The organism is Bordetella sp. (genome assembly GCF_051960075.1).
Taxonomy (GTDB): Bacteria; Pseudomonadota; Gammaproteobacteria; order Burkholderiales; family Burkholderiaceae_B; genus Bordetella.
This window is the reverse complement of record NZ_JBQCER010000096.1, coordinates 1-52575: the sequence shown is the minus strand read 5'-3', so window position 1 is coordinate 52575 and position 52575 is coordinate 1. Positions and strand designations below refer to the sequence as shown.

The following is a 52575-nucleotide window of genomic DNA, read 5'->3' as shown; positions in this document are numbered from 1 at the left end:
GGGATAGAGCGGCTTTTGCACCGTAAGAGGCCCCTGGTGGCGGCGCTCGGCCAGCACGGTGCGTTCGCCACGCCGGGCGAAACTCAGGTGCAGCCGGGCCTGCCAGGCCGCCTGAACGGCGCCGGAGTAGGCCTTGCCGGCGGCTTGCTGCCGGTTCGGCGCGTCGCAGTCTGGGAGCGTGAGGCCGGGCACTCGAGATCGAATGGGCGCTGCGCCGCACGCTTGCATGGCCGCCGCGGAGGCTGGACTGGGGGTCATCTGTCGGGACTAGGTTTGCAGTTCATCGAAGCGCTGCCAGCGATAAATGGCCACGGAACACAGCCAGGTCACGATGAAGATGCCGACGACCGCACAGCCGATCAATCCGAAATTGTTGTTCAGCGTGCCGATCAGGCGCCAGAACGGTCCGTCGAGTCGTAGCTGGTCTGCTAGCAATCCCAGCCCCTCGATGCCGCCGATGGCAAAGGCGACGATGACAGAGATCGAGGTGATCGTGATGTTGTAGTAGAGCTTGCGCACAGGCTTGACGAATGCCCAGCCGTAGGCGCCCATCATCAGGATGCTGTCGGTGGTGTCGATCAGGGTCATGCCGACGGTGAACAGCGCGGGAAATACGAGGATGGACCAGATCGGCATGCCCTGCGAGGCGCCGGCGGCCGAGATGCCGAGCAGCCCGATTTCGGTGGCGGTGTCAAAGCCCAGGCCGAACAGAAATCCGAGAAAATACATGTGCCAGCCGCGCGTGACGAACGCGAACATCGGGCGGAAAATTCGCGCAAGCAGGCCGCTGCGGGCCAACAGCATATCGAGGTCTTGCGGCGCATACGGCAGTCCGCGCCGCACGCGCCGGAATGCGGCGATCACCGACTTCAGGACATACAGATTCGTCAGCGCGATGATGAGCAGGAAGAGCATCGAGACCGAGGTGCCGATGACGCCGCCGACGCTCTTGGCGAAATCCAGGTGATTTTTCATCGCCAGGGCAGCGACGGCGATGCCGATGGATGCCAGCACGACGATGGTCGAATGGCCCAGCGAGAACATGAGCCCGACGGTAATCGGCCGCTTTCCCGCCTGCATCAGCTTGCGTGTCACGTTGTCGATGGCGGCAATATGGTCGACATCCACCGCGTGACGCAGGCCTATCGACCAGGCGAGCAGGCCCGTGCCCATCAGCAGCGGATAGCGATGAAAGGCAGCGAATGCACCTAGCCACGCACCGAGGTTGAAAGCAATCAGCGCGATATAGAGCAGGCCGATCTTTTTCTTCATGTTTCCATGGGTTCGAGATTTGAAAAGCCTTGCAGGCGCTCGGCGGATCACACCGAAAGCAGCCTGCGCACGTCCTCGCCGTCGATCTGGCTGCGGTCTCCGCGGGCCGCGACCTCTCCGCGCGATAGTACGATGAACTGGTCCGCCAGCTCTCTGGCAAAATCGAAATATTGCTCGCAAAGCAGGATTCCGATATCGCCGCGTTGGCGCAGCATGTGGATGACGCGGCCTATGTCCTTGATGATGGAAGGCTGGATGCCCTCGGTAGGTTCGTCCAGAATGATGATCTTGGGTTCGGCCACCAGCGCCCGTGCGATCGCCAGTTGCTGCTGCTGACCGCCAGACAGATCCCCGCCGCGCCGCCCCAGCATGGATTCGAGCACCGGGAAGAGCTCGAAAATCTCTTGTTTGATGCGCCGTGCCTGGGCGGCCGGCTTGGCGGCCATGCCCATGACGATGTTTTCCTCGACGGTCAGGCGCGCGAAAATTTCGCGGCCCTGGGGCACGTAGGCCATGCCCAGGCGAGCGCGCTGATGCGGGGCGAGCCGCGTGATGTCGGCACCGTCCAGGCCGATGCTGCCGCGCGCCACCGGCAGCACGCCCATCAGGCACTTGAGCAGCGTGGTCTTGCCCACGCCGTTGCGACCCAGCAGGGCCAGGCATTCGCCGCGCGCGAGCGACAGCGAAATGCCGCGCAGCGTATGGCTGCCGCCGTAGTATTGGTTGATGTCTTTTACGTCCAGCATCGCAGGGTTCCGTTCAGCGGCCCAGATAGACTTCGATCACGCGCGGATGGGACTGCACCGCGGCCATGGGGCCTTCGGCCAGCACCGAGCCCTCGTGCAGTACCGTCACCTTGCCTTCGCCGGCGATCTGCGCGACGAAATCCATGTCGTGCTCGACCACCATCAGCGAATGCTTGCCGCGCAATTCATTGAGCAGTTCGCCGGTGCGTTCAGTCTCGGCATCGGTCATGCCGGCGACCGGCTCGTCGAGCAGCAGCAGCCGCGGCTCCTGCATGAGCAGCATGCCGATCTCCAGCCACTGCTTCTGGCCGTGCGAAAGCAGTCCTGCGGTGACGCCGGCCAACGGGCCGAGCCGGATGAGATCCAGCGTCTGAGCGATACGGTCGACTTGCTCGCTCGTCAGGCGCGAGAACAGCGTGGGCCTGACGCGCTTGTCGGTTTTCATGGCGAGTTCTAGGTTTTCGAACACCGAGTGGTTTTCGAAGACCGTGGGGCGCTGAAACTTGCGGCCTATGCCCTCGTGGGCGATCTGCGCCTCGGAGAACGCGGTGAGATCCATGGTCTGGCCGAAGAAGGCGCGGCCCGAGGTGGGGCGCGTCTTGCCGGTGATGACGTCCATCATGGTCGTCTTGCCTGCGCCGTTGGGTCCGATGACGCAGCGCAGTTCGCCCACGCCGATGTCCAGGGTGAGATTGTTCAGGGCCTTGAAGCCGTCGAAACTGACGGTGATATCTTCCAGATAGAGGATGACGCCGTGGCTGGTGTCCAGGCCGCCGGGGTTCAAGCGGGTGGTGATGCTCATCGTGCCCCCTTGGCGCTACATGTCTTTCCCCCGAGGGGGCAGGCGCATTTGATGCGGGTCGGCGTTTTCATTTCACGCTCTCCACGTTCTCGTGGCCGGCCAGGCCTTCGCTTTGCGCGCTGCCCATGCGCGCGGCAAGCTGGCGCACCAAGCCGACGATCCCTTGCGGCAAAAACAGCGTGACCAGCACGAACACCAGGCCCAGCGCATAGAGCCAGTAATCGGGAAAGGCGCTGGTGAACCAGAGCTTGAGACTGTTGATCACGCCTGCGCCGATGATGGGCCCGATCAGTGTGCCGCGCCCGCCGGTGGCCACCCAGATCACCATTTCGATGGAGTTCGAGGTGGACATTTCTCCGGGGTTGATGATGCCGATCTGAGGCACGTATAGCGCTCCGGCGATGCCGCACATGACGGCCGACAGCGTCCAGACGAAGAGCTTGAACCCCAGCGGCTCGTAGCCCAGGAAGCGCAGCCGGTTTTCGGCATCGCGCACGCCGGTCAGCACACGCCCCAGTTTGGACCGCGTGACCAGGCGGGCCGCGACGAGCATCAATGCCAGCACGCCAAGTGTGATCCAGTAGAGCACGGCGCGCGTGGCGGGCTGCGTGATGTCGAAACCCAGTATGCGTTTGAAGTCGGTGAAACCGTTGTTGCCGCCGAAGCCGGTTTCGTTGCGGAAGAACAGCAGCATGGCGGCGTAGGTGAGCGCCTGCGTGATGATGGAGAAGTAAACGCCCTTGATGCGTGAGCGGAAGGCGAAATAGCCGAAGACGAAGGCCAGCACGCCGGGCACCAGCACCACCAGCAGCATGGCGTAGAGAAAATGATCGGTGAAGGCCCAGTACCAGGGATAGCTTTTCCAGTTCAGGAACACCATGAAGTCGGGCAGGTCGCTGTGGTAGGACCCGTCCCGGCCGATGGCGCGCATCAGGTACATGCCGTGCGCATAGCCGCCCAGGGCAAAGAAAAGCCCGTGGCCCAGAGACAGGATGCCGGCGTAGCCCCATGCCAGATCCAGCGCCAGCGCGGCCATGGCGTAGCACATGAAGCGCCCGCATACGGTGATGACATAAGAGGAGATGTGCAGCGGACTGCCGGGCGGCAAAAACAGGTTGAGCGCGGGCAGCGCGGCCATGACGAGGACGGCCGCGGCGATCGCCGTCCACACCGCAGGCGGAAACAGCGGCCGGCGGTTCATGCGCATGAGGTCGGCGGCGGGGGTCATTCCGGCCTCCGCACGGCCGCCCGAAGGAGGCCAGGGCCCCCTTGGGGGGCAGCGAATGCAATGAGCGTGGGGGTCATTCTGCGCTCCGGCCCTTGGGGGCGAACAAACCCTGCGGCCGCTTTTGTATGAACAGCACGACAAGGACGAGGATGGCGATCTTGGCCAGGACGGCCCCGGAGTAGGGTTCGAGAAACTTGTTGACCCAGCCCAGGCCCAGGCCGGCGATCACGGTGCCTGCCAACTGGCCGACGCCGCCCAGCACCACCACCATGAATGAGTCGACGATGTAGTTCTGGCCCAGGGCCGGCCCCACGTTGCCCAGTTGCGACAGCGCTACGCCGCCCAGGCCGGCGATGCCCGAGCCCAGGCCGAAAGCCAGCATGTCGATGCGGCCGGTGGGCACACCGACGCAGCTGGCCATATTGCGGTTCTGCGTGATGGCCCGCACAAACAGGCCCAGGCGCGTGTGGTTGAGCAGCAGCCAGACGAAGAACACCACCAGCAGCGCAAAGACGACAATGACCAGGCGGTTGTAGGTGATGGTCAGCCCGTCGATCAGGTTCAAGCCTCCGGACATCCAGCTCGGATTGGAGACTTCGACATTCTGCGCGCCGAAGATCGAGCGCACGGCCTGCATGAGAATGAGGCTGATGCCCCAGGTGGCCAGCAGCGTCTCGAGCGGCCGGCCGTACAGCCAGCGGATCACCGTGCGCTCCAGCGCCATGCCGACCAGGGCGGTGACGATGAAGGCCACGGGCAGGGCCGCCACCACATACCAATCCATGAGGCCCGGCAGCCAATGCCGGAAGAAAGTCTGCACCACGTAGGTGGCGTAGGCGCCGATCATGAGCAGCTCGCCGTGCGCCATATTGATGACGCCCATCAGGCCGAAGGTGATGGCCAGGCCCAGGGCGGCCAGGAGCAGCACGCTGCCCAGGCTCAGTCCGTAGAAGACATTGCCGGCCCATTCGAGCATCTTCATGTACCGGTCGATGCGCTCCAGCGCATCGGCTGCGGCGGCACGCACCGAGGCATCGGGTTCGGCGTAGCTGCCGTCGGGATGTCGCAGCAGCAGCGCCTGCAGCATGGGCCGGAACGAGGCATTGCCGCTTGCGCCCAGCGTACGCGCGGCGGCGCTGGCCACGGCTGGGTCCTTGGACGAGAGCCGCAGGCGCGCTTGGAGTACGAGCAGGGCCGAGCGCACCCCGGAGTCGGTTTCTTTTTGCAGGGCTTCGTCCACGACGGGCAGCAGCGCTTCATTGCCGGACTGCTGCAGCAGCCGGGCCGCGGCCAGCCTGTGCGAGACTTTCGGGGCGTGCAGCTGGGCGATCGCCCGGGCATCGTCCAGAGCGCCGCGCACGCGGTTGTTGATGACCAGCGTGTCCGAACCGTCGGGCATGGGTTGGCTCGCGCCCGTCAACGGATCTTTCGCGGTAGCGCCGTTGTCGTCGCTGAGATAAAGCTTGTTGTCCGGCGTGGCATAGACGTTGCCGTCAGCCAGGGCCTGGAGCAGCTTTGCCGCGCGCGGATCGGTCAGGCGGCTCAGCTGGGTTATCGCGGCGATCTTGTCGTCGCTGCTGTCGCTGGCAAGTTGCGACAGCACGGATTCGTCCAGGCCCTCGGCCTGGGCTTGCTGCGTCGGCGGCGCTGCGGCGCCCGATGACGCCGACGCCGATGTCGCCGCCTCCTGCGCGTGAACGCAGGAGGTCAGAGAGGCCAGGCCCAGCGCCGCGCCCAGTATCGGGCCCGATAGTGCCCGGCGCAGCCGAGCCAGGAAAACCGCGTTATGCATGGCCACCCTTGTTCCGTTTACGGTTTCTGCCTTATGCCCCTTGCGGCTTGGGGATGTAAGGGCTCCAAGGCTCGGCGCGGATCAGGCCTTTGCTCTTCCACACGACCTGGGACTGACCGTCGGCCTGCACTTCTCCGATGAACACGGGCTTGTGCAGGTGATGATTGGTCTTGTCCATTTCGACGGTGTAGCCGTCCGGCGCCTTGAAGCGCTGGCCGCCCATGGCCGCGATCACCTTGTCGACGTTGGTGGTCTTGACCTGCTCGACGGCCTGCTTCCACATGTGGATGCCGATGTATGTGGCTTCCATCGGGTCGTTGGTGACGGCGGTCTGCCAGTTGGGCAGGTTCTTGGCCTTGGCGTAGGCCTTCCACTTCTTGACGAACTCGGCGTTGGTCGGATTCTTGATGGATTCGAAGTAGTTCCAGGCGGCCAGTTGGCCGACCAGCGGCTTGGTATCCACGCCGCGCAGTTCTTCCTCGCCCACCGAGAAGGCCACTACGGGGATGTCGGTGGCCTTGATGCCCGAGTTGCCCAGTTCCTTGTAGAAGGGCACGTTCGAGTCGCCGTTGATGGTCGAGACCACGGCGGTTTTGCCGCCGGCGGCAAATTCCTTGATCTTGGCGACGATGGTCTGGTAGTCGGAGAAGCCGAAGGGGGTGTATTCCTCGTAGATGTCGGCGTCCTTGACGCCCTTGGTGTGCAGGAAGGCGCGCAGGATCTTGTTGGTCGTACGCGGGTAGACGTAGTCGGTGCCCAGAAGCACCCAGCGTCGGGCAGAGCCTCCGTCCTTGGACATCAGATATTCCACGGCGGGAATCGCCTGCTGGTTGGGCGCCGCGCCGGTGTAGAACACGTTGTGCTCGAGCTCTTCGCCTTCGTACTGCACGGGGTAGAAGAGCAGGCCGTTCAGTTCCTTGAAGACGGGCAGCACCGACTTGCGCGACACCGAGGTCCAGCAGCCGAACACCACGGCGACCTTGTCCTGGCTGAGCAGTTCGCGCGCCTTGGTGGCATAGGTCGGCCAGTCCGAAGCCGGGTCGACGACTACCGGCTCGATCTTCTTGCCCATCACGCCGCCCGCCGCGTTGATCTCGTCGAAGGTCATCAGCGCCACGTTCTTCAGGGCCGTTTCGGAAATGGCCATGGTGCCGGACAACGAATGCAGCACGCCGACCTTGATCGTGTCGCCGCTCGCGGCGAAGGCGCGGGGCACCCAGCCGGTGGCGGCCATGAGACCCGCGGCGCTCATTTGTTTGAGGACTTGTCTACGATCCATGAAGGACTCCTTCGTTTGGTAGGACGACCGTTGCGGTCGGACAAGAGCTGATCAAGCAAAAGGCGTGCCAGTTTCTCGAGAGTCGAGGCGATTCACGCGCGGCGGCGCTTTGGTGCGTGGATGCGGTATGGGGCGGGAGATAAGGCGGGGCATGGCGCACGCACTATCGGTGTGCGGCTGCCTGGGATTCGTGCGTGCGCAAAGGCGCGAATCCCCGTCATGGTGCGCGGCGGCCTGCGGTGGGGATCCAGCATGGCTGCCCGCTTCCTGGCGCACAGGACTGTGCCTCGTCCGGCGGGATCGAGGCAAAAAAAATCCGGAAGCCCCGCTTTGGGGCTTCCGGACTTGTTTGTCCGACGGATGCGTATTACTTGATCTTCGCGGCGTCGTGCAGTTTTTTCTGGTAGTCGGCCAGGACTTGCTGGCGCAGCATTTCTTCGATTTGCGGTTTGACCTGGTCGATCGGCGGGAACTGCACCGCGCGGGTGTCGTTGACCTTGATGATGTGCCAGCCATATTGCGTCTGCACCGGCTTGTCGACCATTTCGCCCTTCTTGAGCTTGGTCACCGCATCGGCGAAGGCCGGCACGTAGTTGGTGGCCGGGGCCCAGCCCAGGTCGCCGCCGTTGCCGGCGCTGCCGGGGTCCTGCGAGTTCTTCTTGGCCAGATCGGCGAACTTCTTGGGGTCGGCCTTGATCTGGGCCAGCAGATCGTCGGCGGTCTTCTCGTCCTTGACCAGGATGTGGCTGACATCGTATTCCAGCTTGCCGGCCTGTTGCTGCTTGAGCTTGTCGTACTGGGCCTGGACCTGGGCGTCGGTGACGGGGTGCTTGGCCAGGTAGTCGTTCATCAGGGCGCGGACCAGAATGCCCTGGCGAGCCAGTTCGATCTCGGTCTGCACCGAGGCTTGCTTGGCTACGCCTTCTTTTTCGGCGGCCTGCACGAAGATCTGGCGGTTGATCAGCTCTTCTTTGACCTGGTCGCGCAGCTGCGGCGAATCGGTGGCGCCCTGGGTGACCAGCAGCTTGACGAACTCGTCCACGTTCTTTTGCGTGATGGACTTGCCGTTGACGGTGGCCACGGTCTGCGCGAAGGCAAAGGCGGGCAGGGCGACCGCGCAGGCGGTGGCCAGCATGATGATGCGTTTCATGTAATGCAAGTCCTTGGAGGTTCTAGGAAGTAAGGCAGATGGCCTGTAATGAGCAAACTAATGGGCCGTGGATGTCTGGGTTGTCGTCTCTGCTGGCGACTTCGCCTCGATGGCCAGCGCATGGATGGCATGGGGCATGAGATCGCTCAGGCGATCATACACCAGCCTATGACGCGCCACAGGGGAAAGCCCCTTGAAACAGCCGGCTACGATGCGTACCCGATAATGACCCGCGCCGCCCTGGGCGCCGGCGTGACCGGCGTGCAGATGCGATTCGTCCTCGACGACGAGGTTGTCGGGCGCGAGGGCGGCCAGGCGCTCGCGGATCAATTCGACGCGGTCACCGCTCATGGCGTTTTCCCCGGACCGCGATCCGTGGACGAATCGGCCTGGTCCGGCTGCATGTGGCGGCTCAGCCAGATGGACTGGCCTATTACGAACACCAGCATCAGCCCCATCAGGCCGAAGACCTTGAAGCTGACCCACTGCGCTTCGGTGAAGCGCCCCGAAAAGGCGACGTACAGGTTGATGAAACCGGCGGCAAGGAAAAACAGCGCCCAGCTTAGATTGAGCTTGTTCCAGGCGGCCTCGGGCAGCGCGATCTGCTGCCCCATGATCTTGCGCATGGGATTGCGGCCGACCATGCGGCCGACGAGCAGCACCACGCCGAAGATCCAATACAGCACCGTGGGCTTCCATTTGATGAAGGCATCGTCGTGCAGCAGCAGCGTGGCGCCGCCGAACAGAACGATGACGGTGAGATTGATCCAGTGGGTGATCTCGATGGTTCTGCCCGTGACCTTGAGCCACACGATCTGCGCGATCGAGAGCGCCACCGCGGTGGCGGTGGCCGCGTAAATATCGGCGAACCGGTAGACGACGAAAAAGAGGATCAGCGGGAAGAGATCGAAAAGAAATTTTTTCATCGCCGGGCCGCTCCCAAGATGAAAAGCGCCCCCTTGGGGGGCAGCAAGCGGCGCAGCCGCGCAGCGTGGGGGTCTTTATTCATTTGCCGTCGGGCTCGAATTGCAGCGCCAGCGAATTGATGCAATAGCGCAGGCCCGTGGGCGGCGGCCCGTCGGGGAACACGTGGCCCAGGTGCGAGTCGCAGATGTTGCACAGCACTTCGGTGCGGACCATACCCAGGGTCGTGTCCTGTTCTTCGCGCACCAGGCCAGGGGCCAGGGCTTCGAAATAGCTGGGCCAGCCGCAGCCGGCGTCGAACTTGGTGTCGGAAGCGAACAGCGCCGTGCCGCAGGCCACGCAGCGGTAGATGCCGGGGGTGAAGGTGTCCCAGTAGCGGCCGGTAAAAGCGCGCTCGGTGGCTTTTTCACGGGTGACGGCGAATTCCTGCGGGGTCAGCTGGGCGCGCCACTCGTCTTCGGTCTTGCGTATCTTGTCCATGGTGTTTCTCGAAATGTCCGCCGATTCGGCGGGCGCTGGGAAGACAATTATCTTAATCCATAGGGTGGGCCTTGCCCTGCAAAGCGGGGGGCTGCGGGCGGGTTTACGCCATATTGCGCGGCCGATCCGAAATTGATAACGTGTTAACTATCTATGCTGGATTGTGAATGGATTCGGATTTGATACAAATTACGGCATAGGATGCTAAATTTTGTATAACATTGCGTAACCCGGCTCACTAGAAGGCCGTCCGGCCATCCAACCCGAAGCCGAACAAAGGAGACAGACATGACCAAGCGTACCGGCGCATGCGCCGCCTCGGGCGTGAAGAAAATCGTTGCCGTCCTGGCGCTGGCCTTGCCCCTGGCGGCTGCCGCCCAGGTCAAGATCGGCCTGACACTGTCCGAGACCGGCCCGGCCGCATCGCTGGGCATCCCCGAGCGCAACGCCGCGGCCCTGTTGCCCACCGAGGCGGACGGGCAGAAGATCCAATGGATCGTGCTCGACGACGGCACCGACACCACCGCGGCGGTGCGCAACGCGCGCAAGCTGGCCACGGACGATAACGTCGACGTGCTGATCGGCTCGTCGGTCACGCCCAGCTCCCTGGCCATGGTCGACGTGGCCGCCGAACTCAAGGTGCCCCTGATCAGCGTGGCCGCCAGCGCCGCCATCGTCTCCCCCATGGACGCCAAACGTCATTGGGTCTTCAAGACGCCGCAGAACGACGATCTGATGGCCGGCGCGCTGGCCGATGCCATGGCCAAGACCAACATCAAGACGCTGGGATTCATCGGCTTCAACGATGCCTACGGCGACAGCTGGCTTAACGTCATGACCAAGGCCGCTGCGGCCAAGGGCATCAAGGTCGTCGATACCGAGAAGTACAGCCGCACCGACACCAGCGTCACCGGCCAGGTGCTCAAGCTGGTGGCGGCGCATCCCGACGCCATCCTGATCGCCGGCGCCGGCACGCCGGTGGCGCTGCCGCAGCGCGAACTCAAGTCGCGCGGTTATGCCGGGCAGATCTACCAGACCCACGGCGCGGCCAACAACGATGTGCTGCGCGTCTGCGGCAAGGATTGCAACGGCATGCTGCTGCCGGCCGGCCCGCTGCTGGTGGCCGCACAGTTGCCCGACAGCAACCCGGTCAAAAAGTCGGCCATGGTCTTTGTCAATGCCTACGAGGCGAAATACGGCGCGGGTTCGCTCAGCACCTTCGGCGGGCACGTCTGGGACGCCGGCCAGCTGATCCTGAACGCGCTGCCCAAGGCATTGAAGACGGGCGCCAAGCCGGGCACGCCGGCCTTCCGTTCCGCCATGCGTGACGCCATCGAAGAGACCAAGAATCTGGCCGCTTCGCAAGGGGTGTTCACCATGAGCCCCACCGACCACGCCGGTATGGACGAACGCGCGCGCGTCATCGTCAAGGTCGTGGACGGCAAGTGGGTCTACCAGCCTGATCTGTAAGCCGGTCATCGCGCGCCGCGCCGATCGGGGCGGCGCGCGCCATCGGCAGGCCTCTCGCGGGGCATACGTCTCCCCACCTCTTGGGCCGTCGGGCCGAAGATGCGGCGTGCGGGGGCCTTCCTTCATGAACGAAGATAGAAAAACAACGTGGATTTCTCCATTGCACTGATCCTGCTGCAGGACGGCGTAGTGAACGGCGCCATCTATGCCCTGCTGGGCATGGCCCTGGTGCTGGTGTTCGCCGTCACACGCGTCATCTTTATTCCCCAAGGCGAGTTCGTGACTTTCGGGGCCTTGACGCTGGCCATGCTGGCCGGAGGCCAGGTGCCGGGAACCGCCTACCTGCTGCCGCTGATGGGGCTGGTGGTGCTGGTGCTGGAGCTGGCGCGGGCCCTGCGCAGCGGTTCGTGGTCCGCCCTGCCCGGGGTGCTGGCCAGCTGCGTGGCGCTGCCTCTGCTGCTGCTGTGGCTGGTGCGCGCCTATGCCGGTCCCCACACCTCGGTTTGGGTCGACATGCTGTTGACCCTGCTTCTGGTGGTGCCCATGGGACCCATGATCTATCGCATTGTCTACAGCCCGCTGGCCGAGGCCTCGGTGCTGGTGCTGCTCATCGTGTCGGTGGCCGTGCATTTCGCCCTGGTCGGCATGGGCCTTATCGTTTTCGGTGCCGAGGGCTGGCGCACGTCGTCCTTCATCGACGGCCAGATCAACCTGGGCTTCATGACTTGGTCGGCGCAGAGCCTGTTCGTGGTGCTCGTCTGCGCGCTGCTCATCGTGGCGCTGTGGCTCTTTTTCGGCAAGACGCTGTACGGCCGCGCGCTACGCGCCACTGCCGTGAACCGCAGGGGCGCGCGGCTGGTGGGCATCAGCACAGCCATGTCGGGCGGGCTGACTTTCACTCTGGCGGCGGCCATCGGCGCGGTCTCGGGAATTTTGATCGTGCCCATCACCACGATCTACTACGACACGGGATTCCTGATCGGCCTGAAGGGCTTCGTGGGCGCCATCATCGGTGGATTGATCAGCTATCCGCTCGCCGCCGCGGGTTCGCTGCTGGTGGGCATCCTGGAGTCGTTCTCGTCGTTCTGGGCCAGTTCCTACAAAGAGGTCATCGTGTTCACGCTGATCATTCCGGTGCTGGTCTGGCGTTCGCTCAGCCACCGCCACACAGACGACGAAGAATGAGCGACATGATGAAAAATCGTACTGTGCTATCGGCATTTCTCATCGTGCTGGCCGTGCTGCCGCTCGTGCCGGCGACGCCCGAGTTCTGGATCACCGAGCTCGACTACATCGGCCTGGCCGCGCTGGTGGCCACCGGCCTCATGCTGCTGACCGGCGTGGCCGGGCTGACCTCGTTCGGTCAGGCGGCCTTCGTCGGGTTGGGCGCCTATGCCACGGCCTACCTCACCACCAAGTATGCCGTTTCGCCCTGGCTGGGCCTGGCGGCGGGCTTGCTGCTGACCGGCGTGGTGGCCTGGCTCCTGGGGTTGATCACCCTGCGTCTGTCCGGCCACTACCTGCCGCTGGGCACCATTGCCTGGTGCCTGTCGCTGTACTACCTCTTCGGCAATATTCAGGCGCTGGGCCAGCACGACGGCATTTCCGGCATCGTGCCCATTTCGTTCTTCGGCGTGTCTCTTATGCAGGGGCGCCACATCTATTTCCTGATCTGGATCTGCGTGCTGCTGGGCGCCTGGGCCAGCAGCAATCTGCTCGATTCGCGTCCGGGCCGCGCCATCCGCGCGCTCAAGAACGGCGCCCACATGGCCGAGTCCATGGGCGTGGATACCGGATCCTACAAAATCGTGGTGTTCGTCTGGGCCGCGCTCCTGGCCAGCGTGTCGGGTTGGCTGTACGCGCATATGGAACGCACGGTCAGCCCCAGCCCGTTCAGCCTGCCGGTGGGCATCGAATACCTGTTCATGGTGGTGGTCGGCGGTTCGGGCAGCGTATGGGGCGCCATTCTGGGCGCGGCGCTGATCCTCGTCATCAAGGATCAGCTGCAAAACCTGCTGCCGCTGCTGCTGCACTCCCAATCCAATTTCGAGCTCATCGGTTTCGGCATCTTGATGATCCTGATGCTGCAATACGCCAGCGGCGGCGTGTGGCCCATCGTGTCCGGATGGTGGTCGCGCCTGGGCGGCGCAGCCGGATCGGGGCGCATGGGTCGCGGCAACGGTCTTGCCGCGCCTGCCCAGGCGCCCGCCTTGCCGCGCCGCGAACGGCCCGAGGCGGGGCAGACCGTGCTCGAAGTCGACGGCCTGCGCAAGGAGTTCGGTGGACTGGTGGCAGTCAACAATATTTCCTTCAGCATGCGCGCCGGCGAGATCATGGGCCTGATCGGCCCCAACGGCGCGGGCAAGAGCACGACCTTCAACCTGGTCAGCGGCGTGATACCGGCCACGCGCGGCGAGGTGCGCTTTCTGGGCGAAAGCATCGGGGGGCTGTCGGCGCGCAGCATCGCCACACGCGGCGTGGGCCGCACCTTCCAGCATGTGCAACTGTTGCCCACCATGTCCGTGCTCGAGAACGTAGCCCTGGGCGCGCATCAGCGCAATCATGTGGGCGTGCTTGCGGGCGCACTGCATACCGACCGTGCGCGCGAAGCGCAACTGCTCCACGAAGCGGCGGCGCAGCTGCAGCGCGTGGGCTTGGGCGATTACCTGTACGAGCAGGCCGGCAACCTGGCCCTGGGCCAGCAGCGCATTCTGGAAATCGCGCGGGCGCTTGCCTGCGATCCGATCTTGCTGCTGCTGGACGAGCCCGCGGCGGGCCTGCGCTACAAAGAAAAGCAGGAGCTGGCCCAGGTGCTCGAGCAACTGCGCGAAGAGGGTTTGAGCATTCTGCTGGTGGAGCACGATATGGATTTCGTCATGCGCCTGACCAACCACTTGGTGGTGATGGACTTCGGCACCAAGCTGGCCGAAGGCCCGCCGGCCGAGGTCCGCGAGAATCCCGTGGTGCTGCAAGCCTATCTGGGCGGCATCGACGACGATCTACCCGAATCGCTGCGCGGCGCGGAGGCCTAAGAATGAGCCAATCTCCGATACTCGAAGTGCAGGATATCTCGGCCCGCTACGGCAAGGTGGGGGCGCTGGTCGGTGCCTCGCTGTCGGTGCCGGCGGGCAGCATCGTCACCGTGATCGGCGCCAACGGCGCGGGCAAGTCCACGCTGCTCAATGCGGTGATGGGCTCGCTGCCGCAAACCGGTCACGCCAGCGGCACGGTGCGCTACGACGGCGGCGATGTGCGCGGCTGGAAGGCCGAGCGTCGCGTCGCCGCCGGCATGTCGTTGGTACCCGAAAAGCGCGAGCTGTTCGGCACCATGTCGGTGGAAGACAATCTGCTGCTGGGTGGATTTCGCCGCTATCGGGCGCGCGAAAGCGGCTGGAAGCGCACGCTGGACGAAGTCTACGACCTGTTTCCGCGCCTGCGCGAGCGCCGCGCGCAAGAGGCCGGCACCCTGTCGGGCGGCGAGCGCCAGATGCTGGCGGTGGGCCGCGCGCTCATGGCCAAGCCGCGCCTCTTGATGCTGGACGAGCCCAGCCTGGGACTGGCCCCGCGCATCGTGCGCGAGATCTTCCACATCATCGCGCGCCTGCGCGAGACGGGCGTGGCGATACTCCTGGTCGAGCAGAATGCCCGGGCGGCCTTGCAGGTGGCCGATTACGGCTATGTGCTGGAGACCGGCGAGATCGCGCTGCACGGCCCGGCCCGCGACCTGGCGGACGACCCGAAGGTGATCGAAAGCTACCTGGGGTTGGGCAAGGGCGCCTAGGCTCGTTGTTTTTTCGATAGTCGAACTCGCGGCTCTTGACTTAGAGTTCACTCGAAGTCCCAACCTTGAGTCCGTCATGTCGAAATCGCTAACCATAGGCCAGGTGGCTACGGCCATCGGCGTTTCCGCCCACACGCGGCGCTACTCCGACCAGGCAGGCTTGCTGGGCTCGATCGGGCGCAGCGGCGGGGGGCACCGGCTGTATTCGCCGGCGGATCTGGACTGGCTGCAATTCGTGATGCGGCTGAAGGCGACGGGGATGCCCATCGCCGCCATCCAGGCGTTTTCCGAACTGCGAGCCCGGGGTGCATCGACCTACGGCGCGCGGCGCGCGATGCTCGCCGAGCATCGCGGCGAAGTGCTGTCGCGCCTTGCGGACCTGCAGGCGAATCTTGCTGCCATCACGGACAAGATCGCCTGGTATGAGGCCCAGGAGAACCTGGCGGTTCGGCATGACGATCGTTTCCCAACTCATGAACAGGAAAAGGACTCGTCATGGAACACGCATTCGACATCGCCCGCGCCGGTAACCACCGCTATGAGCAAGGCTGGCAAAAACTGAAGCAGATCGACGGCGAGGTGGGCGAACGTGTGGTCGCCGCACTCGCGCCCATCGCACCGGATTTCGGGCGCATGCTGATCGAGTTCGGCTTCGGCGACATCTACAGCAGGCCGCAGCTCGATCTGCGCGCGCGCGAAATCGCCACGGTCGCGGCGCTCGCCGCTCTGGGCAACGCGCTGCCGCAACTCAAGATTCACATCGAGGCGGCGCTGAACGTGGGCTGCACCCGCGACGAGATCGTCGAGGTGTTCATGCAGATGGCGCTTTATGCGGGCTTTCCTGCGGCGCTCAATGCCTTGTTCGCCGCGCGCGAGGTATTCGACGCCCGGGACGCGAAGGCGGACGCGGCGACGATGAGCGCGCCGCCGAGCCACGCCGAGGCCGTCAGCCTCTCGCCCAGCCAGATGTAGGCGAAGAGCGCGCCGAAGACCGGCTCGCTGCCCATCAGCAGCGCCACGCGCGTGGCGCTGCTGCGGCGTACGGCATAGTTCTGCACGAAGAACGCGAAGAGCGTGCAGCCCAGCACCAGATAGCCCACATCGCCCCAGAAGGCGGAGTGCGCGCCGAAGGAGGGCAGGGGCTGCCATTGATCGCGCCCGACGATCCAGGCCAGCAGCAGGCAGCCGCCGGCCACCACGCCGGACTGCGCCGCGGTCAGGGCCAGCGGCGGCAGGCGTCCCGACAGCATGGCACGCTTGGTCATGCAGACGTTCAGGGCGCGCAGCAGGGCGGCCAGGACCATCAGGGCGTCGCCCGGAGCCCATGCGAGAGTGCCGCCGCTGATCAGAAAGGCCCCGGCCAGCGACATGCCCACGGCCATCCATTCGGCCGGGCGCGGCGCGCGCTTGAGCCATAGCCATTCCACCAGCGGCGTCAGCGCCACGCACAGGCTGATGAGGAACGCGGCATTGGACGCGTGCGTATGGCGCACGCCGAAGGTTTCGGCGACGAAGATGCAGAGCAGCAGCAGGCTGGCGCCGATCACGGCCAGGGCGTCGCCGCGCGCCAGGCCGCGCAGGCCTCGCAGCGCGGGCGACAGCAGGACGAAGGTCAGCGTAAAGCGAAGTGCGATCAGCCCCAATACCGGGTAGACCAGCAAGGCTTCCTTGACGATGCCGTAGCTGGAACCCCATACCAGGGCGACTGCCAAAAGCAGCAGATCGGCGAACAGAGCGGAGCGGGACGAGGAGGGCATGAGGATTGACGCAGGCGTATTGGCGGACATGGCGGGCTGCCAGGCTGGCTCGCATTGTCATTCATGTCGATGGCAATGATAATTAGGCAGTGAAGCAAAATATTTATGCTCGAAATGCATAAATAAGCCTCATCGACTCTTCAATCGCATCGCCCTCTTGCAGATCAGGCGGCATACCTCATGATTCCCAGCGAACTCCTGGCGCTGCTCCCCGATCTGGCGACTTTCGCGCGCGTCGTCGAGACCGGTAATTTCTCGGCCGCGGCGCGCCTGCTCGGCACTACGCCATCGACCGTAAGCCGGCAGATGCAGCGGCTGGAACGCGCGCTCGGCACACGGCTGCTCGAACGCTCGACCCGCAGCATCCGGCTGACCGAATCCGGCGCGCAGGTCTATCGTCACTGCCGGCACATGGTCGAGGCGGCTGCCGATGCCGTCGACGTGGCCGGACATCTCAGCGAGAGCGTGCACGGCCGGATCAGTCTTAGCGCGCCGATCTCCTACGCCAAGAGCGTGCTGCATCCGCTGATGGACGAGTTCCTGCGCGCGCATCCCCAAGCCGACGTCCAATTGCTTTTCGACGATCGCGAACTCGACCCCGTACGCGATCCGGTGGACCTGGCGCTGAGAATGACCTTGGCTCCGCCGCCGGGCCTAGTGGCGCGCCGGCTCGGCGCGGTGCGCTGGATGGCCTGCGCCTCGTTCGCCTATTTGCGCAAGCGGGGCGTGCCCGACCACCCGCAAGCGCTGCGGCAGCACGATTGCCTCTATCTCGGAGACCATGCCGACGACAACCGGTGGGTCTTTCGCCGCGGCGAGGAAGCGCACACGGTGCAGGTCCAGGGCCGCTATATCGTGAACGATGCGGAAACCCGCCGCGACGCGGCGCTGGCTGGCTGGGGAATCGCCAGCCTGCCCGAGTTCGTGGCCGCCGACGCCTTGCGTGAGGGGGAACTGATGCAGGTCTTGCCCGACTGGTCGTTCGAGCCCCGAGCCTATAGCGGCCCGGTGTGGCTGCTTTACCCGCAGAACCGCTTTCTGCCGCCCAAGGTGCGAGCCATGATCGACTGGCTCACGACGAATATACGTTCTTAAGGCCTAGCATCTGTTGACGCAGTGAGCCTGTGGCAGGGCGGAGGAATCCGAAGCACAGCCCATCGGGCGAGCATCGGAATTCCGCAGTCCTGTCGCAGGCGGCTTAAGAACTCAAGCGCTTTAGCTGCCAGCGCCTTAACGTTTCAGCGAGCACCCGTGGACTTGGCGTAGTCCATGTACAGCTTGTGCGCCAGCTGCGCCGCCGGACCATAGGACAGCTTGCGGTCGTCCAGGCGGTTGACGTGGATCACCTTGCCGTAGTTGCCGGTGGAGAACACCTCGTCTGCGCTCTTGACCTCTTCCGGCGTGATCGTGCGTTCTTCCACATTGGCGCCATGCTCGCGCAGCAGGGCCAGGACGCGCGCGCGCGTGATGCCCGAGAGGAAGGTGCCGTTGGCGGCCGGCGTGGCGATCTTGCCGTCCTTGGCGATCCACAGATTGCTGCTGGCGAACTCGGCCACATTGCCGTCGCCGTCGAGCATCACGGCCGTGTCGAAGCCGGCGGCGTTGGCTTCCTTGGTGGCGCGCTGGCCGTTGGGGTACAGGCAGGAAGCCTTGGCGTCGGTCGGGGCCATGCTGGGCCAGGCGCGGGCGTACTGGTTCTGCGTCATGGCCGAGAAGCCTTCGGCGCCGGGCATGGGCGCCTTGAAGACGTGCAGCACGAATTGGGTCTTGGACGCTTCGGGCAGCAGGAAGCCGTCGGCGCAGAAGAACATAGGCTTGATGTAGAGCGCGGTGCCGGCCGGGAACCTGGACACGGCTTCGAGGGCCAGCTTCTGCACCTCTTCCCAGCTGATCTGGGGCTCCATGAGCATTTTCCTGGCCGAGCGGATCACGCGCTGGCAGTGCAGGTCCAGGTCGGGGGTCAGGCCGTCGAAGGCGCGGGCGCCGTCGAAGACCATGCTGGCCATCCAGAAGGCGTGGTCGGCGGGGCCCAGCAGCTTGGGGTTTTCGGTCGTCCATTGACCGTCGTGGTAGAACATGGCGTCCATGAAGTGTCCTGGCGAATACACAATAAAAAGGCCGCGCGAACCGCGCGGCCGTGCATCTACAGGATACTCCAGGACGGAGCAGGCCCGCCCTATACAGTTTGACGGCGCTGCTTCCAGGCCAGTATCTCGCCCACGATACCGCGGCGGAAGGCCAGCACGCAGATCACGAAGATCAGGCCGATCACGATGGTGACGGAATCGCCCAGCGTGTTGAACCAGGCGATGTGCGTGATCCGGGCCATGAACTCGCCCAGGGTGCCGATCTGGTTTTCCAGCGCAACCACGATGAAGGCGCCCAGGACGGGGCCTACCAATGTACCCAGGCCGCCGATGAGCGTCATGAGGATGACCAGGCCCGACATGCGCCAGTCGGCATCGGAAAGGGACGCCGAGTTGAACACCAGGGCCTTGGTGGCGCCGGCCAGGCCGGCCAGCGTAGCCGAGAGCACGAAGGCGAGCAGTTTGAAGCGGTCGACGTCGTAGCCCAGGGAAATGACGCGCGGCTCGTTCTCGCGCAGGGCTTTGAGCACCTGGCCGAAGGGCGAGTGCACTGCGCGCCAGATGATGACGAAGCCGATGATGAACACGACCATCACCATGTAGTAGAGATGCAAGTCGACGGACAGATCGATGAAGCCCAGCGCCTTGCCGCGCGGGATCTGCTGCATGCCGTTCTCGCCGCCGGTGAAGCTGGCCTGCAGGAAGAAGAAGAACACCATCTGCGCGATGGCCAGGGTGATCATGGCAAAGTAGATGCCGCTGCGCCGGATGGCCAGCAGGCCCATGATCAGGCCGAGCAGCGCGGCGGCGGCGGTGCCGGCCAGGATGCCGACCTCGGTGGGCACACCCCAGGTCTTGAGCACATAGCCCGTGGTATAGCCCGCCAGGCCCAGGAAAGCCGCGTGGCCGAAGGACAGAAAGCCGGTATAGCCCAGCAGCAGGTTGAAGGCGCAGGCAAACAGGGCATAGCACATGACCTGCATCATGAAGATCGGATAGACGCCCAGATAGGGCAAGATGGCCACCACGATGGCCGCCAGCGCATAGGCCAGGAGTTGGCGGTTCATTTTTCTTTCCCGAAGAGTCCGGCGGGGCGGAACAGCAGCACGATGGCCATGATGATGAAGACGACGGTGGTGGAGGCCTCGGGCCAGAAGACTTTGGTCAGGCCTTCGACGATGCCCAGCCCCAGGCCGGTGACGATGGAGCCCAGGATGGAGCCCATGCCGCCGATCACCACTACGGCGAACACCACGATGATGATGTTCGAACCCATGAGCGACGACACCTGCAGCATGGGGGCGGCCAGCACGCCGGCAAAGCCCGCCAGCGCCACGCCGAAGCCGTAGGTGAGGGTGACCATGAGGGGCACGTTGACGCCGAAGGCTTCGACCAGCTTGGGGTTTTCGGTGGCGGCGCGCAGCATCGAGCCCAGGCGCGTGCGTTCGATGACGAACCAGGTGACCAGACATACCAGGAGCGAGGCCACCACCACCCAGCCCCGATAGGTGGGCAGGTACATGAAACCCAGGTTCATGACGCCGTTCAGCGAGGAGGGTGTGGGGAAGCTCTGACCTGAAACGCCATAGACGCTGCGAAACAGGCCTTCGATGAGCAGCGCCAGGCCGAAGGTGAGCAGCAGGCCGTAGAGATGGTCGAGTTTGGCAATGCGCTTGAGCAGCAGCCGCTCCAGGATCATGCCGACCACGCCGACCACGACGGGGGCGACCAGCAGCATGACCCAGTAGTTCAGGCCCAGATAGGTCATGCCCATCCAGGCGACGAAGGCGCCCATCATGTAAAGGACGCCATGCGAGAAATTGATGACGTTGAGCAAGCCGAAGATGATCGCCAGGCCCAGAGAAAGGATGGCGTAGAACGAACCGTTCACCAGTCCGAGCAGCAATTGGCCGAGCAGTGCCGGTAGAGGTATGCCGAAGAGGGTGATCATCGCTAAGAGGTATTCCTACTTGTAGGCCCGCGCCGTGGCCCGTCGAGGGAGCCGCGGCGCGGGGCGTCGCTACATGGCCGATTTACTGCTTGAGCAGCTTGCAGGGGGAGTCGGCGGGCTTGGTATAGACCTCTTCGCCGGGCAGGGTGGCGATCACCTTGTACAGATCCCAGGTGCTCTTGGACTCTTGCGGCGTCTTGACCTGCACCAAGTACATGTCGTGGATGAAGGTGCCGTCGGCGCGCACATAACCGCCGTGGGCGAAGAAGTCATTCACCTTGTGCGACTTCATCCATTTCATGACGGTGTCGGCATTGTCGGTGCCGGTGGCCTTGACGGCTTGCAGGTAGAACATGGTCGCCGAGTAGTCGGCCGCCTGAATGAAGGTGGGCGCGCGGCCGACCTTGGCTTCGAACCGCTTGGCCCAGGCACGGGCCTGGTCGTTCATGTCCCAATACCAGCCGACCGTGAGGTACATGCCCTGGGCGGCTTGCAGGCCCACGGCATGCACGTCGTTGGTGAAGGCCAGCAGGGTGGCGAGCTTCATTGTCTTGGTCACGCCGAACTGGTCAGCCGCCTTGACCGCGTTGACCCAGTCGGCGCCCGCGTTGGCCAGGCCCAGGATCTGCGCGCCTGAGGACTGGGCCTGCAGCATGTAGGAAGAGAAGTCAGTAGTGCCCAGGGGCACGTTGACCGCACCCTTGACGACGCCGCCGTTGGCCTTGACCACGGCTTCCGTATCGCGCTGCAGCGCATGACCGAAGGCATAGTCGGCCGTCACGAAGAACCAGTTCTTGCCGCCGTTCTTGACCACGGCCGAGCCCGTGCCGTGCGCCAGCGCGACCGTGTCGTAGCCATAATGGACGGTGTAGGGCGTGCACTGGGTGGTGGTCAGGTCGGCGGCGCCGGCGCCGGTGTTGATGTAGACCGTGTGCTTTTCCGCGGCGACCGCGGCTTCGGCCAGGCCGGTGGCCGAGTTGGTGCCGCCCATCAGCAGATCCAGGTGCTGCTGGTCGATCCATTCGCGGGCCTTGGCGGAGGCGATGTCGACCTTGTTCTGGTGGTCGGCGCTCAGTACCTCGATCTTCTTGCCGTTGACCGTGCCGCCGAAATCGTCGACAGCCATCTGGATGGCGGCTACGCCGCCGGGGCCGTCGTCGTCAGCGTAGACGGCCGACATGTCGGTGATCATGCCGATCTTGACGGTGTCGTTCATGGTGCCGGCATGTGCCGACAGACCGGTCAGACCCAGGCCTGCCATAGCGAGGGCTGTTGTCAGATTGCGTAGTTTCATGCTGTCTCCTGGTTTTAGGCCGGGATCACCGGCGGTTTGACGATTGCCTGGTTGAATCAGACGCCGAGCAATTCGTGTAGCGTATCTTGTTTCGATGCGAGCTGCGATGCGTCGAAGTGTTCGACGATCTGGCCGTGCTCCATGACGTAGAAACGGTCGGCCAGCGGCGCAGCAAAGCGGAAATTCTGCTCCACCATGACAATGGTGTAGCCGCGCGCTTTGAGTGCGGTGATCATACGGGCCAGCGCCTGCACGATCACGGGCGCCAGGCCTTCGGAGATTTCGTCGAGCAACAGCAGATTGGCCCCGGTGCGCAGGATGCGGGCCACGGCCAGCATCTGCTGCTCGCCGCCCGACAGGCGCGTGCCCGGCGAATTGCGCCGCTCGAGCAGGTTGGGGAACATGTCGTAGATTTCGGTCAACGACATGCCGCCACCGGGTACGGCGGTGGCCAAAGGCGGCGGCAGCAGCAGGTTTTCCTCGCACGACAGGCTGGCGAAGATGCCGCGCTCTTCGGGGCAATAGCCCACGCCCAGATGCGCGATCTTGTGCGTGGGCATGACGATCGATTCGGTGCCGTGGATGCGCACCGAGCCCTTGCGCGCGCCGGTCAGGCCGAGGATGGCGCGCATGGTGGTGGTACGACCGGCACCGTTGCGGCCCAGCAGCGTCACGACCTCGCCCTGGCCGACTTCGAGGTCGACGCCGTGCAGAATGTGCGATTCGCCGTACCAGGCATGCAGCCCGGAGATTTGCAGCGCAGGCGTGCTCATGGGTGCGCCCCCTGCAGTTCGCCGTCGGTCGTGCCCATATAGGCCTGCATGACGGCGGGATGGCGGGAGACTTCGGCGTAGTTGCCTTGCGCCAGCACCGCGCCGCGCGCGAGTACGGTGATGGTGTCGGCGATGGACGAGATCACGGTCATATTGTGTTCGACCATGAGGATGGTGCGGCCGCTGCTCACGCGCTTGATGAGTTGCGTGATGCGGTCGACGTCTTCATGGCCCATGCCCTGGGTGGGTTCGTCCAGCAGCATGAGTTCGGGTTCCATGGCCAGAGTGGTGGCGATTTCCAGCGCGCGCTTGCGGCCGTAGGGAAGATTGAGGGTGAGCTCGTTGGCGAAGCTGCCCAGATCGACCTGGTCGAGCAGTTCGCGGGCGTGGCTTTCGAGGCCACTCAACTGTTTTTCGCTTTTCCAGAAGTGATAGGAAAGGCCGGTCTTGCGCTGCAGGCCGATGCGCACGTTTTCCAGCACCGTGAGGTGCGGGAAGACCGCGGATATCTGGAACGAGCGGATCACGCCGCGGCGCGCGATCTGCGCCGGCCGCTCGCCGGTGATGTCGGTGCCGTTGAAGAAAATGGAGCCCGACGTGGGCGCCAGGAATTTGGTCAGCAGGTTGAAGCAAGTTGTCTTGCCCGCGCCGTTGGGGCCGATGAGCGCATGGATTTCTCCGCGCTCGACCCGCAGGTCGACGCCATTGACCGCGACGAAGCCGCGGAATTCCTTGGTGAGTTTTTTTGTCTCCAGGATCGCATCGCTCATGTGATGTGTCCTCTGCCTTTGCGTCTAATGACTCTTATATAAAACTGGGCGAGTATGAAGACCGATGCTTCAAATTGCCATGAGGGTTTTACATAGGGAGAGGGTTTTACATAAGAGGAGGCGGACGTCAGTCCAGGATCAGGCTTTGGTCTTGGATTTGTAATCGCACAGATCCGAGATCCCGCATTGCGGACACTTGGGTTTGCGCGCGACGCAGACGTAGCGGCCGTGCAGAATGAGCCAGTGATGCGCGTGTTGCGCGTATTCGGGCGGCGTCACTTTTTCCAGTTTGAGCTCGACGGCGAGCACGTCCTTGCCCGGCGCCAGTCCCGTGCGGTTGGCCACGCGAAAAATATGCGTGTCCACGGCAATGGTGGGCTCGCCGAACGCAATGTTGAGCACGACGTTGGCCGTCTTGCGGCCCACGCCGGGCAAGGCCTCCAGCGCTTCGCGGCTTCGCGGCACCTCGCCGCCGTGGCGTTCCAGAATGAGCCTGCTGGTAGCGATGGCGTTCTTGGCCTTGGTGCGGAACAGGCCGATGGTCTTGATGAATTCTTCGAGCCGGGCTTCGCCCAGCGCCGCCAGCTTTTCCGGCGTGCCGTATTGCGGAAAGAATTTGCGCGTGGCGAGGTTCACCGATTTGTCGGTCGCCTGAGCCGAAAGCAGCACGGCGATCAGCAACTGAAATGGCGTTGCGTATTCCAGCTCGCTTCGCGGCTCGGGATTGGCGGCTTGCAGACGGGCGAAGATTTCGCAGCGTTTGCGATTGTTCATCTGTCGGCCTCGAGCGCGTGTTTGGCGTGGTTCATGCGGATATTTTTCGCCATGCTTGCGGGCAAAGCCGCATTGTCACTTGCCGGCTCGCCGCGCGCGCGCGCGCGCCAGCGCCGATTCGACGGCGCTGCGTTTGCGTTCGGCATCGTGCGCGGCGGTCGCGCGCGTCGCCTCGGTTTGCATCGTGTCTGCCATCAGCTTGGCATTGTCCGCGGCCAGGCGCGATAGGCGCGCATTGCGGGCTTGATGACGCTGGCGCGCGCTGTTCGCATCGTCGGGCGTCCAGGCGCGATGGGCGGGGACCATATCGATGCAATCCACCGGGCAGGGGGGCACGCACAGATCGCAGCCGGTGCACAGGTCGGGCAGCACCGTGTGCATGCGTTTGTTGGCGCCGACGATGGCATCGACAGGACAGGCCTGGATGCACAAGGTGCAGCCTATGCAATGCGCCTCGTCGATGACGGCGACCAGCAGGGGGCCGTGCTGGCCTCGCGTGGTGTCCAGAGGAACGACAGGCACGGACAACATTGCTGCCAGGGCCGCGATACCTTCGTCGCCGCCCGGCGGGCAGCGGTTGATGGGTTCGGTGCCCGCGGCGATGGCCTGCGCGTAGGGCCGGCAGCCTTCATGACCGCACTTGGTGCATTGCGTCTGCGGCAGTAATGCGTCGATTCGGTCTGTCAGGTCGGAGTCGGTCACGACTTGCGAATGAATTCCGCGATCTTGGGGCAGATCGTTTCGCGCCAGCGGCGGCCCGAGAAAATGCCGTAGTGACCGGCGCCAGGCGCGAGAAAGTACTGCTTGCGCGCAGCCGGAATGCCGCGGCACAGGCCGATGGCGGCGCGCGTCTGACCCACGCCGGAGATGTCGTCGAGCTCGCCTTCGATCGCCATCAGCGAGGTCTTCTTGATGTCGGCGGGTTTGACCCGCTGGCCGTCGACCTCCCAGGTGCCGTTGGGCAGATGGAACTCCTGGAAGACGATGCGGATGGTGTCCAGGTAGAACTCGGCCGGCATGTCCAGCACGGCGTTGTACTCGTCGTAAAAACGGCGATGCGCCTCGGCATCGTCATCGTCGCCGCGCAGCAGATCGAGATAGAAGTCGTAGTGCGACTTCAGGTGGCGATCGGGGTTCATGGCCATGAACCCCGCATGCTGGAGAAAGCCGGGATAGACGCTGCGGCCCGCGCCGGCATAGTTGGGCGGCACGACGTGAATGACCTGGTTCTCGAACCAGGAGTAGGACTTGGTGGTGGCCAGATTGTTGACCTGTGTCGGCGACTGGCGCGGGTCGATGGGGCCGCCCATCATCACCATGCTGCGCGGCTGTACGTCGCCCGAGCTCGCCATGAGCGAGATGGCGGCCAGCACCGGCACCGTGGGCTGGCAAACCGAGATCACGTTGACGTCGGAACCCAGATGGCGGATGAATTCCTGCACGTAGCGCACGTAGTCGTCCAGGTGGAAGGCGCCGTCCGCGAGCGGAACCATGCGCGCGTCGATCCAGTCGGTGACGTAGACGTCGTGGTCGGGCAGAAGCGCACGCACGGTATCGCGCAGCAGCGTGGCGTGGTGGCCCGACATGGGCGCGACCAGCAGCACGCGCGGATCGCGGGCGCGCCGGGCGGGCAGGTCGCGCTCGAAATGCACCAGATTGCAGAACGGTCGGGTCGCCACGCTGGTTTGCCGCACGGCCACCGCTTTGCCGTCGATCTGAGTCTTATCGATGCCCCAGGCGGGCTTGTGATAATCCTTGCCTATGCGATGCACCAGCTCCAGGCCGGCTGCCATCTGGCGCGATATCGGCATGTACGACAGCGGACTGGCGGGATTGCTGAACCACTGCGCACCGGCGTCGGTGAACTCGGCCAACGGGCGGAGAAAGGCCCGTTGCATTTCATGCAATTGATACAGCATTAGGCGTCCTGTCTGTGTAGCTTGTAGGCGTATGCGGCCTTGTTAGTGCGTGTATCTATTACGCACAAATTGAGCTCATATTAAGAAAATATGTCCTGACAAGCACTTGTAATGTGCCCGCTGTCGGCGAGTTCGTTGCGTAAATGCGACCTATTGCTGACGAAGACCTGATTCCTGCGGCGCGAAGATTGCCGCATGAATCAGATGGCTGCGTCACCAATAATTTTCAACGGCCAGGTTACCTGGAATGCCGCGGCGTCCCGGCGCGAAGCCGCGATCTGCCAGCAGCATGCGGGCGTCGGCCAGCATGGCGGGGTTGCCGCACAGCATGATGCGCGAGCGGGCCGGATCCAGCTCGAGGCCGGCCAGTTGCTCCAGCCCTCCGTCGGCGATGAGGCGGGTCAGGCGAGCCTGCGGCATGCCGGGCAGCGCTTGACGGGTGGCGATGGGCAGGTAGCTCAGGCGAGGGTCGCGGTCGGCCAGGGCCTGGAGCTCGTCGCGGTAGGCCAGTTCGTCGGCCGTGCGCACACCATGAACCAGCACGACGCGCGCAAAGCGTTGCCGCGCCGTCGGGTCGCGCAACATCGACAGATAGGCCGACAGCCCGGTGCCGGTGGCCAGCAACCAGAGATGCTCGCCGTCGGCAAACCGATCCAGCGTGAGAAAGCCGAAGGGCGTCTTGTCGACGTACAGCGCGTCGCCCGGGCGCAGGTCGGCCAGGCGGGGGCTGAATGGGCCCTCGGGCACGACGATGGAATAGAACTCCAGCTCGGCGTCGCTCGGGGCCGAAACCATGGAATAGGCGCGCCACAGGGTCGGGACGGCCTCGGCCTCGTCTGCGTTCTCGGCCGGCAGGCCCAGGCGGGCGAACTGGCCGGGTTGGAAGACGTAGGCCGGATCGCGGCTCACGCGCAGGGAGAACAGTTTGCCCGGCACCCAGGCCTGGACGCGGGTGACGGTCTGGCGCGTATATTTTGCGTCGGCCACTTACTTTTCGAGGTACTGCAGTTTGTCGGCCACGCCGTTCCAGGTGTCGGCGTCGGACGGGGCGGCCTTGGACCGGCTGATGGTCGGAAACTCGGGGGACAGCTCGGCGTTGATCTTGATGAACTGGAGCTGATCCTGCGGCACGTCTTCTTCGGCATAGATGGCGTTGGCCGGGCATTCGGGGATGCACACGGCGCAGTCTATGCACTCGTCGGGATCGATCACCAGGAAGTTCGGGCCTTCCTTGAAGCAGTCAACCGGACAGACGTCCACGCAGTCGGTGTATTTGCACTTGATACAGTTTTCGGTGACGACGTGGGTCATTGGGGCAAGCTCCGGGCAGGGCGGTCGTTCGTGTAAGGATGCGAGGGATTTTACCCAATGCGACCGGGCCGATAGCCAATAGGCAGGCGCATGCCCTGGTTATATGCATATGCCGTGCCTGCGGGCGCTCGGCGGCCCCTGTGAGCAGCCATGTTAATGTGCGCAATCATGATCATCGAATCGCTGCTCGACACCGACCTCTACAAGTTCAGCATGATGCAGGTCGTGCTGCACCAGTTCCCGGCCGCTCAAGTGGAGTACCGCTTCAAGTGCCGCACGCCGGGCGCCGATCTGCGGCCCTACCTGGAAGAAATCCGCGCCGAGGTGCATCAGCTGTGCCAGCTGCGCTTCACCGACGACGAGCTGGACTATCTGCGCGGGCTGCGCTTTCTCACCAGCGATTTCATCGATTTCCTTGGCCTGTATCACATGCCCGAACGCTGCATCACGCTGCGCGAAGGCGAGAAGCCGGGCGAAATCTCGATCGAGATCAAGGGCCCCTGGCTGCACACCATTCTGTTCGAAATTCCGGTGCTGGCTATCGTCAACGAGGTCTACTTCCGCAATACTCAGCCGCGTCCCGACCTGGAAGAAGGGCGTCGGCGTTTGCAGGACAAGATGAACCTGGTGAAGCGCGAAACCGACCTGGGCGAGTTCCGCCTGGCCGACTACGGCACGCGCCGACGCTTTTCCAAGGCCTGGCACGACGAAGTCGTGGCCACGCTCAAGAGCCAGATGCAACCGTATTTCGTCGGCACGAGCAATGTGCTGCTGGCCCGGCGCCACGGCGTGCTGCCGCTGGGTACCATGGGCCACGAGTATCTGCAGGCTTGTCAGGCGCTCGGCCCGCGACTGCGCGATTCGCAGGTCTATGCGCTGGAAATGTGGGCCCGCGAATACCGCGGCGATCTGGGCATCGCCTTGTCGGACGTGTACGGCATGGAGGCGTTCCTGCGCGATTTCGACATGTATTTCTGCAAGCTGTTCGACGGCGCGCGTCACGATTCGGGCGACCCCTTCATCTGGGGCGAGCGCATGATCGAGCACTATCGCAACAATCGCAGCGATCCGCGCACCAAGACCCTGGTGTTTTCCGACGCGTTGGATTTTCCCAAGGCCATCGAGCTGTGCCGGCGTTTTTCGCATCGCTGCAAGCTCTCGTTCGGCATCGGCACCAATCTCACCAACGACCTCGGCTACGAGCCGCTGCAGATCGTCATCAAGATGGTCCGCTGCAACGGCCAGCCCGTGGCCAAAGTGTCCGACGCGCCCGAGAAGACCATGTGCGATGATCCTGCCTATCTGGCCTATCTGCGCCAGGTATTCGAACTTCCGCCGGCCTGATTGTCCGCCGCGCCAGGGCGGCTTTTCGCTTCACAAGAACGATTCACCCACCTTTTTCTCAGAGGATCCCATGAGCAATATCAAGCGCATCAACGTAGGCAAGCGCCTGTCCGACGTCGCCGTCTACAATGGCGTGGCCTATCTGGCCGGTCAGGTGCCCGACGACACGACGCAGGACATCACCGGTCAGACCCAGCAGGTGCTGGCCACCATCGATCAATTGCTGGCCGAAGTCGGCAGCGACAAGTCGCGCATTCTGATGGCTCAGGTGTTCGTGGCCAATATCGCCGAGTTCGCCGGCATGAACGCAGCCTGGGACGCCTGGGTCGCCGAGGGCAACGCGCCGGCGCGCGCCACCATCGAGGCGCGCCTGGCCAACCCCAATATCAAGGTCGAAATCGTGGTGACCGCCGCGGTCTGATCGCAAGTTTTCCGCGATCGACACAAGGCCGCCCGGGGGCGGCCTTGTTTTTTGCCGCCGGCCGCTTTCGAGGTCAGACGGCACTCCTTCGGGGCAGCAAGCCGCAAGCGCAGCATAGGGGCTTTTTTCCAGGTAGAGTGTCGGCTCGCATCATGTTTTCCACGCTGCCCGATCATGTCCTCCCCGCCCGCCCCATCCCGTGCCGCGCCTTTGGACGCCGCCTGGCTGCAGGCGGCCGGCGCCGATCTGGATGAAGACGGCGTGCGCCTGTTGGCGCGCGCGGCGGCCTGGGCCGAGCCGCGCTTCCTGGCGCAGCAGGCGCTTACGGGCGAGCCGCTGATCGGCCACGCTGCCGGCGTCGTTCGCCTGCTGGCGGGCTTGCAGACCGACGCGTCTACCCGAGCCGCCGCCTTGCTGGCTGCTCTGCCGCCCGAGTCCCTGCCTGCGGTTTCGTCGCGCAACGACCCCATTGCCGCCGAATTCGGCGCGGAGACCGCCAAGCTTCTGGCCGGCTCGCATGCCTTGCTGCGCCTGAACGTCGCGGCCAGGCAGGCCAGCGATAGCGAGGCCGCCAGCGGCGACCAGAAGGAAATGCAGCGCAAGATGCTGCTGGCCATGGCGGCCGATCTGCGCATCGTGCTGATGCGTCTGGTTTCGCGACTTCAGACGCTGCGCTGGCATGCCGAGACCAAGGCGCCGTGCCCGCCCGAACTGGCGCGCGAAACGCTGGACCTCTACACCCCGCTGGCCAATCGCCTGGGCATCTGGCAGGTCAAGTGGGAGCTCGAGGACCTGTCTTTCCGTTTCCTCGAGCCCGAACGCTACAAGCAGATCGCCCGCCAGCTCGAAGAAAAGCGAGCCGAGCGCGAGGCCTTCATCGCCGATGCCGTCGCGCGGCTGAGCCAGGCCCTGAAGCAGGCGGGCATCGAGGCCGAGGTCTATGGCCGGCCCAAGCACATCTACAGCATCTGGAACAAGATGCGCATCAAGCAGCTCGATTTTTCCGAGCTGCTCGACCTGCGCGCGCTGCGCGTGATCGTCGGGGACGTGCGTGCCTGCTTTGCCGCGCTGGCCCTGGTACACGAGATGTGGACGCCGATGATCGAGGCTTTCGACGATTACATTTCGCGTCCCAAGCCCAATGGCTACCGCTCCTTGCATACCGTGGTCACCGACGCCGAGGGCCGGCCTTTCGAGGTGCAGATCCGTACGCGCGAGATGCACCAGTTCGCCGAATACGGCATGGCCGCGCACTGGCGCTACAAAGAGGCCGGCGCCAAGGGCGGCCAGGTGGCGGCTTCCAGCGACTACGACAGGCAGTTGTCGTGGATGCGCCAGTTGCTGGCCTGGAACAGCGATCTGGAAACCCGGGGTGGCGCTGCGGCCGCGCAGGCTGGCTCAGGGCACATCTATGTGCTCACGCCCCAGGTGCGCGTGATCGAACTGCCCGAGGGATCCACGCCGGTCGATTTCGCCTATCACCTGCATACAGACCTGGGCCACCGATGCCGCGGGGCGCGCATCGACGGTCAGATGGTGCCGCTGCATACGCGCCTGGCCACAGGCCAGACGGTGGAAATCATCGCGGCCAAGTCGGGCGGCCCGTCGCGCGACTGGCTCAATCCGCAGCTGGGCTATCTGGCCAGCCCGCGTGCCCGCAGCAAGGTGCGCATGTGGTTCAACGCCATCGAACTGGCGCAGCGCATCGCCCAAGGCCAGATTCTTGTGGAAAAAGAACTGCAGCGCCTGGGCAAGACGGCCGTCAACCTGGAACAGTTGGCCCAGTCCCTCGGTTTCGCGCGCGCCGACGACCTGTACGTGGCCGTGGCCAAGGAAGAATTCAGCCTGCGTCACATCGACGACGCATTTCATCAGCACGCGCCGGCCGGCGACACGCCGCACGTGCCCAAGTTCACGCGCAGCGCCGATAGCGCGGAGGCCAGCGGCAAAAGCGGGGTGCTGGTGGTGGGCGTGGGCTCGCTCCTGACCCAACTGGCGCGCTGCTGCCGTGCCGCGCCGCCCGACGCGATCCGCGGCTTCGTCACGCGCGGGCGCGGCGTGTCCATCCACCGCGCCGACTGCGCCAGCTACCGCGCCCTGGCCGAGCGCGAGCCCGAGCGCGTCATCGACGTCGACTGGGGCAATACCGCCGATACCTTCTACCCCGTCGACGTGAGCGTGCGCGCCCACGACCGCTCGGGCCTGCTGCGCGATCTGTCCGAAGTCTTCGCCCGCCTGCGCCTGAACGTGGTGGGTGTGAACACGCAGAGCAAACAATCGCTGGCGCATATGATCTTCACCGTGGAAGTGCGCGACGGCGAGGCGCTGCACCGGGCGCTGGACGCGCTGGCCGCGGTGCCGGGCACGATTTCGGCGACAAGGCGCTGACGCGAGTCGCCACAGGCGAGAGGCTCGGCAAGCCGACGGCGCCCGGCGTAACCCCAAGCACGGGGCGGCCTGCGCCGCCGCGCAAGCGGCGGGCAGCGGAATTGCGCTGGGCAGTCTCGGCGCCTCGAGAATTCAAAAAACTCGCCAACCTTATAAACTCCCTCTTTTCGCCCAAGGATTCGCAGCATGGACACCCGCACCTGGCTAAACACGCTGGTAGGCATCGACACCACCAGCCGCAATTCCAACCTGGCTCTCATCGAAACCGTCAGAGACTGGCTCAAGGGTCAGGGCGTCCAGTCCTGGCTGGCCTATAACGAATCCGGCAACAAGGCCAATCTCTTCGCGACGCTCCCGGCCTCCGATGGGTCCGAGCAGGGCGGCGTGGTGCTGTCCGGCCACACCGACGTGGTTCCGGTCGACGGGCAGGACTGGGATACCGATCCCTTTGTCATTACCGAGAAAGGCGGCCGCCTCTATGGGCGCGGCACCGCCGACATGAAAAGCTTCATCGCTGTGTCGCTGGCCATGGTGCCCGAGTTCCTTGCCATGCCGCGCAAGAAGCCCATCCACCTGGCCTTCTCCTACGACGAAGAAGTCGGCTGTGTGGGCGCGCCCGTGATGCTGGCCGAACTGCAGGGCCGCGGCATCAAGGCCGACGGTTGCGTGGTGGGCGAGCCGACCAATATGCAGGTCGTGGTGGCGCACAAGGGCGTGAATCTCTTCAGCTGCCGCGTGCATGGCAAGGCGGCCCACTCGTCGCTTACGCCGCAAGGCTGCAACGCCATCGAATACGCCGCCCGGCTGATCTGCCGCATCCGCGACATCGCCGATGCCATGAAGGCGCAAGGGCCCTACGACGAGTTCTTCGACGTGCCGTTCTCGACCATGACCACGAACCAGATCCGGGGCGGCATCGCGGTCAACACCATCCCGGCCTTGTGCGAGTTCAATTATGAATTCCGCAACCTGCCCGGAATTCCCGCCGACCAGATCCAATCCCAGGTCGAGCGCTATGTGCGCGAAGAACTGCTGCCGCGCATGCAGGCCGAGTTCGCCGATGCCCGCATCGACATCGAGACCGGCGCCTCGGCCCCCGGCCTGCAGGCCACCGAAGAAGCGGCCATCACGCAGCTCGCGCGAGCCCTGACCACCGACCGGGCCGTGCGCAAAGTGGCTTACGGCACCGAGGCGGGCCTGTTCCAGAGCGTGGGCATCCCCGCCGTAGTCTGCGGCCCCGGCGATATCCAGCAGGCGCACAAACCCAATGAATTCATCGAGTTGAGTCAGCTCGACGGCTGCGAGCGCTTCCTGCGCCGCCTGGGGCAGTCGCTGTAACCCATACGGTAAAATGGCAGATTAGCGGAGAACTGTTGTGAAACCTTACGACCTGCCCGATGCGCGCGGCCACTTCGGTCCCTACGGCGGCGTGTTCGTGGCCGAAACACTGATGCACGCCCTGGATGAACTGCGCGCCGCCTACGACCAAGCTCGTGTCGATCCGGCCTTCATTCAGGCCTACGACTACGAACTCAAGCACTACGTCGGCCGTCCCAGCCCCGTCTACCATGCCGAGCGCTGGTCGCGCGAGCTGGGCGGCGCCCAGATCTGGTTCAAGCGCGAAGACCTGAACCACACCGGCGCGCACAAGATCAACAACTGCATCGGCCAGGCCCTGATGGCGCGCCGCATGGGCAAGAACCGCGTCATTGCCGAGACCGGCGCAGGCCAGCACGGCGTGGCCTCGGCCACGGTCGCGGCGCGCTATGGCATGGAATGCGTGGTCTACATGGGCAGCGAGGATGTGCGCCGCCAGGCCGCCAACGTCTATCGCATGAAGCTCCTGGGCGCCCAGGTCGTGCCGGTCGAATCCGGTTCGCGCACCCTGAAGGACGCCCTCAACGAAGCCATGCGCGACTGGGTCACCAACATCGAAAACACCTTCTACATCATCGGTACGGTGGCGGGTCCCGATCCTTACCCGCGCATGGTGCGCGACTTCCAGACCATCATCGGCAAGGAATGCCTCACGCAGATGCCCGAGGCTGCCGGGCGCCAACCCGACTATGTGGTGGCCTGTGTGGGTGGCGGGTCCAACGCCATCGGCATTTTCCATCCGTACATCCCGCACGAGTCCGTGCGCCTGATCGGCGTCGAAGCCGCGGGCGAAGGGGTGCAGACCGGCCGCCACGCCGCCTCCATCGCCGCGGGCAAGGTGGGGGTGCTGCATGGCAACCGCACCTATCTCATGCAGAACGACGACGGCCAGATCATCGAATCCCATTCGGTGTCCGCCGGTCTGGATTACCCCGGCGTCGGTCCCGAGCATGCCTGGCTGAACGACAGCGGCCGCGCCCAGTACGTCAACATCACCGACGATGAAGCCCTGGCGGCGTTCCACGGCTGCTGCCGCATCGAGGGCATCATCCCAGCGCTTGAGTCTTCGCACGCCATCGCCCAGGCGATCAAGATGGCGCCCACGCTGCCCAAAGATCAGATCATCCTGGTCAATCTTTCCGGCCGGGGCGACAAAGACATGCACACCGTCGCCGAACGCGGCGGCATCGCGCTGTGAGACAGGCATCATGACTGAAGCAAACCGTATCGATACCGCGCTGCGCAAGCTGGCCGAGACCGGCCGCGTCGCGCTGGTGCCCTATATCGCTGCCGGCGACCCGTCGCCCGAGGCAACCGTTCCCCTGATGCACGCGCTGGTGCAGGCCGGCGCCGACATCCTCGAGCTGGGCGTGCCTTTTTCCGATCCCATGGCCGACGGCCCCGTCATCCAGCGCGCCACCGAACGCGCGCTGGCCCAGGGTATGACGCTGCCGCGCCTGCTGGAGCAGGTGGCGCAATTCCGCCGCGACGATCCGCGTACGCCCATCGTGCTGATGGGCTACGCCAATCCGATCGAACGCATGGGCTACGCGGCGTTTTCGCAGCAGGCTCGCGCGGCCGGCGTGGACGGCCTGCTGGTGGTCGACTGCCCGCCCGAGGAGACCGGCGAGTTCGCCCAGCAGCTCGACCGCAACGGCATCCACCCCATCTTTCTGCTGGCGCCGACCTCCACCGACGAACGCATCCAGTCCGTGGCCCGCGTGGCGCGCGGCTACGTCTATTACGTCTCGCTCAAGGGCACGACGGGCTCGGCCAGTCTGAATACAGACGCCGTGGCCGAGCGTCTGACGATGATCCGCCAGCACGTCAAGATCCCCGTGGGCGTGGGCTTCGGCATCCGCGACGCCGAGAGCGCGGTGCGCGTAGCGCGCCATGCGGACGCCGTGGTGATCGGCACCAAGCTCATCGAAACTATCGAACAGAGCGTCGCCGCTGCCCCACAAGGAACGCAGGTCCAGGCCGCAGCGGCGGCGGCGAAACAATGGCTGGGCACGATCCGCGCCGCGCTGGACGCCGACCGCAAACCGATCACGACGGCGGGCTGAGCCGCCGCGTTTCATTCAAGAGAAAAAGGCATCATGAGCTGGATCGAAAAACTTCTGCCGCCGCGCATCAACAAGGGCAGCAATGAAAACGCCGCCCGCCGCGTGCCCGAAGGGCTGTGGGTCAAGTGTCCGGCGTGCGAATCGGTGCTCTACAACGAAGACCTGGCCGCGAACCTGCACGTCTGCCCCAAGTGCGACCATCACATGCGGGTCGGCGCTCGGGCCAGGCTCGACATGCTGCTCGACCTGGAAGGCCGCGTCGAGATCGGCTCGACCACGCGCCCGATCGACACGCTCAAGTTCAAGGACACGCGCAAGTATCCCGAACGCCTGGCCGAAGCCGTCAAGCAGACGGGCGAAACCGACGCGCTGGTGGTGATGAGCGGTTCGATCCGCAGCGTGCCCGCGGTGGTGGCCTGTTTCGAGTTCGAGTTCATGGGCGGCTCCATGGGTTCGGTGGTGGGCGAACGCTTCGCACGCGGAGTGCAGGCCGCCATTGCCAACCGCACGCCCTTCATCTGCGTCGCGGCCTCGGGCGGCGCGCGCATGCAGGAAAGCCTGCTGTCGCTCATGCAGATGGCCAAGACCACGGCCATGCTCACGCGCCTGGCCGAGGCAGGTCAGCCCTTCATCAGCGTGCTGACCGACCCCACCATGGGCGGCGTGTCTGCCAGCTTCGCCTTCGTGGGCGATGTGGTCATCGCCGAGCCCAAGGCGCTGATCGGTTTTGCCGGGCCGCGCGTAATCGAACAGACCGTGCGCGAAAAACTGCCCGAAGGCTTTCAGCGCTCCGAGCTGCTGCTGCAGAAGGGCGCCATCGATATGGTGGTCGACCGCCGCCAACTGCGCGAAGAATTGGCTCGCCTGATGGCGCTCATGAGCCGCCAGCCGGTCGACGTCGTGGCAGCCTGATTCCTTTGCGCCTGTCATGCATGACAACGGCCGCCCTCTCGGGCGGCCGTTGTCTTTGTGCATCAAAAGTCATCCCAATGTCTGACTCGTTGTATGAGTTTCAATTCGTAATACCTAGATTTCTGATAAGGTTGCGCCCATAACTATGTGATGCGAATGAGGTTTTCATGCTTACTGGTGTCAAACTTCAGATTCTGGCCGGCCTCGCCGGGTTGGCTGTGGCCGGTTTTGTCCCGATGGCTCAAGCCCAAACCGCGAATCCAGGTACCCAAGGCGGCATCGGCATTCACTACGGCGCCGGCAACCGCTATTCACGGTTCGGCCTGCAGTACGAAACCGCGTCGTTGTGGACGCATTCCTTCGGCGGCAGCCTGGGGCGGGTGGATCTCACCCCGGAGTTCGGCGTGGCGTATTGGCAGGCCCACGGCGGGCAGCAGCCATCCTCGGCCTGGCAGCTCAGCGCCATTCCCATGTTTCGTTGGTGGCTCGGAACGAGCCAGCGCTTCTATATCGAGGCAGGCGTCGGACCCACCGTGTTCAACCACGTCTCGTTCGCCGGCAAGTATTACTCGACGGCGTTTCAGTTCGGCGACCACATCGGCATGGGCTATCTGCTGGACAAACACAGCCGCATCGGCGTGCGTTTCTCGCATTTCTCCAACGCCGATATCAAGACGCCCAATCCCGGCATGGAGTTGATCCAGGCGACGTACACCTATCAATTCTGAGCGCCGGAAAGGCGGGCCGATGAACGGCGCCAGGAGTCTCGTGCAGACCTTGCTCGCGTCGGGCGTCGACACGTGCTTTGCGAATCCGGGAACCAGCGAGATGCACTTTGTGGCGGCGCTGGATCAGTTTCCCGGCATGAAATGCGTACTGGGCCTGCAGGAGAACATCGTCACCGGAATGGCCGACGGCTATTACCGCATCGCGCGCAAGCCTGCCTGTACGCTGCTGCATTGCGGGCCCGGGCTGGCCAATGGCATGGCGAATTTGCATAATGCGCGTCGCGCGCGCAGCGGCATCGTCAACATCGTTGGCGACCAGGCGACCTATCACCGTCCCTACGACGCGCCGCTGACCGCGGATACGGACGGCATGGCAAGAACCGTGTCGCAGTGGGTACAGACCAGTATGCGGCCTGCCGATCTGGGCCGGGACGCTGCGCTGGCGGTGCGCGCTGCGCGAACGTTTCCCGGGCAGATCGCCACGCTCATCCTGCCGGCGGACGTGTCCTGGGGCGAGAGTGGCGCCGTGGGCGAGCCCGTTGCGCCGGCCGAACCCGCCGCGGTCGACGGCCATGCCGTCGAAGGCGCCGCCCGCATCCTGCGAGACTATCGCGACAAGGCGCTGATTCTGCTTTCCGGGCAGGCTGCGTTCGCGCCGGCCCAGGCTTTGGCCTGGCGTATTGCCGCCGCCACCGGCGCAACGGTCATGGCTGATTTCCTCGCCGCCCACGTGGCGCGCGGTCGCGGCCGCATGCAGCTCGAGCGCGTGCCGTATGCAATGGACGCGGCGATCAGGGCGCTCGAGCGTTTCGAGCACATTGTCCTGGTCAATGCGCAGAGCGGACCCGTAGGGTTCTTCGCCTATCCGGACATGCCCTCGGTTCAGTATCCGCCCAACGCCCAGTTGCACAGGCTCTCCCGCCCCGAGCAGGATCCGGTCGCGGCGCTGCAGTCGCTGGCCGATGCGCTGGGCGCGCGTCCGGTGGCCCTGCCGGATCCCGGTCCGCGGCCGCAAGCCGCGAGCGGGGCGCCGACGCCCGAGGGGTTGGCGCAAACCGTGGCGGCGCTGATGCCGGAGAACGCGATCGTCTCGGACGAAAGCATCTCGTTCGGCCGAGGTTTTTACAAGTTCACGCACGCGGCGCCGGCGCACGACTGGCTGCATCTGGGCGGCGGCGCGATCGGCGGCGGCATGCCGGTCGCGACCGGCGCGGCCATCGGCGCAGGCAGGCAGCGCCGCGTGATCAATCTCCAGGCCGACGGCTCGGCAATGTACACGCTGCAATCGCTCTGGACCCAGGCGCGCGAGCGTCTGCCGGTCACGACGATCATCCTCAAGAACGGCAAGTACAACATCCTTATCGGCGAGTACAAGGGCGTGGGTGCGGTGCCCGGGCCCACGGCGATGGGCATGCTGGATCTGGGCAACCCCGATCTGGACTGGGTGCGCCTGGCGGCGGGCATGGGCGTGGCGGGGGCTCGCGCCACCACGCTGGAGGAATGTGCTGATCTGATGGGGAGCAGCTTTTCCCGGCCGGAGCCGTTTTTGATCGAGCTGCTCGTCTGAGCCGCGGCTGCGCCTAGGCCTGCAGACACGAAAGCGCACTGCGTCAGCGTTGCGACCGCTTGTTTCTCATTCACTTTTTTTGGTTCTTTCGGACTTTGTCAGGATAATCCCTTAATTGACAGCGCTGTCAATTAAGCTGATTCTCCTATCCGCACCGGTTTGTGAGACCGGCGCGGCGCGCGCTTCGCAAGGCGCGTCAAAAAAATAGAGCCCATGTGCCGCGCATGCCGCGGCGGGCCGCACAGTAGGAGACTGTCGATGGACAACGCAAGTCGGATCCCGTCCCGCACGCTGCATGCCCGTTTCGCCCGCAAGGCAGCGAGCGCCGCGATCGGCGCGCTGATCCTTGGCACGATGGGCGCATGCGCGCGTGCCGAGGGCATTACCACCAGCCCGTATCTGCTGGGCGATTGGGGCGGCTGGCGCACACGTCTGGCAAACGACGGGGTGTCGTTCAGCCTGGGCTACACCGGCGAACTGGCGCACAACTTCACCGGCGGCGACAAGCAGATAACGCGCTATGCCGACCAATGGGCGCTGGGTACGACGTTCGATCTGAACAAGCTGGTCGGCTGGAAGGGCGCCACGTTCCATACCGCCTTCACCGAACGCAATGGCCGCAACCTGGGCGCAGATGCCAATATCGGCAACAACATGCTGCTGCAGGAAGTCTATGGGCGCGGTCAGACCGTGCACCTGACCGATTTCTGGCTGGATCAGAAGCTGTTCGACGACAAGCTCTCGATCAAGCTGGGCCGCATGACCGTGGGCGAGGATTTCGCCAATTTCTCCTGCGACTTCCAGAATCTGACCTTCTGCGGATCGCAGCCGGGCAACCTGGTGGGCAGCTACTGGGTCAACTGGCCGACCAGCCAATGGGCGGCGCGCGTCAAGCTGACGACCTCGAAGGACACGTATGCACAGATCGGCGTCTATCAGGTCAACCCGAATTACGTGAGCGACGACTACGCGCGCACTTATGGCTGGACCTTGCAGAACCCCAGCGGCACCACCGGCGCCCTGATTCCGCTCGAGGGCGGCTGGACGCCCGAGGTGAACGGCCTGCCTGGGTCGTACAAGGCGGGCGTCTGGTACAACACGTCCAGCGGCAAGGATCTGTACTACGACGTCAACAATAACTCGCGCGCGCTGACGGGTCTGGCCGCGCTCAGCCACGGCGGTCAGTACGGCGCCTACGTCAACTTTCAACAGCAGGTCACGGGTGAACCCGGCGGACGCGGCGCGAGCCTGTTCCTGAACATCTCGCAAGCAGACCGGGCGACAGCGCAGACCGATCGGCAGATTGCGATGGGCGTGCAGTACAAGGGGCCCTTCAACCGACCCAACGACAGCATCGGCTTTGGCATCGGCGCGACGCACAACAACGGCCGGTATGCCGACTACGTCAACCAGCTCAACGCGCTCACGGGCTCGAATACGGTGGCCGGAGACGGCTACGAATACGCCAGCGAGGTGTATTACAGCTGGTCGCCCATCCCGTCGGTGTTCATGCGCCTGAACCTGCAGTATGTCGTGCATCCGGGCGGTACGTCGCTGAATCACAATGCCTTCGTGGTGGGCTTGAAGACCGGCATCACATTCTGATCGGGCCGAACCATGCCGTCCGCAACCCCGGATCGGCATGGACCCCATGCAAAAATAGGCCGTCCGCGAGAGGCCAAAATTCGAATCCTAGGAGACAACTCATGATTTCCCGCGCTTTCAAGTTCACCGTCACCGCGCTGGCCTGCGCCGCCGCGCTGTCCGCCGCGCCGGCCCACGCGAGCAAGACCAACCCCGTCATCGGCTTCTCGATCGACGATCTGCGCGTCGAGCGCTGGACGCACGATCGCGACTTCTTTGTCGAAGCCGCAAAGAAGCTGGGCGCCACCGTCGACGTGGAGTCGGCCAATGCCAACGAATCGCGCCAGATCTCGCAGATTCAGAACCTCATCGCGCAGGGCGTGGATGTGCTGGTGATCGTGCCCTTCAATTCCAAGGTGCTGGGCAACGTGATCGCCAGCGCCCATCGCGCGGGCATCAAGGTGGTGTCCTACGACCGCTTGATCCTGGACGCCGCGGTCGATGGCTATGTCTCGTTCGACAACGAGAAAGTCGGCGAAATGCAGGCTCAGGGCGTGGTGAATGCCGCACCCAAGGGCAACTACTTCCTGCTGGGCGGGGCGTCCACCGACAACAACGCGCGCCTGTTGCGCCAAGGGCAGATGAAGGTGCTGCAGCCCCTGATCGACAAGGGTGACATCAAGATCGTCGGCAAGCAGTGGACGCCGCAGTGGGAGCCCGAGAAGGCGCAGAGCATCATCGAGAACGCGCTGACCGCAAATAACAACAACATCCAGGGCATCGTTGCCTCCAACGACGGCACGGCCGGCGGCGCGATCCAGGCCCTGACGGAACAAAAGCTGGCCGGCAAGGTGGCGGTGTCGGGTCAGGATGCCGACCTGGCTGGCGTGCGCCGCGTGGTCGCCGGCACCCAGACCATGACGGTCTACAAGCCGCTGCGCGCCCTGGCCGGTTCGGCCGCCGAAATGGCCGTGGATCTGGTCAAGGGCGTCAAGCCGAAGTTCAATACCAAGATCGACAACGGCAAGGAAAAGGTCGATACGCTGTTGCTCAAGCCGATCCTGCTGACCAAAGACAACGCCGACGTCGTCGTCAAGGACGGTTTCTATACGCATCAGCAGGTCTTCGGCAAATAAGCGCAAGGGGAGTTCGATGAGCGGCAACGGCTACCTCCTGGAGATGCGCAATATCGTCAAGGCATTCTCCGGCGTGCGCGCGCTGGACGGTATCAACCTGGCGGTCCAGTCGGGCGAGTGCGTCGGTCTGTGCGGTGAAAACGGCGCGGGCAAGTCGACCCTGATGAAAGTGCTTTCGGGCGTTTATCCGTACGGCACATACGAGGGGGAAATACTCTGGGAAGGCCGGCCGCTGCGCGCGCATTCGGTGCGCGACAGCGAGCGCTGCGGCATCGTCATCATTCACCAGGAGCTGATGCTGGTGCAGCAGCTCTCGGTGGCGGAAAACGTTTTTCTCGGCAATGAAATCACGCTGAGCGGCGGGCGCATGGACTACGACGCCATGTACCGCGAGACCGAGAAGCTGCTGGCGCGCCTCAAGCTGACCGGCATCGATGTCACTGCGCCGGTCATGCATTACGGCAGCGGCCATCAGCAGCTGTTCGAGATTGCGCGCGCGCTGGCCAAGAACGCCAGGCTGCTGATTCTGGACGAGCCGACGTCGTCCCTGAGCGCCAAGGAAATCGCGGTGCTCCTGGACATCATCGACGACCTCAAGCGCAGCGGCGTGGCGTGCATCTACATTTCGCACAAGCTGGAAGAGGTCGCGCGCGTCTGCGACACGGTGGCGGTGATCCGCGACGGCGTGCAGGTAGGCACCCGAGCGGCGGCCCAGATGAGCGTGGACGACATCATCGCGCTGATGGTCGGGCGCCGCATGGAATCGCTCTTTCCGCGCATCGAGCATGATGTCGGCGATGTGGTGCTCGAGGCCCGCGGCGTGACTTGCTGGGATGCGACCAACCCCGGTCGCAAACGCGTGGACGACGTGTCGTTCAGCGTACGGCGCGGCGAGATACTCGGCATCGCCGGGTTGGTCGGAGCCGGACGCACCGAACTGGTGTCGGCCATATTCGGCGCCTATCCCGGCCGGTCCACGTTGTCGCTGATGCTGGAAGGCAAGCCGGTGATGCTCAAGAACCCCAATCGCGCCATTGCCAACGGCGTGTGCCTGGTGCCGGAAGACCGCAAGCGCCACGGCATCGTTCCGTTGATGGGTGTGGGCGACAACATAACCCTTGCCACGCTGCGCGCCTATGCGCGCGGCGGCGCCGTAGACCGCGACGCCGAACTGCGGACCGTGAAAGCGTCGATCCATCGGCTGCGTATCAAGGCGGCCAGTCCGGTGCTGGCCATCGCCGGCCTGTCGGGCGGCAACCAGCAGAAAGCGGTATTGACCAAGATGATTCTGGCCAAACCCAAGGTACTGATCCTCGACGAGCCCACGCGCGGCGTGGACGTGGGCGCCAAGTACGACATCTACCAACTCATCTTCGAACTCGCTGCCGCAGGCGTGGCCATCATCATGGTGTCCTCCGAACTGCCGGAGATCCTGGGCATGAGCGATCGCGTGCTCGTGATCGGCGAAGGCCAGGTGCGCGGCGATTTCATCAACCAGGGCCTGACCCAGGAAGACATCCTGGCCGCTGCGCTCAATACCCGACAGCAGCCTCGCGCTGCTTGAACCCCATGAACCAATTCCCTACCCAGGCCAATGGCCGAGCTGCCTCGGTTCCCGGCGGCGCGCGTGTGGACGTCCGGCAGATACAGCTGCTTTTCACGCGCTACAAGGTACTCGCCTTGTTGTTTGCGGTGGCGTTGATCTGGCTCTTCTTCTGGAGCCAGACCCACGGCACGTTTCTGACGCCGCGCAGTCTTTCCAATCTGTTCCTGCAGATGTCGGTGACGGGCATGCTGGCCTGCGGCATGGTGTTCGTCATCATTGCCGGCGAGATCGACCTGTCGGTCGGTTCCCTATTGGGGCTGCTGGGCGGCTTGGTCGCCATCCTGACCGTCAACCTGCACTGGCCGACCTGGCCCGCCGTCATCGTCGTGCTGATCGCGGGCACCCTGATCGGCATGCTCAACGGTTTCATCACGACGCGCATGCGCATCCCGTCGTTTATTGTCGGCCTGGGAGGCATGCTGGCTTTTCGCGGCGTGCTGCAATGGAGCACGGATGCCGTAACGATCGCGCCGGTTCCGGATGACCTGGTGTCGATCTCGCAAGGCTTCGTGCCGGTGGCGATGTCCTGGTGGTTGGCGGCGCTGGTCGTGGCGGGTTCGTGCTTTCTCACCGTGCGTCGCCGCCGCAATCGCGCGCGCATGTCCATGGCTTGCCCGCCCGTCTGGGTCGACGCGCTGCGCCTGGCCGCCATCGCGGCCGCCGTGGTCGGCTTCGTCGCCGAACTGAATCGCGCCAACGGCGTGCCGATTCCCGTGCTGATTCTCTTGATGCTGCTCGCGGTTTTTTCGTACATCGCCATGCGGACGGTATTCGGCCGTCATGTCTACGCCGTGGGCGGCAATCTGGAAGCCACGCGTCTTTCCGGCGTCAACGTGGATCGCGTCAAGCTGGCGGTGTTTGCGCTGATGGGACTGATGTGCGCCTTTGCCGGCATTGTCACGACCGCGCGTTCGGCAGCGGGCTCGCCGTCGGCCGGCGACGGCGGAGAGCTGGATGCGATCTCGGCTTGTTTCATCGGCGGCACGTCGATGCGCGGCGGTTCCGGCACGGTCTACGGCGCGCTGATCGGCGCTCTGGTGATGGCCAGCCTGGACAACGGCATGGAGCAGATGAACGTGGACACTTCGTGGCAGATGATCGTCAAGGGGCTCGTGCTGGTGCTGGCCGTCTGGGTCGACGTGCTGTCGGGTTCTAGCCGGAATTGAGCGGCAGGCCTGCGACGAAACCACGCCAGCGGCCGTTCGCAGGCGTGGGCGTTTTACGCCGAAGGCGTGCGGGTCGAGTCGCGGATGACGAGTTCGTATTCGAGTATCTCGCTTACCGGATGGCGCTTCAGGCCGGGGTGCTGGGGGCGCTGCACGGCGACGATCTGCTCGATCGCCGCATAGGCCATGGCCTGTATGGGTTGGCGCACCGTCGTCAGACTGGGCCAGACCTGGCGCGACAGAGGCGTATCGTCGTAGCCGACCACCGACAGCGCGCCGGGCACGTCCAGCCCCTGCGCATGCGCTGCATAAAGCACCCCGGCCGCCATGTCGTCGTTGCCGGCGAAGATCGCGGTAGGGCGGGGCGTGCGCGCCAGTAGCCGCCGCCCGCACTCGATGCCCGATTCGAAGGCGTGCGTGCCTTGCTCGATCAGGCTCTCGTCCACGGGCAAGCCGCTTTGCTGCATCGCCTCGCGGTAGCCGGCCAGACGATCATGCGCTGCGCCGTGATCGGGGTGGCCCGAGACGAAGCCGATCCGGCGGTGACCGAGTCCGATGAGGTGCAGGGTCATATCGCGCGCCGCGGAGCGGTCGTCCATGCTGACGGACATGCCGTGGCGCCGGCGGTCGATGGGAGACAGCCTGACGTAGTCGACGCCGGTTTCGTCCAGCGCTTGCGTCAATGCCGCGACGTCGCATACGGGCGGGGTCAGGATCATGCCGGCCAGGGCGCGCTGGCGCAGGCTCTGCACGATATGCGCGCTGAGATCGGACGCGCGGTAATCGCATGGCAGAAGCAACAGGCTGTAGTCGTAGATGCCGCAAGCTTCGAGTGCGCCGCGCTGCAGGTTGACGACGTAGTTGTCGCTGGGGTTGTCGTAGACCAGCGCGATGATGTTGGTGCGTTTGCTCGCCAGACCTCGCGCGGACGGGTTGGGCTGGTAGCCGAGCCTGGCCATCGATTCGGCGACTTTCTGGCGGGTTTTCTCGCTGACGTTGGGTTCGTGGTTGAGCACGCGCGAGACCGTCTTGATCGAAACGCCGGCATCCTCGGCGACATCGTCGACCGTGATGGATCCGTTGGTGATCCTGCTGTTTTTCATGAGACGGGTGAAAAAAGAGGGAACGGGAATTCTAAGGCCAAGACCGATGCAACGCTGTGCGTAGCCCTGATGTCGGATAAGAACAATCTCTGATTGACAGCGCTGTCAATTTTAGGGATTCTTGTATCCCTTCATTAAAAAGCCACAAGGAACACGGGGTGGGCAAACCTGATTTCGACATCGTGCTCTTCGGCGGCACCGGCGACCTGGCGCGGCGCAAATTGATGCCGGCGTTGTTCGCCGCGCACCGCGCGGGGCAATTGCATCCGGCCGCGCGCATCGTCGCCACGGGGAGTCGTCCTGCCAGCACGCAAGACTACGTCGCCTGGCTGGAGGAGGCCATGCGAGAGCATCGGCACGGCACGGCGCAAGATTGGACGGATTTTGCCCAGCGTATTGCCCATATGCAGGTGGATGCGCTCGACCCCACGCATTTCGACGCGCTGGGCGAACTGATCCAGGCGCGTTCGCCGCAGGTGGTGGTGTGCTATCTGGCTACCGCGCCGCATCTTTTCGTGCCGATCTGCGAGCAGCTGGGCCGCGTCGGCCTGAATCACCCGGGTGTGCGGGTCGTGCTGGAGAAACCCCTGGGCCACGATCTGGGTTCGTCCGAGTCGATCAACGACGCCGTCGCGCGTCATTTCGCCGAAGAGCAGATCTATCGCATCGACCATTATCTGGGCAAAGAGTCGGTGCAGAATCTCATGGCGATCCGTTTCGGCAATGCGCTGTTCGATCCGCTCTGGCGGCGCGAGTGGGTGCGTGAAGTGCAGATCACCATTGCCGAAGAGCTGGGCGTGGAAGGGCGCGGCGAATTCTACGACGGCACCGGCGCGCTGCGCGACATGGTGCAAAACCACCTGCTGCAGCTCGTGTGCATGGTGGCGATGGAGCCGCCGGCGAGTCTGGCCGAAGACGCCATCCGCGACGAAAAAATCAAGATTCTCAAGGCGCTCAAGCCCATTCTGCTGCAGGACGTGGCCGAGAAGACCGTGCGCGGGCAATATCACGCCGGTGCCATCCAGGGGCAGCCTGTGCCGGGCTATCGGCAGGAGCAGGGCATCGCAGCCGGCAGCGGCACCGAGACGTTTGTCGCCATCAAGGCCGAGATCGCCAACTGGCGCTGGGCCGGCGTTCCCTTTTATCTGCGAACCGGCAAGCGCATGCAGGCGCGCGTGGCCGAGATCGTGATTCATTTTCGCGACGTGCCGCATGCCATCTTCCCGCGTCCGCAAGGTCTGACTGCGCCGAACCGCCTGGTGATCCGGCTGCAGCCGCAAGAGAGCATACGCCTGCACTTCCTGGTCAAGCAGCCGGGCGACACGGTGGCATTGACGCAGACGTCGCTCGATCTGGATCTGGCCGCGTCGTCGACATCGCGTCGCGCCGGCGCCTACGAACGCTTGCTTCTGGACGTGATCCACGGCCGCCTGGGTCTGTTCGTGCGGCGCGACGAGCAGGTGCAGGCCTGGCATTGGGTCGATCCTATCCTGGCCGCGTGGCGCAACAGCCCCGTTGCGCCCAAAGCCTATACCGCAGGCACCTGGGGGCCGGCTGTCGCGTCGGCGCTGCTGTCGCGCGACGGGTCTTCCTGGCACGAAGAAATCTAGCTCATCTTCAACGACGCGAACGCGTTTGAATTTTCGTTTTCCTGAAATCCGAATTACGCTACTTCATGCCTTCCTACGGACTTTTCCCCCGCTTGCTCGCCGACGTCGGCGGTACCAACGTGCGCTTCGCATTGGAGCGCGAACCCATGCGGCTCGACCCGGTCGTCACGCTCAAAGTGGCCGATTTTCCCTCGCTTGAGGCGGCCGCGCGGCATTACCTGTCGGGCATCGGCGAGGCGCCGCGCCACGCGGCCATCGGGCTGGCCAACCCCGTCACGCGAGACACGGTCAAGCTGACCAATCACAGCTGGGCCTTTTCGCTGGAAGGCATGCGCCGCGCAATGGGCCTGGATACGCTTCTGGCGATCAACGATTTCACCGCGCTGGCGCTGGCGCTGCCTTATTTGCCGGCGCAGGGGCTGGAGCAGATCCGCCCGGGCCAGGCACAAGCGTCGACGCCCAGCGTGCTCATCGGTCCGGGCACGGGCTTGGGCGTGTCGGGATTGATTCCAGGCCACGCAAGCTCGCCCGCCGTTGCGTTGGCAGGAGAGGGAGGGCATATCGAAGTCATGCCCGAAACCGACGACGAGTGGGCAGCCTGGCGTGCCGCGCAGCGCGAATTCGGCCACGTCTCGGCCGAGCGTCTGTTGTCGGGCGCAGGCCTGACGCTGATTCACAGCGCCTTGGCCGCACCGACCGTGCCGTTGGCGCCCGAAGCGGTCACGGCCGGCGCGCTGGAGCGGGGCGATCCGCAGTGCCTGCGCAGCATGCGCGTGTTCTTCGGTTTGCTGGGGTCGGTGGCCGCCGACGTCACGCTGGTGCTGGGTGCGCGCGCCGGCGTCTACATCGGCGGCGGCATCGTGCCGCGTTTCATCGGCGCGCTGCGGGATTCGCCATTTTGCGAACGCTTTCTTGCCAAGGGCCGCATGCGCGCCTATCTGGACGCCGTGCCTATCTTCGTGGTCACGGCCGCGCATCCCGCTTTGCTGGGTTTGTCGGTGGCCTTGTCGCAGGCGGTGCCGGAGCCGCGCTGACCCCGCCGGCCCTGGCGCGATCTACTTGCGCAGGCGCTCGACCACCCGCCATCCCAGGAGCGCGATCAGCACGCATCCATAAATGACCGGCGCTTCGAAATTGTTCTTGCCGGCCCGCATCCACCAGAAGTGCAGGATGGCCAGCGCACCGATGACATAGATCGCGCGATGCAGGCGCTGCCAGTTGCGTCCCATTGCCCGCATCACTGCCTGAGGCGAGGTGATCGCGAGAAGGCAGAGCAGCACGAAGGCGGTGAAGCCCACCAGAATGAAAGGCCGTTGGCCCACGTCCTCGATCATCGAAGACGGGTCCCAGCCGCGATCCCACCAGGCCCAGGTCAGGAAGTGCATGAAGGCATAAAAAAACGTGAACAGACCGCACATGCGGCGCACGCGCACCAGGGCGGGCTGGTTGATCAGGCGGCGCAAAGGCGTGATGCCCAGCGTGACCAGCAGGCATACCAGCGTCCATGTGCCCGACGATCGCGTCAGGAATTCGACCGGGTTGACCGTCAGGCCATCGTGAAATCCCAGCCATATCCAGCGCAGAAAAGGCACCAGCCCGACCACGAATAGCCAGGGCTTGATGCGACCGACCGTTCGCACATCGAGCTTGCGGCGCACGGGAAGCGTTTGAGTCAATTCGACCATGTCAGTAATTGGCCTTCAAGTCCATGCCCGCATACATCGAAGCGACTTGCTCGCCGTAGCCGTTGAACATCAGCGTCTTGCGCTTGGGCGCGAAAAAGCCGCCAGAGTCGCCGATGCGGCGTTCGGTGGCCTGGCTCCAGCGCGGATGCGGCACGTTGGGGTTCACGTTGGCATAGAAGCCGTATTCGTTCGATGCCGCCTTGACCCAGGCCGTCGCGGGCTGTTTTTCGACCAGGCGGATCTTCACCAGCGATTTGCCCGATTTGAAGCCGTACTTCCAGGGCACGGCCACGCGCAGCGGCGCACCGTCCTGGTTGGGCAGCACTTTGCCATACAGGCCGAACACCAACATGGACAGCGGATGCATGGCTTCGTCCATGCGCAAGCCCTCGATATAAGGCCATTCGAGCACGTCCGAACTCACGCCCGGCATGGTTTCCTTTTGCACCGCGCTGACGAATTCGACGTATTTGGCGTTGCCGGTCGGCTCGACCTGCTTGAGCAGCGCCGACAGCGAGTAACCTACCCAGGGGATCACCATGGACCAGGCCTCGACGCAGCGCAGCCGGTAGACGCGATCTTCCATGGGGGCGAGCTTGAGCAGATCGTCGATGCCGAAGGTGCGCGGCTTGGCGACTTCGCCCTCGACGCTGACCGTCCAGGGACGGGTAATGAGCTTGCCCGCATATTCTGCCGGATCGGCCTTGTCCAGGCCGAACTCGTAGAAGTTGTTGTAATGCGTGATGTCTTTGTAGGACGTCTGCTGGTCCATCACTACGTACTTCGGGTTGGGAGTGCCGGGCAGTGGCGCCAGATCCGGCGCGTCGGCGGCAAGCGCATCGGGCACGCGCGCCAGCCCTAGCGCGGCGCTGCCCAGCGCTGCCTGCTTGAGCCAGCGGCGCCGCGACTGCCACACCGCCTCGGGCGTGATCTCGGAGGGAAGTGTGTCGGAAGGTCGGCGTATGAGCATGGCATTCCCCTTGGGTTGGGATTGGATCAGTGTGCGCTTTTGATAATTCGTCCGGTAGGAAAGAATGGTTACCAGCCGCGCAAATTAATTCCGGCGCCGATTACCACTGCAGCAGGCGCTTGCCCAGCAACGCGCCGATTCCCGTGGGGATGAGCACGCCGAGCAGGTACCAGAATCCGACGAACGGCGCCGCCAGTTCGGGACAGTGCAGACAATAGACCAGCGCGCCCGCAGCGCCCGAAAGCAGGCCCGCCGCCGCGCCGGCCAGCCGCAGCCGGGTGGGTGCCAGACCGCGCATGGCCCAGGTTGTTCCGGCGAATATGGGCACAGATAGCATAGCAATGAGCAAGGGGCATACGGCCCAGGTCTGACCGAAGAAGGCTTCAGTGCGTTGCGCGGCATCGCCCCGCGCCAGCGTGACTGCCGCGATAGCCCATACTGCCAGCACGGGAACGGCCAGGGTCAGGGGCGCGCGGCCCAGTCTCACGCCGGGGCGCGACAGGCGCCGCGTCACGACCAGGCCGACGGCGGCAAGAGCGAAGACGAACAGGACCTTCATCCAGAAATCCGGCAATTCGACGTACCGGTTCAAGGCGGGATTCAGGCCGAGCGTCCCCAGCATCAGCAATGCCGAGCAGGGCACGGTGACGGCCAGGGCCAGCGCAAAACGCCCGCCGCCGCGATCGGGTTGCACGGCGCCGGCATCGCGGGCAAGCATGGCGATAAGGTCGTCGGTCTTCATGATTGATTCCTGATTCTTGCTGCCAGGGCCTTCAGGCCGCGATGCACTCCCACTTTGACCGCCGATTCGGACATGCCCGTCATGCCGGCCGCCTCCGCCACGGAACGCCCCTCCAGCTTGACGTACACGATGGGCAGGCGTTGGCGTTCGGGCAGCAAGTCCAGCAACTTGGCCACATCGCGCCGCGCTTGCGTGGCCTGCTCGTCCGAGTCGCACAAGACTTCCATCGCGTCGTCGAGCGAGTCGGTCAGCATTTCCCGTCGGGAGCGCCGACGCAGCAGATCGACGAGCTTGAACTTGGCGATGGCGTGCACCCAGGCGGTCAAAGGCAGCGCCGCATCATAGGTATGGCGCTGGTTGTGGACCGCGATGAGGACTTCCTGCACAAGGTCTTCCACTTCGTCCGGCAAACCGCGCAAGCGGTTTCTCAAATAGGCGCGCAGGCGCTTGCCGAGCTCCGACAGAAAGGCATGGTAGGCCCCGTCGTTACCCGCAAGCCCGCGCGAGAAAAGATCTTTCAGTCTTTCCTCCGTGTTCGGCTGCGTCTGGCTACTTTCTCGCTGCGGCATCGATAAGTGCTTTATTGTTTATTCGTTGCAAGGGCGCCCCGGGTTACAGGCGCATGCATGGTCTTGCACTGCTTTTTTTTGATCCGGACTGTAACTGGCCTGAGCCCGAGATCGAACTAGATTGTACCGGCCGCGATTTCCCGTGGCCTTCACCCCGATAGGAGTCAAGCCATGAAGAAAGTTTCGATTTCCGGTGCGTTCGCGTGCCTGATGCTGCTGGGCCTGGTCAACGCCCAAGCCGCGGGCATGAGCCAGGACGACATGAAGAAACCCAGCATGGATGCCAAGAGCGATGCCATGTTGCACAAGGCCATGCGCAAGGAAGGCAAGACGGGCGGCATGATGCACAAGAGCGGCGCCATGCAGAAAGACATGCACGGGGCCATGGGTAAAGACGCCATGCAGAAATAAGGCGGCCGCTGAAGGCTACGTCTGCACCGGCGCGCTTGCCGTATTCAGTGTCCGCATGTCGGCATCGTCGAGTTCCAGCTGCACCGCCTGCGCAAAACTGGCTACCTGGGCCGTCGAGGTGGCGCTCGCCAAGGGCGCCGTAATGCTGGGCCGGGCCATCAGCCAGGCCAGCGCCACGGCTGCCTGGGCAACGTCGTGACGCTCGGCCACCTGGTCTAGCGCCGCCAGAATGGCCATGCCGCGCGGATTGAGGTATTTCGGTACGCTTCGGCTGCCGCGCACGCTTTTGGACAAATCGGCGCCCGAGCGATATTTGCCCGACAGGAAGCCCGAGGCCAGGCTGTAGTAAGGCACTACGCCCAGATGCTCGGCCAGGGCGATGGGTTCGAGCTCGGTTTCATAGGCCGTGCGGCTGTAGAGATTGTATTCGGGCTGCAGGATCTGATAGCGCGGCAAGCCGTTGGACTCGGCTATGCGCAAGGATTCGAGCGTGCGCTCGCCGCTGAAGTTGGACGCGCCGATGACGCGAACCTTGCCGGCCTGAATCAACTTCTGATAGGCGCCCAAGGTTTCTTCGATGGGGACCGCGGGGTCGTCTTCGTGCGAGAAATACACATCGACATAGTCCGTTTGAAGTCGCTTGAGCGAGTCTTCGACGGCGGACTGAATGTTGGCCGCCGACAGGCCGGGGCGCCTGGGGGCATACTTGGCGACCTTGGTGGCGATCACGACGCGCTCGCGCTTGCCGGTCCTGGCCAGCCATTTGCCGATAAGCGATTCGGACTCGCCTCCCTGGTTGCCGGGCACCCAGGACGAATAGACGTCGGCGGTATCGATGAAATTCAGACCCGAGTCGACGAACGCATCCAGCACCGAGAAGGTGGTGGCTTCGTCCGCGGTCCAGCCAAAGACGTTGCCGCCCAGCATCAACGGCGCGACCTGCAGGGACGATTGGCCTATTCTGCGCATGGCTTTTCCCATTTATGCGACCTCTCATTCGTAAAAGGAAATGGATCCGGCCAGCATACTCGCGCAAACGGCCTGCCGCCGGCCGAGAGGCAGGCCGCAGTTCAAACCCGGGCGAGCAGCCAGTCCTGCAATTCGGTCGTGCTGTGCACCACGACCGGCGGCGCGCAGGCCTGCAGCTCGTCGGATGGGTGTGCGCCGTAGGCCACGCCCACGCCGTGAACGCCGGCGCTGTTGGCCATCTGCAGATCGTGCGAGGTGTCGCCCACCATCGCGACTTGCTCGGGCGCCGTATCCAGTTCTTCCATGATCTGCAGCAGCATGGCGGGGTGGGGCTTGCTGAAGGTTTCGTCGGCAGTTCGGGTGGCGTGAAAGCGGTTGACCAGTCCCGTGGCGGCCAGTACGCGGTTCAGTCCCACGCGGCTCTTGCCGGTGGCCACGGCCAGTTTCACGCCGCGCGCGGACAGCGTCTCGAGCAGTTCGAGCGTGCCGTCGAAGAGTTTGATCTGGGGATCGCGCAGCAGGTAGTGCACGCGGTAGCGCTCCAGAAAGCGCGGCAGCAGCGCCGGCGTGAGCTGGGGCACGGCGCGAAGCAGCGCGCTGTCGAGCGACAGGCCGATGACCCAGCTGGCTTCGGAGGTCGAGGGTTCGGGCAGTTCGAGGT

General features: G+C 64.3%; 51 protein-coding genes and 2 pseudogenes. 23 read left to right on the top strand and 30 right to left on the bottom strand.

Annotated features, from left to right (window positions below; all coding sequences use genetic code 11):
• The 11 genes and pseudogenes from ACTHJ1_RS16955 to msrB form a co-directional block, all read right to left on the bottom strand.
• Positions 1–192: pseudogene (locus tag ACTHJ1_RS16955) on the bottom strand (hypothetical protein); the annotation flags it as partial.
• Positions 193–267: 75 nt separating this feature from the next.
• The gene (locus tag ACTHJ1_RS16950) at positions 268–1272 is read right to left on the bottom strand and encodes a HoxN/HupN/NixA family nickel/cobalt transporter (protein ID WP_440194799.1); all 1005 of its coding nucleotides are present in this window, start codon (positions 1270–1272) and stop codon (positions 268–270) included.
• Between the two features lie 47 nt (positions 1273–1319).
• On the bottom strand, positions 1320–2018 hold the full coding sequence (gene urtE / locus ACTHJ1_RS16945) for an urea ABC transporter ATP-binding subunit UrtE (RefSeq protein ID WP_440194796.1): 699 nt from the start codon (positions 2016–2018) through the stop codon (positions 1320–1322).
• A 13-nt stretch (positions 2019–2031) separates the two neighbouring features.
• Positions 2032–2820: an urea ABC transporter ATP-binding protein UrtD gene (urtD, locus tag ACTHJ1_RS16940; protein ID WP_440194793.1), complete on the bottom strand. Its 789-nt coding sequence runs from the start codon at positions 2818–2820 to the stop codon at positions 2032–2034.
• Between the two features lie 67 nt (positions 2821–2887).
• The gene (gene urtC / locus ACTHJ1_RS16935) at positions 2888–4048 is read right to left on the bottom strand and encodes an urea ABC transporter permease subunit UrtC (RefSeq protein WP_440194790.1); all 1161 of its coding nucleotides are present in this window, start codon (positions 4046–4048) and stop codon (positions 2888–2890) included.
• A 73-nt stretch (positions 4049–4121) separates the two neighbouring features.
• Positions 4122–5840, bottom strand: coding sequence for an urea ABC transporter permease subunit UrtB (gene urtB, locus ACTHJ1_RS16930; RefSeq protein ID WP_440194787.1), 1719 nt, complete (start codon positions 5838–5840; stop codon positions 4122–4124).
• A 31-nt stretch (positions 5841–5871) separates the two neighbouring features.
• Positions 5872–7119 carry an urea ABC transporter substrate-binding protein gene (gene urtA, locus ACTHJ1_RS16925; RefSeq protein WP_440194784.1) on the bottom strand — a complete coding sequence of 416 codons (1248 nt, stop codon included), beginning with the start codon at positions 7117–7119 and terminating at the stop codon, positions 5872–5874.
• 367 nt (positions 7120–7486) lie between these two features.
• Positions 7487–8269: a peptidylprolyl isomerase gene (locus ACTHJ1_RS16920; protein WP_440194782.1), complete on the bottom strand. Its 783-nt coding sequence runs from the start codon at positions 8267–8269 to the stop codon at positions 7487–7489.
• Positions 8270–8326: 57 nt separating this feature from the next.
• Positions 8327–8620, bottom strand: coding sequence for a BolA family protein (locus ACTHJ1_RS16915; protein WP_440194779.1), 294 nt, complete (start codon positions 8618–8620; stop codon positions 8327–8329).
• On the bottom strand, positions 8617–9195 hold the full coding sequence (locus ACTHJ1_RS16910; protein ID WP_440194776.1) for a septation protein A: 579 nt from the start codon (positions 9193–9195) through the stop codon (positions 8617–8619). The genes ACTHJ1_RS16915 and ACTHJ1_RS16910 overlap by 4 nt, the downstream gene beginning before the upstream one ends.
• Positions 9196–9274: 79 nt before the next feature.
• Positions 9275–9673, bottom strand: coding sequence for a peptide-methionine (R)-S-oxide reductase MsrB (msrB, locus tag ACTHJ1_RS16905; RefSeq protein WP_440194774.1), 399 nt, complete (start codon positions 9671–9673; stop codon positions 9275–9277).
• Between the two features lie 288 nt (positions 9674–9961).
• Here msrB and ACTHJ1_RS16900 point away from each other — a divergent pair, with 288 nt between their 5' ends.
• From ACTHJ1_RS16900 to ACTHJ1_RS16875, 6 genes are all read left to right on the top strand, one after another.
• On the top strand, positions 9962–11143 hold the full coding sequence (locus ACTHJ1_RS16900; RefSeq protein ID WP_440194771.1) for an ABC transporter substrate-binding protein: 1182 nt from the start codon (positions 9962–9964) through the stop codon (positions 11141–11143).
• 147 nt (positions 11144–11290) lie between these two features.
• Positions 11291–12328: a branched-chain amino acid ABC transporter permease gene (locus tag ACTHJ1_RS16895; RefSeq protein ID WP_440194768.1), complete on the top strand. Its 1038-nt coding sequence runs from the start codon at positions 11291–11293 to the stop codon at positions 12326–12328.
• Between the two features lie 5 nt (positions 12329–12333).
• The gene (locus tag ACTHJ1_RS16890; RefSeq protein ID WP_440194765.1) at positions 12334–14175 is read left to right on the top strand and encodes a branched-chain amino acid ABC transporter ATP-binding protein/permease; all 1842 of its coding nucleotides are present in this window, start codon (positions 12334–12336) and stop codon (positions 14173–14175) included.
• A gap of 2 nt (positions 14176–14177) precedes the next feature.
• Positions 14178–14924 carry an ABC transporter ATP-binding protein gene (locus ACTHJ1_RS16885; protein ID WP_440194762.1) on the top strand — a complete coding sequence of 249 codons (747 nt, stop codon included), beginning with the start codon at positions 14178–14180 and terminating at the stop codon, positions 14922–14924.
• Positions 14925–15000: 76 nt separating this feature from the next.
• Positions 15001–15486: a MerR family transcriptional regulator gene (locus ACTHJ1_RS16880; protein ID WP_440194759.1), complete on the top strand. Its 486-nt coding sequence runs from the start codon at positions 15001–15003 to the stop codon at positions 15484–15486.
• A complete protein-coding gene (locus ACTHJ1_RS16875; protein ID WP_440194756.1) occupies positions 15420–15896 on the top strand; it encodes a carboxymuconolactone decarboxylase family protein in 477 nt (158 codons plus the stop codon). The genes ACTHJ1_RS16880 and ACTHJ1_RS16875 overlap by 67 nt, the downstream gene beginning before the upstream one ends.
• Here the strand turns inward: ACTHJ1_RS16875 and ACTHJ1_RS16870 are convergent.
• A pseudogene (locus tag ACTHJ1_RS16870) lies at positions 15875–16681 on the bottom strand (DMT family transporter); the annotation flags it as partial. The gene ACTHJ1_RS16875 and the pseudogene ACTHJ1_RS16870 sit on opposite strands and share 22 nt — an antisense overlap.
• A 180-nt stretch (positions 16682–16861) precedes the next feature.
• Between ACTHJ1_RS16870 and ACTHJ1_RS16865 the strand changes: the two are divergent.
• Positions 16862–17776 carry a LysR family transcriptional regulator gene (locus ACTHJ1_RS16865; RefSeq protein WP_440194753.1) on the top strand — a complete coding sequence of 305 codons (915 nt, stop codon included), beginning with the start codon at positions 16862–16864 and terminating at the stop codon, positions 17774–17776.
• Between the two features lie 143 nt (positions 17777–17919).
• Here ACTHJ1_RS16865 and ACTHJ1_RS16860 read toward each other — a convergent pair whose 3' ends face one another.
• The 11 genes from ACTHJ1_RS16860 to fdxA all read right to left on the bottom strand — a co-directional run bounded on the left by ACTHJ1_RS16860 (position 17920) and on the right by fdxA (position 27560).
• A complete protein-coding gene (locus ACTHJ1_RS16860) occupies positions 17920–18768 on the bottom strand; it encodes a branched-chain amino acid aminotransferase (protein WP_440194750.1) in 849 nt (282 codons plus the stop codon).
• Positions 18769–18857: 89 nt separating this feature from the next.
• On the bottom strand, positions 18858–19835 hold the full coding sequence (locus ACTHJ1_RS16855) for a branched-chain amino acid ABC transporter permease (protein WP_440194747.1): 978 nt from the start codon (positions 19833–19835) through the stop codon (positions 18858–18860).
• Complete coding sequence (locus ACTHJ1_RS16850; RefSeq protein WP_440194744.1) at positions 19832–20719, bottom strand: branched-chain amino acid ABC transporter permease; 888 nt, start codon at positions 20717–20719, stop codon at positions 19832–19834. The genes ACTHJ1_RS16855 and ACTHJ1_RS16850 overlap by 4 nt, the downstream gene beginning before the upstream one ends.
• A gap of 82 nt (positions 20720–20801) precedes the next feature.
• Positions 20802–22013 (bottom strand): ABC transporter substrate-binding protein, encoded by a 1212-nt coding sequence (locus tag ACTHJ1_RS16845; RefSeq protein WP_440194741.1) that lies wholly within the window; start codon positions 22011–22013, stop codon positions 20802–20804.
• A 56-nt stretch (positions 22014–22069) separates the two neighbouring features.
• A complete protein-coding gene (locus ACTHJ1_RS16840) occupies positions 22070–22786 on the bottom strand; it encodes an ABC transporter ATP-binding protein (RefSeq protein ID WP_440194738.1) in 717 nt (238 codons plus the stop codon).
• Complete coding sequence (locus ACTHJ1_RS16835) at positions 22783–23556, bottom strand: ABC transporter ATP-binding protein (protein ID WP_440194735.1); 774 nt, start codon at positions 23554–23556, stop codon at positions 22783–22785. The genes ACTHJ1_RS16840 and ACTHJ1_RS16835 overlap by 4 nt, the downstream gene beginning before the upstream one ends.
• A 138-nt stretch (positions 23557–23694) precedes the next feature.
• Positions 23695–24330 (bottom strand): endonuclease III, encoded by a 636-nt coding sequence (gene nth, locus ACTHJ1_RS16830; RefSeq protein ID WP_440194732.1) that lies wholly within the window; start codon positions 24328–24330, stop codon positions 23695–23697.
• A gap of 75 nt (positions 24331–24405) precedes the next feature.
• A complete protein-coding gene (rsxB, locus tag ACTHJ1_RS16825) occupies positions 24406–25032 on the bottom strand; it encodes an electron transport complex subunit RsxB (RefSeq protein ID WP_440194729.1) in 627 nt (208 codons plus the stop codon).
• Entirely contained in the window at positions 25029–26249 is a 1221-nt protein-coding gene (locus ACTHJ1_RS16820; protein ID WP_440194726.1) for a polyhydroxyalkanoate depolymerase, read from the bottom strand. The genes rsxB and ACTHJ1_RS16820 overlap by 4 nt, the downstream gene beginning before the upstream one ends.
• A 213-nt stretch (positions 26250–26462) precedes the next feature.
• On the bottom strand, positions 26463–27236 hold the full coding sequence (locus ACTHJ1_RS16815) for a ferredoxin--NADP reductase (RefSeq protein ID WP_440194724.1): 774 nt from the start codon (positions 27234–27236) through the stop codon (positions 26463–26465).
• Positions 27237–27560, bottom strand: coding sequence for a ferredoxin FdxA (fdxA, locus tag ACTHJ1_RS16810; protein WP_440194721.1), 324 nt, complete (start codon positions 27558–27560; stop codon positions 27237–27239).
• Between the two features lie 168 nt (positions 27561–27728).
• On the opposite strand from fdxA, the gene pncB reads away from it, so the two are divergent.
• From pncB to ACTHJ1_RS16745, 13 genes are all read left to right on the top strand, one after another.
• Positions 27729–28904 (top strand): nicotinate phosphoribosyltransferase, encoded by a 1176-nt coding sequence (pncB, locus tag ACTHJ1_RS16805; RefSeq protein ID WP_440194718.1) that lies wholly within the window; start codon positions 27729–27731, stop codon positions 28902–28904.
• A 70-nt stretch (positions 28905–28974) separates the two neighbouring features.
• Positions 28975–29325, top strand: a complete 351-nt coding sequence (locus ACTHJ1_RS16800) for a RidA family protein (protein WP_440194716.1) — start codon at positions 28975–28977, stop codon at positions 29323–29325.
• A gap of 174 nt (positions 29326–29499) precedes the next feature.
• Positions 29500–31713, top strand: a complete 2214-nt coding sequence (locus tag ACTHJ1_RS16795; protein ID WP_440194714.1) for a RelA/SpoT family protein — start codon at positions 29500–29502, stop codon at positions 31711–31713.
• Between the two features lie 186 nt (positions 31714–31899).
• On the top strand, positions 31900–33051 hold the full coding sequence (gene argE / locus ACTHJ1_RS16790; protein ID WP_440194712.1) for an acetylornithine deacetylase: 1152 nt from the start codon (positions 31900–31902) through the stop codon (positions 33049–33051).
• A gap of 37 nt (positions 33052–33088) precedes the next feature.
• Positions 33089–34288, top strand: a complete 1200-nt coding sequence (gene trpB, locus ACTHJ1_RS16785; protein WP_440194709.1) for a tryptophan synthase subunit beta — start codon at positions 33089–33091, stop codon at positions 34286–34288.
• A 10-nt stretch (positions 34289–34298) separates the two neighbouring features.
• The gene (gene trpA, locus ACTHJ1_RS16780; RefSeq protein ID WP_440194706.1) at positions 34299–35156 is read left to right on the top strand and encodes a tryptophan synthase subunit alpha; all 858 of its coding nucleotides are present in this window, start codon (positions 34299–34301) and stop codon (positions 35154–35156) included.
• Positions 35157–35189: 33 nt separating this feature from the next.
• Positions 35190–36068 carry an acetyl-CoA carboxylase, carboxyltransferase subunit beta gene (accD, locus tag ACTHJ1_RS16775; protein ID WP_440194703.1) on the top strand — a complete coding sequence of 293 codons (879 nt, stop codon included), beginning with the start codon at positions 35190–35192 and terminating at the stop codon, positions 36066–36068.
• A 167-nt stretch (positions 36069–36235) separates the two neighbouring features.
• A complete protein-coding gene (locus ACTHJ1_RS16770) occupies positions 36236–36796 on the top strand; it encodes an acyloxyacyl hydrolase (RefSeq protein WP_440194700.1) in 561 nt (186 codons plus the stop codon).
• A 19-nt stretch (positions 36797–36815) separates the two neighbouring features.
• Complete coding sequence (locus ACTHJ1_RS16765) at positions 36816–38363, top strand: acetolactate synthase large subunit (protein WP_440194697.1); 1548 nt, start codon at positions 36816–36818, stop codon at positions 38361–38363.
• Between the two features lie 354 nt (positions 38364–38717).
• A complete protein-coding gene (locus tag ACTHJ1_RS16760; RefSeq protein WP_440194805.1) occupies positions 38718–39968 on the top strand; it encodes a carbohydrate porin in 1251 nt (416 codons plus the stop codon).
• A gap of 101 nt (positions 39969–40069) precedes the next feature.
• Positions 40070–41083, top strand: coding sequence for a D-xylose ABC transporter substrate-binding protein (xylF, locus tag ACTHJ1_RS16755; protein WP_440194694.1), 1014 nt, complete (start codon positions 40070–40072; stop codon positions 41081–41083).
• A 16-nt stretch (positions 41084–41099) separates the two neighbouring features.
• Complete coding sequence (locus ACTHJ1_RS16750; RefSeq protein ID WP_440194692.1) at positions 41100–42647, top strand: xylose ABC transporter ATP-binding protein; 1548 nt, start codon at positions 41100–41102, stop codon at positions 42645–42647.
• 5 nt (positions 42648–42652) lie between these two features.
• Entirely contained in the window at positions 42653–43855 is a 1203-nt protein-coding gene (locus ACTHJ1_RS16745; RefSeq protein ID WP_440194689.1) for a sugar ABC transporter permease, read from the top strand.
• Between the two features lie 53 nt (positions 43856–43908).
• On the opposite strand, the gene ACTHJ1_RS16740 is transcribed toward ACTHJ1_RS16745, so the two are convergent.
• Positions 43909–44958, bottom strand: coding sequence for a LacI family DNA-binding transcriptional regulator (locus tag ACTHJ1_RS16740; RefSeq protein WP_440194685.1), 1050 nt, complete (start codon positions 44956–44958; stop codon positions 43909–43911).
• 224 nt (positions 44959–45182) lie between these two features.
• On the opposite strand from ACTHJ1_RS16740, the gene zwf reads away from it, so the two are divergent.
• Both zwf and glk read left to right on the top strand, forming a co-directional pair.
• Complete coding sequence (zwf, locus tag ACTHJ1_RS16735) at positions 45183–46568, top strand: glucose-6-phosphate dehydrogenase (RefSeq protein WP_440194802.1); 1386 nt, start codon at positions 45183–45185, stop codon at positions 46566–46568.
• 65 nt (positions 46569–46633) lie between these two features.
• Positions 46634–47602: a glucokinase gene (gene glk, locus ACTHJ1_RS16730; RefSeq protein ID WP_440194682.1), complete on the top strand. Its 969-nt coding sequence runs from the start codon at positions 46634–46636 to the stop codon at positions 47600–47602.
• Positions 47603–47623: 21 nt separating this feature from the next.
• Here the strand turns inward: glk and ACTHJ1_RS16725 are convergent, their stop codons facing one another.
• The 4 genes from ACTHJ1_RS16725 to ACTHJ1_RS16710 all read right to left on the bottom strand — a co-directional run bounded on the left by ACTHJ1_RS16725 (position 47624) and on the right by ACTHJ1_RS16710 (position 50534).
• Positions 47624–48253: a sulfite oxidase heme-binding subunit YedZ gene (locus tag ACTHJ1_RS16725; protein WP_440194679.1), complete on the bottom strand. Its 630-nt coding sequence runs from the start codon at positions 48251–48253 to the stop codon at positions 47624–47626.
• Position 48254: 1 nt separating this feature from the next.
• Positions 48255–49223, bottom strand: a complete 969-nt coding sequence (gene msrP / locus ACTHJ1_RS16720; protein WP_440194677.1) for a protein-methionine-sulfoxide reductase catalytic subunit MsrP — start codon at positions 49221–49223, stop codon at positions 48255–48257.
• A 100-nt stretch (positions 49224–49323) separates the two neighbouring features.
• Positions 49324–49965, bottom strand: a complete 642-nt coding sequence (locus ACTHJ1_RS16715; protein ID WP_440194674.1) for an NrsF family protein — start codon at positions 49963–49965, stop codon at positions 49324–49326.
• Positions 49962–50534, bottom strand: a complete 573-nt coding sequence (locus ACTHJ1_RS16710; RefSeq protein WP_440194671.1) for a sigma-70 family RNA polymerase sigma factor — start codon at positions 50532–50534, stop codon at positions 49962–49964. The genes ACTHJ1_RS16715 and ACTHJ1_RS16710 overlap by 4 nt, the downstream gene beginning before the upstream one ends.
• A gap of 171 nt (positions 50535–50705) precedes the next feature.
• On the opposite strand from ACTHJ1_RS16710, the gene ACTHJ1_RS16705 reads away from it, so the two are divergent.
• Positions 50706–50945 carry a hypothetical protein gene (locus ACTHJ1_RS16705; protein WP_440194668.1) on the top strand — a complete coding sequence of 80 codons (240 nt, stop codon included), beginning with the start codon at positions 50706–50708 and terminating at the stop codon, positions 50943–50945.
• A gap of 15 nt (positions 50946–50960) precedes the next feature.
• On the opposite strand, the gene ACTHJ1_RS16700 is transcribed toward ACTHJ1_RS16705, so the two are convergent.
• Positions 50961–51914, bottom strand: coding sequence for an aldo/keto reductase (locus tag ACTHJ1_RS16700; RefSeq protein ID WP_440194666.1), 954 nt, complete (start codon positions 51912–51914; stop codon positions 50961–50963).
• Positions 51915–52015: 101 nt separating this feature from the next.
• Positions 52016–52575: HAD-IIIA family hydrolase (locus ACTHJ1_RS16695; RefSeq protein WP_440194663.1), on the bottom strand; the 560-nt coding region annotated here is incomplete at its 5' end.

Coding starts and splice junctions, on each gene's coding strand:
- ACTHJ1_RS16950 (WP_440194799.1), bottom strand. CDS start 1,272: ATGAAGAAAAAGATCGGCCTGCTCTATATCGCGCTGATTGCTTTCAAC.
- urtE (WP_440194796.1), bottom strand. CDS start 2,018: ATGCTGGACGTAAAAGACATCAACCAATACTACGGCGGCAGCCATACG.
- urtD (WP_440194793.1), bottom strand. CDS start 2,820: ATGAGCATCACCACCCGCTTGAACCCCGGCGGCCTGGACACCAGCCAC.
- urtC (WP_440194790.1), bottom strand. CDS start 4,048: ATGACCCCCGCCGCCGACCTCATGCGCATGAACCGCCGGCCGCTGTTT.
- urtB (WP_440194787.1), bottom strand. CDS start 5,840: ATGCATAACGCGGTTTTCCTGGCTCGGCTGCGCCGGGCACTATCGGGC.
- urtA (WP_440194784.1), bottom strand. CDS start 7,119: ATGGATCGTAGACAAGTCCTCAAACAAATGAGCGCCGCGGGTCTCATG.
- ACTHJ1_RS16920 (WP_440194782.1), bottom strand. CDS start 8,269: ATGAAACGCATCATCATGCTGGCCACCGCCTGCGCGGTCGCCCTGCCC.
- ACTHJ1_RS16915 (WP_440194779.1), bottom strand. CDS start 8,620: ATGAGCGGTGACCGCGTCGAATTGATCCGCGAGCGCCTGGCCGCCCTC.
- ACTHJ1_RS16910 (WP_440194776.1), bottom strand. CDS start 9,195: ATGAAAAAATTTCTTTTCGATCTCTTCCCGCTGATCCTCTTTTTCGTC.
- msrB (WP_440194774.1), bottom strand. CDS start 9,673: ATGGACAAGATACGCAAGACCGAAGACGAGTGGCGCGCCCAGCTGACC.
- ACTHJ1_RS16900 (WP_440194771.1), top strand. CDS start 9,962: ATGACCAAGCGTACCGGCGCATGCGCCGCCTCGGGCGTGAAGAAAATC.
- ACTHJ1_RS16890 (WP_440194765.1), top strand. CDS start 12,334: ATGATGAAAAATCGTACTGTGCTATCGGCATTTCTCATCGTGCTGGCC.
- ACTHJ1_RS16885 (WP_440194762.1), top strand. CDS start 14,178: ATGAGCCAATCTCCGATACTCGAAGTGCAGGATATCTCGGCCCGCTAC.
- ACTHJ1_RS16880 (WP_440194759.1), top strand. CDS start 15,001: ATGTCGAAATCGCTAACCATAGGCCAGGTGGCTACGGCCATCGGCGTT.
- ACTHJ1_RS16875 (WP_440194756.1), top strand. CDS start 15,420: ATGGAACACGCATTCGACATCGCCCGCGCCGGTAACCACCGCTATGAG.
- ACTHJ1_RS16865 (WP_440194753.1), top strand. CDS start 16,862: ATGATTCCCAGCGAACTCCTGGCGCTGCTCCCCGATCTGGCGACTTTC.
- ACTHJ1_RS16860 (WP_440194750.1), bottom strand. CDS start 18,768: ATGGACGCCATGTTCTACCACGACGGTCAATGGACGACCGAAAACCCC.
- ACTHJ1_RS16855 (WP_440194747.1), bottom strand. CDS start 19,835: ATGAACCGCCAACTCCTGGCCTATGCGCTGGCGGCCATCGTGGTGGCC.
- ACTHJ1_RS16850 (WP_440194744.1), bottom strand. CDS start 20,719: ATGATCACCCTCTTCGGCATACCTCTACCGGCACTGCTCGGCCAATTG.
- ACTHJ1_RS16845 (WP_440194741.1), bottom strand. CDS start 22,013: ATGAAACTACGCAATCTGACAACAGCCCTCGCTATGGCAGGCCTGGGT.
- ACTHJ1_RS16840 (WP_440194738.1), bottom strand. CDS start 22,786: ATGAGCACGCCTGCGCTGCAAATCTCCGGGCTGCATGCCTGGTACGGC.
- ACTHJ1_RS16835 (WP_440194735.1), bottom strand. CDS start 23,556: ATGAGCGATGCGATCCTGGAGACAAAAAAACTCACCAAGGAATTCCGC.
- nth (WP_440194732.1), bottom strand. CDS start 24,330: ATGAACAATCGCAAACGCTGCGAAATCTTCGCCCGTCTGCAAGCCGCC.
- ACTHJ1_RS16820 (WP_440194726.1), bottom strand. CDS start 26,249: ATGCTGTATCAATTGCATGAAATGCAACGGGCCTTTCTCCGCCCGTTG.
- fdxA (WP_440194721.1), bottom strand. CDS start 27,560: ATGACCCACGTCGTCACCGAAAACTGTATCAAGTGCAAATACACCGAC.
- pncB (WP_440194718.1), top strand. CDS start 27,729: ATGATCATCGAATCGCTGCTCGACACCGACCTCTACAAGTTCAGCATG.
- ACTHJ1_RS16800 (WP_440194716.1), top strand. CDS start 28,975: ATGAGCAATATCAAGCGCATCAACGTAGGCAAGCGCCTGTCCGACGTC.
- ACTHJ1_RS16795 (WP_440194714.1), top strand. CDS start 29,500: ATGTCCTCCCCGCCCGCCCCATCCCGTGCCGCGCCTTTGGACGCCGCC.
- argE (WP_440194712.1), top strand. CDS start 31,900: ATGGACACCCGCACCTGGCTAAACACGCTGGTAGGCATCGACACCACC.
- trpA (WP_440194706.1), top strand. CDS start 34,299: ATGACTGAAGCAAACCGTATCGATACCGCGCTGCGCAAGCTGGCCGAG.
- accD (WP_440194703.1), top strand. CDS start 35,190: ATGAGCTGGATCGAAAAACTTCTGCCGCCGCGCATCAACAAGGGCAGC.
- ACTHJ1_RS16770 (WP_440194700.1), top strand. CDS start 36,236: ATGCTTACTGGTGTCAAACTTCAGATTCTGGCCGGCCTCGCCGGGTTG.
- ACTHJ1_RS16765 (WP_440194697.1), top strand. CDS start 36,816: ATGAACGGCGCCAGGAGTCTCGTGCAGACCTTGCTCGCGTCGGGCGTC.
- ACTHJ1_RS16760 (WP_440194805.1), top strand. CDS start 38,718: ATGGGCGCATGCGCGCGTGCCGAGGGCATTACCACCAGCCCGTATCTG.
- xylF (WP_440194694.1), top strand. CDS start 40,070: ATGATTTCCCGCGCTTTCAAGTTCACCGTCACCGCGCTGGCCTGCGCC.
- ACTHJ1_RS16750 (WP_440194692.1), top strand. CDS start 41,100: ATGAGCGGCAACGGCTACCTCCTGGAGATGCGCAATATCGTCAAGGCA.
- ACTHJ1_RS16745 (WP_440194689.1), top strand. CDS start 42,653: ATGAACCAATTCCCTACCCAGGCCAATGGCCGAGCTGCCTCGGTTCCC.
- ACTHJ1_RS16740 (WP_440194685.1), bottom strand. CDS start 44,958: ATGAAAAACAGCAGGATCACCAACGGATCCATCACGGTCGACGATGTC.
- zwf (WP_440194802.1), top strand. CDS start 45,183: ATGCCGGCGTTGTTCGCCGCGCACCGCGCGGGGCAATTGCATCCGGCC.
- glk (WP_440194682.1), top strand. CDS start 46,634: ATGCCTTCCTACGGACTTTTCCCCCGCTTGCTCGCCGACGTCGGCGGT.
- ACTHJ1_RS16725 (WP_440194679.1), bottom strand. CDS start 48,253: ATGGTCGAATTGACTCAAACGCTTCCCGTGCGCCGCAAGCTCGATGTG.
- msrP (WP_440194677.1), bottom strand. CDS start 49,223: ATGCTCATACGCCGACCTTCCGACACACTTCCCTCCGAGATCACGCCC.
- ACTHJ1_RS16715 (WP_440194674.1), bottom strand. CDS start 49,965: ATGAAGACCGACGACCTTATCGCCATGCTTGCCCGCGATGCCGGCGCC.
- ACTHJ1_RS16710 (WP_440194671.1), bottom strand. CDS start 50,534: ATGCCGCAGCGAGAAAGTAGCCAGACGCAGCCGAACACGGAGGAAAGA.
- ACTHJ1_RS16705 (WP_440194668.1), top strand. CDS start 50,706: ATGAAGAAAGTTTCGATTTCCGGTGCGTTCGCGTGCCTGATGCTGCTG.
- ACTHJ1_RS16700 (WP_440194666.1), bottom strand. CDS start 51,914: ATGCGCAGAATAGGCCAATCGTCCCTGCAGGTCGCGCCGTTGATGCTG.